Consider the following 57,671-nt stretch of genomic DNA (forward strand, 5'->3'; position numbering starts at 1 on the left):
GTCATTATCGGGCGAGCGGCTCATTTGACCCAGTCTCAGCCGATTCACTACCAGCAAGGCCGGGCGCAGTGCCAGCACCGGACGCTCTGCGAACGCGGCTGCCCCTATGGCGGCTACTTCAGCAGCAATGCCTCAACAATTCCGTGGGCGATGCGAACGGGTAAACTCACCCTCAAACCCGGTTCCATTGTTCACTCGATTATCTACGACGAGCAACATAATAAAGCAACAGGCGTGCGCGTCATTGATACCTACACCAAGCAGATGACCGAGTATTACGCCCGCATCATCTTTGTGAACGCATCAGCCCTGCACACGAACCTGATTTTGCTCAACTCAATGTCTACCCGTTTTCCGCAGGGCTTAGGCAACGACAACGGCTTGATGGGCAAATACATGGCGTTTCATAGTTACCGGGGACGTATTACGGCTGAGTATGGAGGCTTATTGGACAAAACAACCGACGGGCGTCGGCCCAATAGCAGCTATATCCCCCGGTTTCGCAACGTTTATAAACAGGAAACCGACTTTTTGCGCGGCTACGCAGCTACATTTTATTCGTCCAGAGGTTCTATCCAGAATCAGCAGCCCATTGGTGCATCGCTCAAAGAAAATCTGTTAAATCCTGAGTTAGGCAACTGGCAGGTAGGTTCGGCGATGATGGCTGAAACGCTACCTAAAGAGAGCAGTACCGTTCGGCTTGATCCGGTGCTGACCGATCAGTACGGCATTCCTCAGTTGCGCGTGTCGGTGACGTTCGATGATAACGACGAGAAGGTTCTCAACGATTTCTTCGAGCAATTCACTGAAATGTACACCGAAGCTGGCTTTAAAAACATTCGGACGATGGATACGAAGCGCTTACCCGGTAGTGAAAACCACGAGATGGGCGGGGTCCGGATGGGTAAAGACCCGAAAACATCATTGCTGAACAAATGGAATCAGCTGCACCACTGCAAGAACGTATTCGTAACGGATGGCGCCTGCATGACGTCAACCTCCACGCAGAATCCGTCGCTGACCTACATGGCCCTGACGGCGCGGGCGGTCAATTACGCAGTCAGGCAGATGAAAGCGATGCATCTCTAGTACACATTCGTCTACCTTTAACACTTTCTTTGCCGGTCTGTCGCCTGGGTAGCACTTCGTTGTATTTTGATGGGTAAAACGAACACTCCTTACCCATCAGCGTATGAAAACGGTATTAACTGCCCTGCTCTTTCTGGTAGGCTCTCAACTCATTGCTCAGTCAGCCCAGCCCGTCAACAGGAATGCCTCGCCCGAAGCCCGGAAGTTGTTGCAGTACATCTATGACATCAGCGGCAACCAATTGCTTTCCGGGCAGCACAATTACAACCAGGAGCCCAATCGATATTCCGACAGCGTAAAAGCCTTTACGGGCAAACACCCTGCGCTTTGGGGGACGGATTTCATCTGGAACGGCACAAAAGACAACGGTCCCGCTATTGTCCAGGAATCCATCAGAAAGCATAAAGAAGGTTACCTCGTTACGCTCATGTGGCATCAGGGACGGCCTACCGACAATCCACCCTATGGCTGGCGAGAGAGTGTTCAAGGGAAACTCACCGATGCGCAGTGGCGCGATTTGATTACGTCGGGCACAGATTTGAATAAACGCTGGCTGGCTCAGATTGATAAGATCGCGGAGTACCTCAAAGAGCTACAGGCGGCCAACGTCCCGGTTTTATGGCGACCTTACCACGAAATGAACGGCGTCTGGTTCTGGTGGGGCAACAAGAAAGGAAAAGATGGCGTCGCCAAGCTATGGACGATGATGTATGACCGCTACACGAACTATCACAAGCTCAACAACTTGATTTGGGTGTGGGGTGCCAATGGCCCACGCGATATTCCACAGGATGAAGCCTATGCTTATGCTGATTTTTATCCTGGCGCTAACTACGTTGATATTTTGGGGACGGACATCTATCACTTCGATTACGAGCAAAAAGATTATGACGAGCTACTTCGATTGGCCAATGGCAAACCCATTGCATTAACCGAAGTAGGTGAACTTCCGAAGCCTGAGATTTTGGCGGCCCAACCGAAATGGGCCTGGTTTTTAGTCTGGTCGAGCTGGCTCTGGACGGATAACACAAAGCAACGGGTGCGGGACGTATACGACCGTCCACAGACCGTGACCCTTGATGAGGTGAAGCGTTGAGGATCTGGAGTTCATGCTCAATACGTAAAATCGGTCAGGAATAACTAGATTTGCTTCAACAGACACTATACTTCCCTTAATCTCATATGAGCCCCGACCGTAGACTTGACCAGTTAGAACCATTGATGGCTGACGTACTTCAGAAAGTTGACCGACTTATTGAGGGACAAGGTCAACTTGTCGAGATTGTCACCAGTACAAAGACCGAACTCGAACAAGTTAAGACTACAGGAGAAGCCACCGCTGCGCAACTCGAACAAGTCAAGACTACAGGAGAAGCAACCTCAACGAAACTTGAACAGGTCAAGGCGACAGGAGAAATCACCGCCAATGGCTTAGCTAATCTGACTACATACGTCCAGCAAGGATTTGCCAGTGTCAATCAGAAGTTTGATATTGTTCAACAAGAATTTGCCAGTGTTAATCAGAAGTTCGATACTGTTCAGCAGGACGTAGCTGATCTGAAGGCGGGCCAGGAACTGATTTTACAGCTTTTACGGGAGAAACTTCCTTAACTATTGATTGTTGGAAATGGGTTCTGCGGAGGAGTTACATAAGCCTAAAATGGACCGGGCACTAGTTTACAGTTAAACTCCGGCGTTGTCCGATGGCGTTGGTGATTGTGATTCGTGTCGTGGTAGAGTCAAGGCTGAGAAACCGACCCGATTGCGATAAGAACGACGAACCGTAGTAAAACTCCTGCTTTTGCAGCTTGCCGTTTTTGTAATAGATCATTGCACTCACATCATCAGGCTCTAGCTTAACCGGCCTTATCCTTCTTCGCAGTTTAAACAGTTTTAGGGCATTGTTGTTCTGACTGGCCGCTAGCCAGTAGCAGCCTTTTTCAGTAGCTATTTTAACTAAAGCTTTGCCGTTACCCGGAATGTAAAGCCCACTCTGCAACATAGATTGCGGTTGGAAATTCCCCTTTCCGTTTCCTCTGAGCAGTAAACCATTCAGGGCATCATAGCGACCAATTGACACGTCGGTACCATAATCATTACCAGTTATGACGACATCCAGATTTCCATCACCGTCATAGTCGTCGACAACCATGCCGTTCAGGGTAGAAATCTGTGCTTGGACGAGTAACGGAATCAGTGCAAATTTGCCATTGCCATCATTGCGGAGGTAGCAGGATTGCGTCGTAGTGGCCTTCAGCCGAATTGCTCTTTCTTGTTGCTCGGGGGTCAGAATATCATCCAGTGTAGCCGTTGCAAACGACTTAAAGTCAATGTACTTCTTCTTTAAGCTATTCATCTGCTTAATCAGATCTTCGCGGCCATGTGCCGGAAACTCCCTCTTGCGGCCCTCCTGATCGGGTAAAAACAGCGAAGGAATGGCAGCATAGTTACCATTCTGGTCAAAGTCGCCAGCCGTGATGTAAATCGGATACTGATCGCTGGCCTGATATAACGTATTTAGTCCAGTGTTGCCAACAATGTAATCCATTCGTCCGGTGTGCCGGAAATCGCCGGCTACAATGGAATTCCATAATCCGGGCTTATTGCCGAGGCCCGTTTTGTCGGTGATTGAGGTATAGGTTCCTTTATTATTCTTAAGCACGGTGATGGGCATCCATTCGCCCGCCAGCAACAGATCGGGCCAGGTATCGTTATCAAAGTCGGTAAACAGGGCGTCGCATACCAATCCAATCTGTTTCAGAGCAGGGGCTACGTCAGCGGTCACATCGGTGAATTTGACGTGTCCTTTGTCGCTGTCGTTTCTGAAAATAAAGCTGGATACCGGCTTAGGATAAGCCCAGGGTTCTACTCGTCCTGATACAAACAAATCGAGCTTACCGTCTTTGTTGTAGTCGGCGGCCCGTACGCAGAGTTTGCTGGTCAGGTTTTGGGGTAAAGCGTTGGTCGCCACATTGAAATTGCCTTTCCCGTCATTTATGTACAGTTGGTCTTGATAAGCGGGGCTGTTTGGCGCACTCTTATACCCACCGCGGGCGATGTACACATCAACGGCCTTATCACCATTGGCGTCGAACAGCAGTATCCCTTCGTCTTTATAATCAATTCCGCTAGCAAGTACTGGGGATAGGTTTCGTTGCACAAACTTACCATTGGCCTGTTGCAAAAAAGTCTGCGCCGGATCGTGAGCATTACCCCCAATGACAAGGTCGTCGAGACCGTTGCCGTCAACATCACCAACGGCTAATCCGGGGCTGTACTCCGACAGCTTGTGGGGCAGTAACTTTTGAATGTTAAAGTCAATGAAATCGAACTCACTATGTTTGTAGCGGATGCCCGACGATTCAGTGACGTCTTTAAACAGCGACGTTCCCGCCAGTGCAGGCTGCTCCCACGAGAAGGGCGTATTGGCCTCGGTGTTGGATACCTTGAGCACCTGATCCGCTTTAACGTTACGTAACACCTGCTTTTTGCCCGTAGGCCATTTAATCACGACCGAGTCAAGCAAAGTGGTGCTGCCTAACCCAAAATGAGCAATACTTTGGTGCGTTGACAGATACCCGCGGTACGGCGTGTGCTCGTAAACCTGTTGCTTTCCGTGATCGTAGTAGATGGTAGCAAAAGTTCCAAAGCCATTACAATTCTTTCCGGCACCGCTAAATTTTATCTGCAAGTAATGAGCCGTCTCTTTAGTCTGGTCGCGGGCAGTGTTTCGGTACAGGATGGCTTCGTCGTTGATGTTGTTAACCACCATATCCAGCGCCCCGTCATTATCAAAGTCGGCGTAGGCGGCCCCATTTGAAAACGTAGGTTGCGTGAGCCCCCAGCTTGTTGTTACATCGTTGAAGTGAAGGTTACCGTCGTTGGCAAACGCGTAGTTATGTAGTTTAACAACCGGTATTTTATCCAGCAGTTTCTGTTTGTCGACCATCTCGTAGGGTTGCTCAGCCCGGTACGCGATGAAGTCATGGTCGGTTACGTCTTTGGGATACCCATTGGTTATGATCAGGTCGCGGTAGCCGTCGTTGTTGAAGTCGCTCAGCAAAGGGGTCCAGCTCCAGTCAGTTTGAGCCACCCCGCTCATGAAGCCAATTTCGCTAAACGCAGGGCTCCCTACCGAGTCTCGTGGACCGATCCGGGGTCCCTGATTTAACTGAACTGTATTGCGAACGTATTGATGCTGGTAGCCATGCAGGTCAAAATTGAGATAGCTGGCGTAGTTGTTGGCCCCCATCATCATCTTCTTGCGGTAGTTGTCCTCCGGATTCATATCCAGCTCGACCAGGTCGGCCAGGCCATCGTTGTTAATATCGGCAATGTCCTGTCCCATCGCATTGAAGGAGGTATGCTTGAAGTACTCACGCGTTCGGTCGGTGAATGTCGGTCCCGCTCCGGCGGGGGTGCGGCCATCCGACCGGTCGCCACGGCTGTTATGATTGTTGATGTACAGGATATTGTTCGACAGGAAGTCATTCGCCACCGAAATATCTTTCCAGCCATCGAGGTTAATGTCAACAACGGTGGCGGTATGCCCGTAACCATCCAGAGTAATGCCAGCCTCTACGGATACGTCCTCATAGACGGGGTGCTTCATGCCAGCGGACCAATTGTTGCGGTACAACCGACCCCGGCTCTGGCTGATTCCGCCTTTGATGACTCCAAACTTACCCGGATTCACTTCGGCCAGCGCTTCATTTACCACAAGGTACATGTCCAGGTCACCGTCGTTATCGTAATCAAAGAAGTTGGCCATCGTTGACTGAACATGAATGTCGAGACCGTATTCGGCAGCCATTTCTTTAAATATTGGCACGCCTTCTTTGTTCAATTTCTGATTGACGTACAACAGATTACGTCGTTGCAGCGAGTCTTTAGCGAGTGTGTTGCACACATAAATATCCGACCAGCCGTCGCTGTTGATGTCAACGATAGCGACCCCTCGCCCCCAACGCCCCTTACCGTCAACCCCGGCGGTTTGTGTGACGTCGTTGAATGCAAATCCGGCTGCTTCTTTGCCTTTATTGAGATAGAGCCGGTTCGAAACCCGATTGCCTACGAAATAAATATCCGGCCAGCCGTCGTTATTGAAGTCGCCAATGCCTACGCCACCCCCGTTATAGATATTGACCATATCCAGCGGGTTAATTGAATCGTCTTCGGTGATCTGGTTCGTAAAGTTGATGCGTGACTGCGAAGACGGCACAGCCTCAAACAGCGTATTTTTTTTACAGGAAGTGAAGATTAGCAAGCACAGGCAAACGCAAAAAAGGCATTTCATGGCAACGTAATAAAAAAGGATTGGGCGGTTAGAAACGCCCTGAATAGCTAACGCTGAAGGCGTTGTAAAATTTACAAGCCTTCAGCGTTATTGGTGAATACACGATGTTGAACGTAGTCTGGAGACTAAGCCAAACGCCTGACAGCTATTTATACCCCGGGTTTTGTTCGAGTTTCTGGTTCGTCGCTATCTGCTTTTCCGGAATTGGCATCAGGTCTTTTCCAGGAGGCACGGTGATGCCGTATTTTTCTTTAACGTAGTTCAGATGTTCGCCCGACCGTCTCAGAATAAACCAAAGCGAAAACTCACCCGCCAGCTCATGCCGATACTCATTGAGGAGAATGGACGTAACGTTTGTACCGCTGGCTGCGCCTAAACCGGCCCGCTTCCGAATCTGGCTATTGATGACATCCAGCGCACCAGCCGTATTGCCGCTCTTCGCCAGGGCTTCGGCTTTGCTCAACAGCACCTGGCCATAGCGCATCAGAATTAAGTTCTGCCCACTGAAGATATAAGCCGGATTCCCCGAATTGCCCGTTGCATTCGGATCGCGCCAGGTTTTGACACCGTAGTAGCCCGAGCGCAGGTTATCAGAACCTTTCCAGGGCTTTTCTTTGGTACCCAGGGTGTTGATGCCGCCCCACTTTTCTTTAACCAGCGGATAGTTTTTAATCTGAATAGCCGGACTGGGATGCGTATCGCCGGGGCCGATCACGGTGGCAAGCTTGCGCGTATCGCCCGGCTCGAACGAATCATACAGCTTCTTATCAGCGTAGCAATACCCAAACTGAGAAATCTCTTCCGGTATGCCGAAGGTCGTCAGCCAATGAGAGTCATTCGTATGCCCCCACGACATATCCTGACCAGCGATGTACTGAATCTCAAAAACAGACTCTTTACCGTTCTGATTATTGAATTCATGGATGTTAATAAAATCTTTCTCCAGTTGGTAGCGATTGGTCAATTGCTCATACGTAGCGGCTGCGGCTGCATATTGTTTCAACCACATCTGCGCATCACCCAGGTAAGCTAACGCAGCCCCTTTTGTAGCACGACCCACATTCACGGCGGTTAAATCCTGCGGCCAGGGCAACAGCTCAGCCGCAGCTTTCATGTCGGCCGCAACGGCGGTGAACACTTCATCCTGCGTGTTACGGGGGTGACGACCATCGTCGGTTACCGTTTTCAGCTCCAGCGGTACACCGCCAAAGTTGGATGCCAGGTAATAGTAAAAAAGCCCGCGCAAAAATAGCGTTTCGCCCGTGAGCCGGTTCGCCAGCGTATCCGACATGATCTTATTAGTTTTCATGTTGGCAATGATCGGAATGGCCGAGTTCGCCCGGGCAATACCCTGGTAGGCCCGCGTCCAGAACAGATCCAAAGCCGCGAAATCGCTTTTTACTTCATACGTCTCGAAGAAGGTGTCGGCACCGTAGTTCTTAAAATCCTGCGACAGGAAATTCGCCTGATACCACAGCGCTTTCAGTGTAAAATCAACATCGTGGAACGTATCGTAAATGCCCGTTACGAGTGCTACGCCATCGGATTCTTTCTTGAATAGGGCATCTTCGGTGATTCCCTGGGTGTTTTTCTGCTCCAGGAAGCTCTCCTTACAGCTCGTCGGCAGCAACAAAACGGCTAGCAAACCGAGCAGGCATACATATTTATTAAATTTCATGTCAGACAATTTTTGAAGAGGGTTAAAACTGTACGTTCAGGCCTAGGGTATAGAAGCGGGATGTTGGATAGTTACCAACGTCGACTCCTTTCACGGTAGCGCTCGTACTACCATTGTTTGGGTCAGATACTTGTCCAATTTCCGGATCTAAACCTGAGTATTTCGTAAACGTCAACAGGTTCTGGCCGCTCACGTATACCCGAACCCGGCTTAACGTCAGCTTGCGCAGTAACGCAGCGGGCAGCGTGTAGCCAATTTGCAGGTTACGTAATCGCAGGAACGAGCCGTCTTCAATATACACATCCGACACACGAGTGTTGCCGCTCTTATCTTCCCGAACGGCTCTGGCGTAGGTCGTCGACCGGTTAGTTTCTGTCCAGCGGTTCAAATAAAAGTCTTCGCTTACGTTTTCAACCCCAACACCACCGTTGGTCGCCAGGCTTTCCAGGTTCCGCTTGGCGTAGTTCAGAATATCATTGCCGACCGAAGCATACCAGAACATGGAGAAATCAAACTGCTTATAAGAGCCATCGAAGTTAACACCACCGAAGAATTTCGGGATTGGGCTACCAATGATCACGCGGTCGTCTTCACCAACTCTACCATCGCCGTTAGTATCGACAAATTTGCGGTCGCCCGGCGAGGTCGATGATGCCTGATAGAAAGAGCCTACTCCGAAGTTGGTCACAGCGACGGCATTCAGGGCGTTAATCTCTTCCTGCGTCTGGAAAATACCTGCCGATCGGAATCCGTAGAAAGCGCCAACTTCGCCACCTACCTGCGATTGGGTGAAGGTTGTCCAGAGGTTAGTGCCAAAGTTAGGGAAGCCCAGGTCAGAGAAGTTACCAACGGATGTGAGTCCATCAGCAAAGCTCAGAATCTTGTTCTTCACCGTCGTTAGGTTCGCGCTGATTCCATATTTGAAGTCACGGCTCGATTCCCGGTATTCTAATCCTAACTCCAGACCGCTGTTCTGAATGCTACCGACGTTGCGAGTGGCGGTACTAAAGCCTGTCTGGCTAGGTACGTTAACATTTAGCAAGAAGCCACTCGATGTCCGGACGTAATAATCGGCCGTAAAGGTCAACCGACCATTCAGGAAGCCAGCGTCCAGGCCAATGTCCGTTTGGGTTTGATTTTCCCAGGTCAGGTTTGGGTTTGGTAAGCCGTTCAGTACCAGTCCATCGTAGTACGTTTTGGTTTGCCCAAATACATAGCCCCGGTTATCGATCCGGCTTGGTCCGGAACCATATGTGCCCTGGTATTGGAAAAGGCCAATGTTCTGGTTACCGGCTTTACCCCAGCTCCCTCTCAATTTCAGGTCGCTAATGGCATTGACAGACGCCATAAACGGCTCGTCTTTCAGGCGCCAGGCGGCTGACACCGAGGGGAAAACACCGTATTTGTTGCCTGGTCCAAACCGCGATGACCCATCGCGCCGTACGGTACCGGTTAACACGTACCGGTCAAGCAACTTGTAGGTCAATCGACCAAATTGAGACGCCAACGACCAGGTCTGCTGGTTACCATAAGGCGTTACGGTCTGGATAGAACCGACATTGCGCAGTTCATCGCTGATCAACCCGCTGCCGCTGGCCCCAATCTGGCGAAAGGTATTTTTCTGGGCCGACACCCCACCTACGAAATCAACGGAATGATTACCGAACGTCCGGTTGAAAGCTAACGTGTTCTCCCACAACCATTCGAAGGTATTATTGGCGTTCTGCGAGTAAAACGGTAAGGTCGCGGGCGATACCCGGTTGTTGGTCGGTGTAAAGTAATACCCTGAGTTATCGCTGCTATTTACGCCAAGGTTAGTTTTCACGCGCAGCCCCGGCATAAGCGCCAGTTCCAGCGAGGTGGTGGTGAGCAGGTTATTTCCGACCTGCTGGCGATCCTGGGTTTCCAGATCAGCAATGACGTTCGTATTCCCGGCAACGGCCGACACCCCTTTAGTGTAATAGCCGTAATTGCCATTCGCATCCTTCACCTGATCGGTGAGCGGGTTGCCCGTCATGGTTGGAATCAACTTGGTCAGGTTACCAATGCCGTTGATACCGCTTCCGAAAAACACGTTTCCGTCAGTGCGGGTGTACTTAACACTGGTCGACGCCTTCAGCCATTTGTTAGGTGTGTAGTCCAGGTTCAGGCTACCGTTATAGCGCTTAAAATACGAAAATTTAACCACGCCTTTCTGGTCGAAGTAGCCCAGTGAGAACGACGTCTGTACTTTATCGTTACCTCCGCGTAAGGCCAGGTTGTAGTTCTGGCGATACCCTGTTTGGTAGACTTCCTTCTGCCAGTCGATATTTCGCAGGCTCGATGGGTTACGCCATTCAGGTAAAACTGGGTAGGCTTCTTTGTCAGCGATCTCAGTAGCAAACTGAGCAAACTGCTGCGCGTCCAGCACGTTATATAGTTTAGGGATTGCCTGAGCTGATCCGTAGGCATCAAAAGCAACTTGTAAACCGCCCTGCTTACCTCGCTTGGTGGTGATGATTACGACCCCGTTAGATGCCCGGTTGCCGTAGATAGCCGTTGCCGACGCATCTTTCAGGATTTCCATGGAAGCAATATCGTTGGGGTTTAGCGCATTGATGCCGCCCGAAATAGGGTAGCCATCCACTACGTACAGCGGAGAGTTATCCCCAAACGTACCCGTTCCGCGAATTTGTACCGAAACACCACCGCCCGGCGAGCCATCGTTGTTGGTCACCTGCACCCCCGGCGACCGGCCCTGCAGCGCCTGATCCAGCGTGGTCACCGGCACCTTTTCAATCTGGGCCGCACTGACCGAACTGATGGCCCCCGTGACGTCTTTCCGTTGCTGCGTACCATAACCGACGACCACCACTTCGCTCAGCGACCGGGAATCCGGAACAAGGCTAATGTTGATCGACGATTGCGTTCCCACAACTACCTCCTGCGCAGTATACCCTACGCTACTGAAGACCAACGTGGCCGCATTATTCGGAACGGGTATGCTGTATGCCCCATCTGCGTTCGACACCGTTCCGCTAGTTGTTCCTTTCAGGGTGATGTTTACCCCCGGCACACCGCTATTACCCTGGGCATCCGTTATTTTTCCGGTGATCTGCCGACTTTGGGCAAAGACGTTATAGATGCTTAGAATCATCAGTAGCGTAACAGCCGTCAGCTTTTTACGCATGCTGATTCTAGAAAATGATAAAAATTCTGTCATTGTGTATTTAATAAAAGTTGGTTTAAATAGTACGCAAGGAGCTGGAAAAGACGCATGACGTCTTTGCATGAAAGAAGGAAGCGATGAGAACACTACAGTTTCTGGTTGTGCCAATTAGCTTCTCAACATGACGAATTGAAATCGGGGATTTTTTATGCAGGGTAAGGTGAGTCAGACAGCTTCTGTCGCGCAAAGCGGTTACACTTACCGATCGCCATCTACTTGGCTACGTTGCGATTAGTCACAAAAAGCGCTAAACCATAGAGTGCCTGGAGTAAGCCTCACGAGACGGGATGCATAAAGTAGATTTATTCGGTTCATAAAGCTAAGGGTTTAGGGTGTTAGAATTCAGGAATGATTGGCATCGTTGAGACGACTTTAGCGGCACGTTGCCATTCGTCAGCCTCCACAAATAAGCCTTACAACTAGGAGTAAGTACTACTACCCAAAATTAGAATATGCCCCACTAAAGTATATAATACTTTTTTATCAAATAATGATATGTATATTGAAATCATATAATATTGGCAATTTAAAATACCACGGCATTGAGCTGTATTTACTTTTTTACGTATTTAATTGCATGGCATTATTACTCATAAATATAGTTTACAGGTTGATTAAAGCGGATTTTTAAGACGTAGCGCGCTCACTAGACTAGTCAGCCTTGACCTATGGTTATCAGTAATACCAACTTGCTTATGTATGGGCTAATTTTAGCTTATTCCTAGCTATCACCTAGTTTAAAGACAATGCTTCATTAACGCAAAAAGGGCCAACAAGGCCCTTTTTGCGTTACTAGTTAAAGGATACTTTCTACTCTTTCAGATTCTTAAGATAGGCAATACTTTGGGGCACCTGCGTATCTTCTTTGTTGCTTTCGTCTTCAATGTAGTAGTGCTGAATGCCAACCTTCTTGGCGGTTTTCAGCACAGCAGGCATATCAATCTGGCCTTCTCCCAACACAACGTCATTCTCGGGAGGTGTACCACCGCTAAGATCGCCCTTAATGCCTTTTTTGAGGTCTTTCAAGTGCATTAGCTTCCAGCGGCTGCCGTACTTGTTTAACAGCTTAACCGGGTCGGCGCCACCGTGGGTAGCCCACAAAATATCCATCTCGAAAGAAACGTACTCTGGATTGGTGTTCTTAACGATATAATCGAAAAGCGTACCGTCCTGATAGGGTTGAAACTCGTAACCGTGGTTATGATAGCAAAAGGTTAAGCCATTCTCTTTCATCACTTTGCCAACACGGTTAAAATCCTCAACGGCCTTCTTAGCGTTCTCCAAGCTGAAGTTGCTCTTCTCATGAGGAATCCAGGCGACCATAACGTAGGAAGCACCCAGGGCTTTGGCCCGTTTCGCTACTTCTTCGGGATCTTTTACGACCTGTTCGTATCCTCCTCCCGTTGAGGTTAACTTGATTCCCCGCTCATCGAGTAGTTTCTTGAATTCTTCAACCGACATGCCTCTCGGAACGCCCCCTTCCATCTCGGTGAAGCCTAACGATTTGATTAAGTCTAAGGTCGCGACAACATCTTTAGGGAAATGGTTTCGGTATGTGTAAGACTGAACGCCAAGTGGAAAGGTATAGACTGGCTTACCCGACTGGGCAGAAACGCTGCTCAGGCTGAGGCAGCTTAAACCAATCGCGAGCACAGCAGAGGCCAAGAAGTTATAGGTGGTTTTGTGTATCATGGAGACGCTTATAGATTTTTTCGTTTCATTTCTTTCACCGCATAATCAGCGGCCCGGGCCGTAAAGGCCATGTACGTCAAGGATGGATTTTGCGTTGACGTTGAGGTCATGCAGGCTCCATCCGTCACGAATACGTTCTTGCAGTGGTGCAACTGGTTCCATTTGTTGAGCAACGACGTTTTGGGGTCTTTGCCCATGCGTACACCGCCCATTTCGTGAATATCCGAGCCGGGGTTAGAATGCGTATCCACAGCCTTCACATTTTTGAAACCGGCCAGGGTAAACATTTCGGTGAACTGCTCCATCCAATCCTTGACCATTTTATCATCATTCTCGGCCCAACCTGCGGAAGTGATGAGCTGCGGAATCCCGTATTTGTCTTTCAGATTGGGGTCCAGACGCACATGATTTTTCTCTAATGGAACCGTCTCGCCCTGCATCCAGCCGCTAATATGCCAGGGGCCAAGTTGCGGATTCAACAGATGCTCTTTGAGTTCAAGGCCCATTCCCTCCCGGTTTTGAACCATTCCCCGGCCTCCTCCCACACCCGTGGCGTATCCCCGTAAGAAATCGGTTTCCTGTTTGTATACATTCCGGAATCGGGGAACGTACCCATTGCTAGGGTTTCTGCCGTCGGTGGTCTTATCTTGGAAGCCATCGTACTCCGCCGAAATCTTTCCCCGGTAATTATGCCAGGCAATATATTTACCCAGCAAACCGCTATCGTTGCCTAAACCGTTGGGAAATCGACTGGAGGTAGAGTTCAACAGAATGAGATTGCTATTCAGGGCCGATCCGTTAACGAAGATGATGTTGGCGTAGAACTCCATCATCTGCATTGTATTCGCATCAACTACCCGAACGCCCGATGCTTTCCCTTTCTTCTCATCATAGATGATCGAGTGCACGACGGAATGAGGACGTAGCGTCATGTTACCGGTTTTCTCGGCCCAGGGCAGGGTCGATGCGTTGCTACTGAAATACCCACCGAATGGGCAACCCCGATTGCACAACGTACGGTGCTGGCACTGCGCCCGCCCTTGGGCCGTGTGAATGGGCTGCGGCTTGGTAACGTGGGCACACCGCCCCTGAATCAGTTGACGGTCTTTGTATTTTTGCGCAATAACGCCCTGCAAATGCGTCTCTACGCAGTTTAATTCAATAGGTGGCAGAAATTCGCCATCGGGTAGGGTTGGCAAACCGTCTTTGTTGCCCGATATACCCGCGAACTTCTCGACGTGGCTATACCAGGGAGCCAGATCGGCGTAGCGAATGGGCCAGTCAACGGCAAACCCGTCGCGGGCTGGGCCTTCAAAATCGAATTCGCTCCAGCGTTGCGTCTGCCGGGCCCAGAGTAGTGACTTACCACCAACATGGTAACCACGAGTCCAGGTGAAAGGCTGTTCTTCTACGAACGGTTGTTCGTCTGGTTTAATCGCCCAGTGCAGAGTCTCTTCCCGCAGGAACGACCGAGTTTTTCCGTACTGAGCACGCACCGCCAACGGAACCTGCCCCCGGTGTTCAAACTCCCAGGGGTTCATGTTCGCGGTGGGGTAATCGGTAACGTGCTTGACGTCACGTCCCCGTTCGAGCACCAACGTTTTCAGCCCTTTTCCGGTCAACTCCTTGGCTGCCCACCCTCCACTAATACCCGATCCGATCACGATGGCATCGTAGGTATTTGCGGCTTTAGCGTCAATAGTTAAGTATGCCATAGTTTTTAAAGTATTCGGTATACGGTTTACGGTGGCTGACGCGTCAGCCACCGTAAACCGTTATTTGGTTTGGGAAACGGCTTTCGTTGGAACGGGCACGCAGCCGTAATAATGACCGGGTATCATCTGGTAATTAAGAAACTTGGTCATTACGTACTCCGACGTAGTGAATCCCTGAATAGTCAGGTTTTTGACCAACGAATAGAAATCTTTTCGGTCGGCTTCCGGGGCGGTGGCTAGCTTTTGCAAGACCGCTGCCCGCTGGGTAGCATCGCACGTTAAAAAAGGTTGATTAAAGCTTTCTTTAGCAACCACGTCGACTGTATCCAGCCCTTTTTTAAAACTCTCCTGTGCAGCGGGCTCGTAGCAGTCGGCGATCATTTTCTGCACAAAGTCAGGTACACCTAAGCCTTTAGCTCCTAAACTATCCGAAGCTGGAATCAACGTATCAACAACCTCTGCCAATGTCTCAGCCTGGCTCTGTTTTAGAATACCGTAACTGATCTGCACCGAAGTTTTGGTCCAGGCATTAGCCCAGCCAGGTATAGCCAGCAGTCCCCCAGCTGCCAGAGCCATTTGTTTGATTGCGATTCGTCTTTCCATACTGGTTGATCCGTTAGCCTGCCGTTGCGGTAACTACCATAAAAGGAAGTTACTCGAATAAGGCTACTAGCTTTTGTTAAAATAATTATACAGAACGAATAATAAGTATCAGTTTCCTGGCTAGGTTATCCATACCGTCGAGCTTATCTCTTGGCGAACAAGATCCAGTCCACAACCATTAGATTTTTATCTTTTACGTCATCATTTCGAAAGACGAAAAACAGGTCGTTTAAGCCGACAGTTGACGTGATTGGAGCCGCAACAGTTTGCCACTGCGGCCCTCGCCGACCACCAGCACCTGCACCGGCGTTAGCTTCCGTAAGCGGTCCTACGTTTACTGTGCCGATCAGTTTGCCCGTCGGCGAGCCCGTACGAATTTCGATGCGGCCGCCCCGCGATGGCATGGCCGCTACGTTCAGCTCTAGTTTGGCAATCCCGGTGAGGTCGACCTCGTTAAAAGCGATATAAGACCCGTCTTTAATGTCGCCTACCCACGATTGGTTGCTACCATCCTGGTGCTTGCGGTCAGCATTGGCCGATTTCGTATACGTCTCGGCCTGCACCTTGGGATTACGAAGAATAATTAGTTTCCGTCCCGTTAGTGGCCCTGTAACAGGATTGCCTTTGTCGGTATAGCTGGCTGAGATTACGTAACTACCTTCCTCGTTGCCGCCGGTCGCTGAAGTTGGCGTGTAAGAGCCAACTAACGGTAACCGCTGACCTGCTTCGGCCGCCAGCGACAGAATGTACCGTACCATCTCACTAGTTTCGGCTTCGGTATGCTGTGGGTGTGCCGACATGACGTTTTTGCCCCAGTTCCCATTGCCACCCGTAATTACTTTTTTAGCCAGCATCGGCACGGCACTTTCCCCGGCTGGGCTATACCGCTTCGATACGTCGACCCAGGTGGGCCCGATCGATTTGGCGTTCATGGCATGACAGGCTTTACAGTCGCTGTTCGATACGAGCGTTTGTCCCTGAATGTATTTCGCGCCCACATCGCCCAGGTTCTGGCTGTTCGAAGTCAGCAGCGCGAGATCTTTACCTTCGGCGAGATAGTCAACGGCGAACTTTACCTGCTTAGGCTGTATGCCTTTATTGAGGCTACCGTCTTCTTTATCACGAACACTAACCGTGTAGACTAACGGTGTTTTGTCGAAGTAAAACGACCGATTTCCTTTTAGGGCAATGTCCACCTGTGGAGTTTCATTACCTACTTTGATTTCGAGTTCGGTGGTGGATCGCTGGCCTTCGGCGTCAATGACGGTCAGCTTAGGCCGGTACACACCAGGCTTAGCGTAAATGAAGGTTGGCGCTACGGCATTCGACTTCTGCCCGTTTCCAGACTCCCATTGATAGGTAATCTTATCGCCCCGGTCGTAGTCGAACGATTCTTTCGCCGAAAGTTTAGCCGTTAGCGGGGCGGCTCCTACAGTCTTTGGCGCGCTGATTTTGGCCACGGGACGACGGTTTCCTTCCGAGTATTCAATACGCAGCAACTGCGAATCCGGGTTACGCGCGAAGTAGTTCGCCCCATATGCCAGCACGTACATAGCCCCATCGCGTCCGAACTTCATGTCGATCGGTTTCGAGATGAACGTAGTGGGCAAGAACGATTCGATCTGTTTGAGGTCGCCAGCCTCGCTGAAGGTTAGAACCTTGATCCAGTTACGTGCCCATTCGTAGATAAACATTTTATTGTCGTAATACTTCGGAAACCGGACATCCGATTTTTTGTAGTCATTCATGTAATAAAAGGGACCGGCCATGGCACTCCGGGAGCCGGTACCGAGCATCGGAAACTCGGCTGATTTATCGTACGGATACCAGATCATGGCTTTCTGCGCCGGTGGCAACACTTTAGCTCCCGTGTTATTAGGCGATTCGTTCACGGGCTGTTCAGGATTAAAGATGGCGCCCACTTTGTTGCTGGCAAAGTCAAAGTCGGCGTACGCTTTGTTGTCGCCCACAAAATAAGGCCAGCCATAATTGCCAGGCTTACGGGCCTGATTCCATTCGTCCTGACTTTTTGGTCCCCGTTCGCTGGCTGTTCCGCCATCGGGGCCTACATCGCCCCAATACAGAAAGCCGCGCTTGTCGACCCAGACGCGGTAAGGGTTTCGGGCACCCATGACATAGATCTCAGGGCGACCCTGCGAGCCATCTTTTGGGAATAGGTTACCATCTGGAATCGAATACGTACCGTCCTCAGCCACTTTAATCCGGAGAATTTTCCCCCGCAAATCGTTCGTATTACCCGAGGATTTTTGTGAATCGAATGGTGCCCGACCGGGGCGCTCATCTAAGGGTGAAAACCCATCGGATTCTTTCGAGCTGGTGTTGTCGCCCGTTGATAAGTACAAGAGTCCATCCGGTCCGAAGTACACATTACCGGCCGAATGACAGCAGGTTTCACGCTGCACCGGCACCTGCATTACGATTTTTTCCGATGCCATGCGTAGGCTGTCGCCCGTAAACTCAAAGCGCGATAAGTTCTGCACGGGCTTACTGCCCACGGGCGAGTAATACAGGTAAACGAAGTGGTTCTTCTCAAACTTAGGGTCGAGTTCAAGACCTAACAGGCCGTCTTCGTAGTTGCCGGTCAAATGAACGGGCAGCTTATTAATAATTTTGGTGGCTTTGGCTGTAGGGTCATAAAGCTTGATATTGCCCTTACGTTCAATGAATAGCACCCGGCCGTCGTCCATGACTTCCATCTCGATCGGCTCTTCCATGTATGAATCGAGTATGGTCGAGGTAAAGCGATTTTCTTCAGGCGTACGAGCCGTATGCGCGTTCTGGTAGTTCAGGGCAGCACCTTCCATCGACTGCTTGATACCATCAGTAATCTGTCTGGCCAGCGTCTGATCGGCAAGATTCCCAGCGGCTGCGTAAAATACCTTGCCGCCATCATAAGTCTTAGTCCAGAAAATGGGCTTGTTGGCATCAGCGGGGCTATTTCCTCCGGACAGCATGTCGTTATACCAGGGCCATTGGTAGGTCGTGAAGCCCCCGGCGTTAACGAGGCCCATCCCCCCTCCTGCCTGCACAAACCGCTCAAAATCGTTTTGCTGCCAGGTATCCAGCACATCCGGAGACGTTTGGAGGAAAATAACGGCCCGGTAATTTTTCAGCGAATCTTCGGCGATGTAAGCGGCATTAGAGGTCGTGTCGACGTTAATTCCATTTTGGGTAACCAACGTCATTAGCGTTCCGGCTGCTACGGAAGCCGCCTGCTGATTGGTGCTATTCTTCAGGAAGATGAGTAGTTTATCTTCTTTGCGGGTATGCCAGCCCATTAGTGCCAGCAAAAGCAAGGCGGTACAAGCGGTGCTTAGAAACGACCGAGTTCGCATCTGTATATAATTGTTGAGTAGAAGCTGTTTCCTGACTACAACTAGTCGTAGTCGGGAAACAGCTATAATATCGTAAGTTAACTACTTAGGCCATCGTAAAGAAGCTTCCTCACCCAGCTATTCAACTTAGTATTATAGATGGCTAAATTAGTACTAATCAAGTATGAAAATTCATACACTCGGCTGGTCACAAGTATTTAGTAGTCTAGCTTTGCCAGATAATCAAAATCATATTTAGCGCTTTCCATAGCGGTCTTCGGGTATTCTTCCTGTTCGACAAAGAAGTACTTAACGCCCGATTTGTCCATATTTTGTAGCATTTGCCTGACGTTGATCTGGCCCTTACCAAACTCCGTACTTTCTTTTTTGGCCTTGTCCATATCTTTCAGATGCCATAGCGGGAAACGACCGGGAAACTTCTTGAAATAAGCAAGCGGGTCGTTGCCGGTTACGATGACCCACCCTAAATCCATTTCCATTTTCACCAGGTCAGGGTCGGTTCGCTCCAGCAGAATGTCGTACAGCACCTTGCCATCCACTTTGTCAAATTCGTACTCGTGATTATGGTAGCCGAACACGAGATTCGATTTTTTACAGGCTTCCGCAGCCTTTGAAAACGTATCGGCGCAACGCTGATAATTGGCAACAGTTTGCCCCTCCGACGGTAGCGATGAGCACACCAGATAGGTTTGACCGGCTTCGGCCGCCATGTCAATTGATCGCTGCCAATCGTCGTCGACGTGTACATGACCACTGCGGACAGTCATGCCCAGGTCACCCGCAATCTGCTTAATTTCTTTCGGCTGCAATCCATAGAAATGGCCTTTCGCGCTACGGGCCGACTCCAGTTCCTTGTAGCCGATTTTAGCCAGTTGTTTCAGCGTTCCCGTAGCATCTTCCAGCATCTCTTTGCGAACTGTATAGAGCTGAATGCCAACGTTCTTCACTTTGGCTGCCTTTGCCGGGTTAGGTGCCAGAATGGTACTGGCTGCCAAACAGCCCGATACTTTTAAGAATTCACGTCTTGTTTTCATAAATCAGGAGTAATCGCTTGTCAATAGTTATTGATATTCGAGGGGTGTTGGCAAGAAACTCTACTAGCTTTGTTGTGACACCTGTGGGCAAACGAAAGTAGATGTCTATAGCCCCATTACAAAGAAACGGAGCTACGAACATCTACTTTAGGGATTGTATGACGTAGCAATCAGTAAAACAAACGTATGCCTAACCTAACTAAGCATTAGTGGAGGTCCACTGCCTTAACCATGTCTGTCCTTATTTTCCCTTCATCAGATTATTCAATACAGACTTTGACACCTTGATTATTGTGCCGTGGCGGGTACCGGTGGGGAAGTCGATTTTGTCTGAGATGTCGGTCCAATTTGTGAGATCGGCAGATTGAACCGCTCCCATTTTTTTGTTGGTATACTTATCGAAATAAACTACCCAGTTCTGGCCAATTTTGGCGACGGTCGGCCCTTCGGCCCAGTACGCTCCGGTAATTGGTGGAGTCGGCTTCGAATAGCCCCCTGTAAGCGTGTTACTCCGGGCAATACGAATGTTTTTCTGGGGTGGTGTGCGGGTTTCGTCTTTCAAGAACATTACGTACTCGTCCTGGTTTTTTACAATCGTTGCGTCGATGACGTTGAAGCCCTGGTCATAAAGCAACTGGGTATCACTGAACGTCTTGAAGTCTTTAGTCGTCACGTAGTACATTCGGTGATTGTACTTTTCGTCGCCCGCTCCTTCCGACTTCGGAAATCGGCCGGGTATCGTGGTAGCCCAGTAAATCATGTATGTTTTCTTGGCTTCGTCGTAAAAGATTTCAGGCGCCCAGCAGTTCAAGGCCGTTGGTTCATGCGCCATCACGGGGATAAACTGTTGCTCTGACCAATTCGCTAAGTCTTTTGAATTCGCGTAGCCGATGCCTTTATCGTTCCAACTCACCGTCCAGACCATATGGAATGTTTTGTCGGGCCCCTGAATGATGCAAGGGTCACGCATGAGCTTGGTGTTGCCAATTACAGGGGTTACGTATGACTTATCATCATTGAGGGCTTTCCAGGAATAGCCATCCAGACTATAGGCCAGATGAAGGCCATCCTGTCCATTATCACGAAAGGATGAGAATAGGTAAACGTCTTCGTTTGACTGAGTTTGCCCCCAGCTGAGGGAATGAATCAGTAAAAAAACAAAAAGAATCAGGCTGTTTTTCATATAAAAATTAGGGGTGAATGTAGGTTGTTATTAGTTATGAACATACAACCAATGACAGCTAATGACTATAACCTAAAGACACCAAAACCCCGAACCTAATGAGCAGCGTGAAAAGCCACCTACCGTTTTTAGCCAGTAAGACCGGATAATTACCGTTGGTTAAACATTTCGTGGGTTGTTGATGCAGCTTTTTTAATTTCGCTTTATCTTTTACTCGACTTACCCGACAGTTAGTTTAATTATGACGTACGAAGCGTGGCTGCTTTTCTTTTTGGGTATTGTAACAGCAATGCTACTGTATAACGTCGTACAGTGGGGCCTATACCGCGAACGCGTTTATGGCCTTTACACAGTGTATATGCTCGTCTGGCTAAGTTACTTTGCCCTGCGCGTTACTCCCCTCCCGAATGGTCTGGCAACGTTTGTCCGGATTATAGGTCCCATGGCCGCTTACTTCGTCTACTACGACTTCACCATTGCTTTTCTTAATGTTCGCGAGAACCAGCCCCGACTGCTTCGGCTGTTCAGGGCTACGCAGATTGGCTTGGTAACCTATGCGGTGATAGAAATCGGATTCTGTTTGCTCTCCGATTATTGGCAGCAGCCTATGCACGAGTTGATCCATTCGCTGGTTCGGATCGTGCTGGCGGTTCTATCGGGCTACATCATTCTTAGCCTGTATCAACGTAAAGACCTGATTACCCGTTTTTTTATCACGGGCTCGGCCCTGCTGATACTAGGTGGCCTGGTGGCCATGATTTTGACACTGACCCTACCCGATTACGACACCGACGCTTTCTGGCATGCGCCCCTAACTTATATGCAGATTGGCATTGTGCTGGAGCTCATGTTTTTCTCACTGGGTTTAGCGTACAGCCATCGGCAGGATGCCGTTAAGAAAGCGATGTTCGAGCAGGCACTCACCCGCGAACGCGAACAGCGCTGGCGAGCGCAACTGGAAGCCGAATTAGCCGTGCAGCGCCTGAAACAGGAAGTAACCGAAATGCACATGCGGGCGTTGCAGGCACAACTGAGCCCTCATTTTCTGTTTAATAGTCTTAACTCGCTCTCCTCCTTAATTGCGGATGATCCGGCTAAAGCGGAGCGGTTTGTCGATGAATTGTCCAGCGTGTACCGGTACTTACTCCAGGCAAACGACCGCGAACTGACACCCCTGGCAACGGAGATGAAATTTATCAACTCTTATTACCACCTGCTGAAAACGCGCTATGGCAAGGGCATTTGCCTTCAAATTGCTATCAGCGACGCGCATCAGGAGTGTTTGTTACCCCCATTGACGCTGCAATTGCTGGTCGAAAACGCCGTTAAGCACAATGTTGTCTCGGCGAGTAACCCATTGACTATTCACATTTTTACGGATAGTAATGGCAGCCTGATCGTACGAAACAACCTGCAACGCAAGCGACTCAACCGGCTGGCCTCCACTAAGAAAGGCTTGCAGAATATTAACCTGAAGTATAAGCTGCTCAACCAGCCGCCCATTGACATCTGCGAGACCGACGAAGCTTTCGACGTTATTGTCCCGCTCATTCCTTCCACAGAAGAACTCGTATAACGTTCCTATTGGCTCAGCAACCGGGCCGCCTGCTGATCAACTAACCAAACCAGCTCACCATCCTGCGGTTTAATCACCTGCGAAGGATATTTATCGGGTTGGTACGTGCCTTCCAGCACTTCTTTCAGCGGCTCGGCTTTTTTGGGACCGGCAACCAAAAACGCTACGCAAGCCGCTCGATTCACAATAGGTGCCGTTAGCGTCAGGCGGTACATGTCCTGCTGGGTCAGGAAGTAGGCTTTCGTCCAGGCCGTTTGTTCATGCACAACTTCGGTACCGGGAAAAAGTGATAAGGTATGCCCGTCGTCGCCCATGCCCAGCAGTACCAGATCGAATGTCGGTCCGGTTTCGCCAAAGTATTCGTGCAGAATCCGATCGTAGTCGGCGGCCGCAGCATCGGGCTCCAGTTCAGTGCGCCAAACGTGAATTTGGGACTCCGGCGTGTACACATGCCCTAACAGCGTATCATAGGCCATACCGGCATTACTTTGCTCGTCATCAATAGGAACGTAGCGCTCATCGCCCCAGAAGATATGCAGTTGTAGCCACGGAATCTGATCGACGTAGGGCGACTTGGCCAGTAACTCGTGCAGCGCTTTGGGGGTACTCCCACCGGATAAGGCAATAGTGAACCGATCCTGTTTTTTTAGAACATCTTTAATCCGCTTGGCAATAAAGTCAGCCGCGGCTTTTGCCAGATCAGCGGGGTTTTTCTTAACGATGACTTGCATGGTCTTACTCAAATTTGTCAGGCGCAGACAGGCGCTTCGACGTATTATACAAAATCGTCACGCATGGGCGTAAACACATCAACCAACACGCCCGCTTCAACGCAAACGGCTCCGTGCCAAACATTGGGCGGAATGTAGTACGCATCGCCGGTCTGTAGAGTCTGTGTTTGCTCGCCAATCGTGATCGCGAATACCCCACTTTCGACGTAGCTCATCTGGGTGTGGTAATGACTGTGGGCCGCGCCGATACCTCCAGACTCAAAAGCGACTTTCACCATCATCAGGTTAGCGTCGTATGTCATGATCTTGCGTTTGACGCCCTCCGCCACCGTTTCCCACGGAAGGCTCTGATCATCGACAAAAAGGCTGGCTAACTGGGTCGAGGCCATAGTTTAGTTTATGGTATTGGGGTACGGTTGGCTGACGCGTCAGCAATCCTCTGGCGCCAGCCACCGTAAACTGTATGCCGGAAACCTAATTAATCATCCACTGAAATCCGTCTTTTTCAACGAGTTCATCGGCGGCTTTGGGGCCCCAGGAGCCTGGTTCATAATTCGGAAAATCCGTTGGGGCTTCGCTTTCCCAGGCATCCAGAATAGGCGTAACAACCTTCCAGGCCGCTTCAACCTGATCGGCCCGCATGAACAGGGTTGCATCGCCCGTCATCACGTCCAGCAACAACGTTTCGTACGCTTCCGGGTCCTGCCCTTCGTACGCTGTTTTGTAGCTGAACACCATTTCAACGGGGTCAATGGCCAGCGTTTGGCCAGGGCGTTTCACCTGAAACCGCAACCGAATGTCCATAGCTGGCTGAATGCCAATTATCAGCCGATTCGACTGCCAGGTTTGAGTAGCTTCGTCGGGGAAAGCGTAATCAGGGGCCGGTTTGAATTGAATCTTGATAATGGTCGTTTTTTCGGGCAACGATTTACCGGTGCGCAGGTAAAAAGGTACGTTTTCCCACCGCCAGTTATCTACGTAAAGTTTTACGGCAGCAAACGTTTCGGTTGCCGAGTCCGGCTTTACGCCTTCTTCCTGTCGGTAGCCGGGCATTTCTTTGCCATCTTTGTCTTTACCGGGGCCGTACTGACCCCGCACGGCTACATCTTTCACCTGTTCGGGCTTGATCCGGCGAATCGCATTCAATACGTCTACCTTTTTATTACGTACCTCGTTGGCATCGAAAGAAATAGGGGCCTCGGTCGCCACCATGCACAGCACCTGAAGCAGGTGGTTCTGAATCATGTCACGCAACGCCCCCGACCCCTCATAATACCCACCGCGCCCTTCCAGGCCTACGGTTTCGGCAGCGGTAATCTGCACGTATTCAACGTAACGCCGGTTCCAGATAGGCTCAAACAGCGAGTTCGCAAACCGCAGTGCCAAAATATTTTGCACCGTTTCTTTACCTAAGTAGTGGTCAATGCGATAAATCTGCTCTTCGGCAAACAGCCCGCCAAGTAAAGCGTTCAGTTCCTGAGCGGTTTTGAGGTCGTGGCCGAAAGGTTTCTCAACCACAATGCGTACCCGTGTTTTGTCAGAACACAAGGGCAGTTTACCAAGGTTTGTGGCAATGCCAGGTACGAGTTGAGGAGCAACAGCCAGGTAGAAAATTACATTGGGGCAATCGCCCCACTCATTCTGCTTTTGCTGGACCAGATCGGCCATTTGGTGATACGCTCCTGCGTCGCCCGCATCGAACTGCATGTACGAGATGGACGGTGCAAACGACTCCCATGTATCATCGAGGTCCGTTTTGCGTCGAGAAAACGACTTAACGCCCTCTAGTAGCCGCTCGCGAAATGAGTCGTCGGTATATTGACTCCGCCCCAGACCGATCACAGCGAATCGCTCAGGCAAGTAACTGTCAATAAATAGGTTGTAAAGAGCGGGCGTAAGCTTGCGAAGGTTGAGGTCTCCGCTGCCGCCGAAGATAAACAGCACCGTTGCCGATGGCCGCTGGTTCGTAGCTGGGATCATAGTCCGGTTGTATTGACGGGCCGCAAATTACCGACGGTCCACGTTCCGAACAAGTTTATAAGGTTAAGGTTCCATAATGGTCCATAATCTGCTTGTTCAGATCGTCGTATTCTAATCAAACCAACTAAAACCCTTCGACAAGGGTAACGATCAACCAAATTGATAATCAACGCTTTAAATAAAAAATAGCTAAAGTCTATGATAAAGTCTAGTTGCCCATACCGGCCTACGTGCGGGCGAAGGGAATGTGTTTTATAAGAATGGGCAATTGCATTTCGTAACTTTTAGGCGCTTCCGTCAGTTTTGCACTCAGCATTGCATCGTAGGTGAAGAATATGGTACTTTGCCCCCCGCTTACAATCATTCTATCTCTTTATGAAAATTGCCATCGGCTCCGACCACGCCGGTTTCCGTTACAAAGAAGCCATTAAGCAGTACTTGATTGACCTCGGCCATGAGGTTATTGACAAAGGCACCGACTCCGAAGCATCGGTCGATTATCCGCGCTTTATCCGGCCCGTTGCCGAAGCTGTGGCCGCTGGCGAAGTGGAACGGGGTGTTGTGCTGGGCGGATCGGGGAATGGAGAGGCCATCATGTCGAACCGGATTAAGGGCGTTCGATGCGCGTTGTGCTGGAATGAGGAATCGGCCCGGTTGGGGCGGCAGCATAACGACGCCAACGTCATATCGATTGGTGAGCGGATGATGTCGGAGGAAACGGCGTTGAAGCTCGTCAAAATCTGGCTCGACACCCCATTCGAGGGCGGACGACACCTGACCCGAATTCGGCAGTTGGATGAGTAGTTAACGTTTGCGCCTGTGCCTATTCTGTGGAAGTACCTGAAGCCCTACCGATGGTTGGCAATCTTAGCTTTAGCCCTGGCGGGCGTTGCTCAGGTACTGGCATTAGTAGACCCCATTATTTTTGGTAAGCTCATTGACGAATACGCCACGAATCCCGGTCAAAAAACGGAATCGGAGAAGGTTTCGGGCATATTACAGTTACTGGGCCTAGCCATTGGCGTGGCCATCCTGTCGAATATAACCAAAGCCGTTCAGGAATACCTGACGCGGCTGATTGTCCAGCGGTTTGGTACAGATATATTCAACGATGGACTGGCCCAGACGCTCCGTTTATCGTACCAGGAGTTTGGCGATCAGAGCAGCGGGGCCACGTTATCTATTCTGCAAAAGGTCCGTACCGATACCGAGAAGTTTATCAATTCGTTTGTCAACGTCTTGTTTTCGTCCGTTGTCGGGATGAGCTTTCTGATCTGGTATGCTATTACCAAGCATTGGGCGCTGATTCCGGTGTTCCTGATTGGCGTGCTACTACTCGGTGGACTAACTGGCCTGTTGAGTAAACAGATCAAGACCACCCAACGGTCGATTAACCGCGAAACCGCTCTCCTGTCCGGCGTCATTACCGAGTCGTTACGTAACATTGAGCTGGTAAAAAGCTTAGGCTTAACCTTTCCTGAGATTCGGCGGTTGAAAGCGCAGACCGCCCGTATCTTCGAGCTGGAGATGTTTAAAGTGCGTCGGGTTCGGTTGTTGTCGTTCTGGCAAAGTACTACCCTAAACATTCTGAAGCAGTCCGTTCTGTTTACGTTGCTCTGGCTAATCTTTCGCAACGTACTGACAACCGGCGAACTCATCTCAATGCAGTTCATTTCGGTTGCCATTTTCAATCCGTTACAGGAGTTAGGCAACATCATTCTAGCCTATCGGGAGGCCGAAGCGGGGCTCAACAGCTTCGATCAGCTCATGAAACGGCCCATCGAGCGAAATCCGGAGTCAGCCGTGGAAGTAGGGCCCATTGAGCGACTTCGGTTCAGGAATGTGGTATTCCGGCACAAAGGCGCTGGTCAGAATGCTATTGATGGTGTATCGTTTGAGGCAAAACTTGGCGACACCATTGCCTTTGTGGGGCCTTCCGGCTCGGGAAAGTCGACTATGGTGAAACTATTAGTCGGTTTATATCGCCCCGTCGACGGAGAAATCTTTTACAACGACATCTCTACAAAAGATTTGCGCTTCAATCCGATGCGTCGGCAGATTGGGTTTGTTACGCAGGACACGCACTTATTTGCCGGAACGATCCGCGAAAATCTGCTTTTCGTGAAACCCGATGCCACCGAAGCTGAACTGCTCGATGCCCTCGATAAAGCAGCCTGCAATAACCTATTAACTCGTTCCGAGCACGGACTGGATACCCAGATTGGCGAAGGTGGCCTCAAAATGTCCGGGGGCGAGAAACAACGCTTATCCATTGCGCGGGCCCTGGTCCGGCAACCCCGCCTGCTGATCTTTGACGAAGCGACCTCAGCGCTCGATTCAATCACCGAAGAAGAAATCACGGATACGGTTCGCAGCGTGTCGGCGCTCAATGAGCAGATCACTATTTTGATTGCCCACCGACTGTCGACGATTTTGCACGCTACTACCATTTTTGTGCTGGAGAAAGGCAAACTCGTTGAAACGGGCGATCACGCTACGTTAGTTGCTAAGAAGGGACTATATTACGCCATGTGGCGGCAGCAAATCGGCGAGCGGAAGACTGAGATTGCCGACCGGGAAGCGTAGTAGTTCCTGTAAATCAACATAGTAGAGTTCCATTATGAACAAGCGTACCCGGCAAGTCAGTTACTTTCTGTCCAGTCAGTATTTTTCCGACGGCCTGCGGATCACGCTATCCATTCTTCTCCCCTCTTTGCTACTAGCCCAGGCCGATCAACTTGCTACGGGTATGGCCATGTCGCTGGGTGCGTTGAGTGTTAGTCTCAGCGACGCACCCGGCCCAACTGCGCACCGCCGTAATGGCATGGCCGCCACGGTGTTGGCAGGATTTTTAGTAACGCTGGTAACAGGGTTTGCCCGCATGAATATCTACACCCTTGGACTGGAAATTCTCTTGTTTGGTTTTTTCTTTTCCATGCTCGGGGTTTATGGCAATCGGGCGACTTCAGTCGGAACGGCAGCCTTGCTGGTGATGATTCTTATGATTGATCGTCCGCTCGATGCTGCCGGTATTTTACGCGAAAGTGCCCTCATTTTGGCGGGGGGCGTTTGGTATACGGCCATCAGTATGCTCTCCTCCCGGCTGCAACCTTATCGTCCTGCCCAGCAGGCGTTGGGGCAATGCATCCACGAGATCGCCAAATTTATGGCTATCAAAGCCGATTTTTATACTATCTCGACACGGTTAGATGATGATTATCGACGCTTACTGACTCAGCAGGTAACCGTCAGCGAAAAGCAGGATGCCGTGCGGGAGATTCTGTTTAAGAGTCGTCGATTTGTGACCGAATCTACCCGAACGGGGCGGTTACTCGTGCTGACCTTTGTGGACGTAGTTGATCTTTATGAACAGATCGTAGCCATGTATTACGACTATTCGGCAATTCGCGAACAGTTCGGGCAAACGGGTGTACTCGACACCATCGCCAGCCTCATTCGCCAATTGTCGGTCGAGCTTGATCATATTGGCCTGGCCATTCAATCGCCTGTACCTATTCGAAGAACAATTGATTACAGCCAATCACTCGAAGACTTAAAACGTACTATTGATGAACTTGGGGACCAAGAAGGAAATACACTGGTTCTGAAAAAAGTGCTGGTCAGTCTGCGCAACCTAACCCAACGGCTGGCTGGCATTCAGCAGAACATAACATCGCCTACGGTTGGGCCGATACGTGATGACCTTGAATACGGCCGGTTTGTCTCTCACCAGGAGATCGATGGCAAATCCATTCTCGACAACTTAACTCTCAGTTCATCCGTTTATCGTCATTCGATCCGGGTCGCCGTTGCTATGCTGCTGGGTTTCGTCCTGACAAAGCTACTGGAGTATGGGCATCACAGTTACTGGGTTATCCTAACCATCTCGGTCATTCTGAAACCCGCGTTTAGTCTTACCAAACAACGTAATACCGAACGAATTATCGGGACGTTGGTGGGTGGGCTCATGGGGGTGCTTGTCTTGACGCTTATTCCCAGCAAGACAATCCACTTTGTGTTCATGGTCTTCTTTATGTTGGGTACGTACACAGCCCTACGGGTCAACTATATTATCATGGTTGTCTGCGTGACGCCCTTTGTACTGATTCTGTTTACCTTTTTGGGAGTAAGTTATCTAGGCGTGGCTGAGGAGCGTTTCCTGGATACCTTGCTGGGTGGCGTCATTGCCTTGGCCACGAGCTACCTGCTTTTTCCAAACTGGGAATCCGACCAATTGGCTACCCCCATGCGTGCGTTGTTGCAGGCCAATGTCCGGTACCTTCAACTGCTGTACGATAGTCTGCTCGGAAAACCAATCAACGTAGTTGATTATAAGTTGGCCCGTAAAGATGTCTACGTAACATCGGCGAACCTGTCGGCTGCCTTCGATCGGATGGTATCGGAGCCGAAGCATAAGCAACGACACGAGCGGATCATTTACGAATTTGTTGTGCTCAATCACATTCTGTCGGCTAACATTGCTACCCTCACGTCGGCGCTGGTAGCCAGTGAACCTAAAATTCATCCGGCTCAGCTACTTCGTCCGGCTAAACGCGCCCTGTTTGTGCTGACCGAAAGCCTCCGACGACTGGGTATGGATACGGCGAAATCATCCGCCGAAGCACCAGCCATAGAAGCCGTTTCAGGCAACACACCCGATGACCCGCTGCTGGCTGAACAGTTAAACTTCATTCAGCAAGTGAGCAGCGACATTAGTAAGTTGGTAGAGAAAGTGAAACCAAAAATAACATAGCCAGGTGTTTTGAGCAGCGGCTAAAATGCCAAGATGAGCGGTTAGCAGACAACGGAGCCGATTGTGTTTCTTTGCAATTCATTCACAGCTAAACCAATCGCTCCATGAAAACAAAATCTTTCCTCTTTTTAGCTCTTTTACTCTCTGCCTTTACCGCCAGCTTCGCCCAGCAGTTGACGACCGTTCCGAGTGGTGGCAACAAAAAAGCGTCGGTCTCCGAACAGATTGGCCTAGCCACTATCACCATTCACTATGACCGTCCGGGTGTGAAAGGCCGCGAAGGTAAACTATGGGGGACATCTGTTGCCCACAATGGCTTTCAGGACCTGGGCTTTGGCACCAGCAAATCAGCTCCCTGGCGAGCCGGCGCCAACGAAAACACCACCATTCAGTTTTCTCACGACGTTACCGTTGAGGGAAATCCATTGCCAGCTGGCACGTATGGCCTGTTCATGGCCTTAGGTGATCAGGAAACAACCGTAATTTTCTCTAAAAACTTTACCTCTTGGGGTAGCTATTACTACGATCCTAAAGAAGACGCCTTACGCGTGACGGTTAAAAATCAGTCGCTGGACAAATCGGCAGAGTGGCTGGCCTACGAATTTATTAATCAGACCGACACCTCGGCCACGATAGCGCTGAAGTGGGAGAAACGCATGATTCCCTTCACAGTTTCGGCGGATGTGTACAGCCATCAAATGGCGTCGTTTCGTAATGAGCTGCGCACTACACCGGGTTTCACCTGGCAGTCGTTTGTGCAGGCGGCTAACTTTTGTGTAGAGCGTAAGCGTGACATGGAACAAGCGCTCATCTGGGCTGATCAGGCCGTTAGTGCGCCGTTTATTGGCCAGAAAAACTTTCAAACGTTAAGTACGAAAGCATCTGTACTGGCGGCTATGAATAAACAAGCTGAGGCCACTACTCTCATGAAAGAAGCCTTGCCGATGGGTAGTTTGAATGAGCTACATCAATACGCGCGTACTTTGCTCGCTCAGAAACGTTTTCAGGAAGCCTACGACGTATTTAAGATTAACTACGACAAAAATCCTAATCAGTTTACGACCAACGTGGGTTTAGGCCGTGGCTTGTCGGGTATTGGAAAGCATAAAGAAGCGTTACCTTACATGAAAGCTGCTCTGGCTCAGTCGCCTAACAGTCAGAACAAAACCAATATTGAGAATATGATAAAGATGCTGCAGGAAGGTAAGAATGTGAACTAGTCCTTTCGATGCGCATTATCAAAGAAGGTCAGCTAACGAGCTGACCTTCTTTGATAAATAAGAAAAACCCCAGCGAATTTTGTCACCAGGGTTTCTGAAGCAGTTATAAGTAAAACAGGCTTTGGTCCCGTTTTGTTGCTCGAATGCAAAATTGCCATATAATTTTGCAGTATATTTTTCAAAAATAAATCCGTTAACCATTACTGATTTTGGTTAACTTTTCTTCAACATGCCGTTTCTAGTCCTCGACCTCGAAATGACCGGTCCTGAACCGGACTACAACGAAATCATTCAAATTGGCGCTGTTCTCTTTGACGACAACTGGGCTGAAAAGGGGCAATATCTGACAAACGTTTATCCAGAGAACGAAGATGCCTTTTCAGCTTCCTCCGAGAAGATTCACAATTTATCCCTGGCCGACCTCCAAGATGCTCCGATGATCTACGACGTGTTGCCGGAAATGGAAGAATGGATATGTGAAAAGCTAGGCCTGCGCGTACCGAAAGGTCAGCTGGATCGTACGCCCTACTTACGCGACGTCATCATTTGCGGGCAAAGCGTAATCAATGACATCAATTTTTTGAAAGAGGCCTACCGCTATGAGAAGTTGAAATGGCCCTATTCGCGCGTGCTGCTCGATCTGCACACGTTGGGTTATTTTACCTTTCGGATTCTGAAAGCCAACGGCCGCAAAGTGCCCGACCGGTTGAGTTTGACGGCCATCGCCAACTACTTTGGCCTGGCTCGCGAAGACGGCTTTCACAATGCGCTGGAAGATGCCGTGCTCACCGCTCAATGCCTAAAAGAAGTCTTTAAACTAAGCGAAGGAATGAAACTTAGTAGCTGATTAGGTACTCAGTTTCTGACGCCGATTCAAGATCAGATACATAGCCCATCCGATAAGGCCTTCGAGCAGGCACAATAATGCCCATACACCAATGTGCGAACGGTTACCAAATGACAGCGAGGTAATTAACAAAACAACACCCAGAAATTGCCAGTACGTTGGCCGATCCAGTTGGTCAGACTGCGCCCGGATTAGTAACTTACCATCGCGATTAGGGTATAACAACGGACTGAGCTTTCTGTAATCCCACACCAACAATCCTAGATTTCCAGCCAGGATGAGGCCAGTGATGATTGGGGTTCCGTGAAAATCCATCGAGATTGTTATCAAAAAAATGTTCAGGCTAACGGGCAAAAAAGCAACCGCGCCGAGCGTAGCAAATCGCTGTGTCATCAATAAAGCACCCGAAACGACTTGTCCTAATCCCAGAAAGCTCCACCAAAGACCCGTGCGGTAAAGCGCTTCGAAAAACAAGTCGATGGATATACCCTGCTCGGGTGGCAACTGGAGCGTACCGGCGGGCATAAATCTGCCACCAAGCGCTTTGCCCCAACCCGCGTAGACGAAAGCACCTCCGATGAGATAGCGCAGGTAGATGACAAAAAGACAAGCCCAGGTCTTGGTGCGCAGCAGGTCAATGATACGAAACATACGTTGACGGTTTAAAGCAAGCTACTCAAACCATCCTCAACTTAGACTTAATTAGGATGAGTGGTAGGTGGACGTAAAGGCAGAGCGACGTTTTCGACGCCGTTGCCAAACGAGTAAGCTACCGACGCTCAGCAATGCTATTCCGCTGACGATCCACGGCCAGCGGTTGATTTTAGCCAGCGGTTCGGCATTACCGAGAACGATTAGTCCAGCCCAGTAATTTGGTAACTGTCCGGCCCCTTCAGCCGTCCTGAGCCAGTCCTGCTTAGCCCGCTGGAGGGCAATATCCTTGGGCAATCCCTGGTCTAAATATTGGTAGAACAAGCCTGTTAACGTGTAGGTAGCATCGTTCTCGACGCTCCATAAGGTAGTTAAGATACTCGGGGCACCTAGTGCAGCAAAACCACGCGCCAGACTAAATATGCCTTCCCCTTGTTGATTCGCTCCCACTCCAGTTTTACAGGCGGCTAACACAATCAGTTGGGCATTCGGTAAACCACCGTCGCCCAAATCAGACAACCGTAACGTTGAGTCAGCAAAATAAAGAAGTGGCTCACGTTCGGTACTGTCGGCCACGGCATGCGTAAACAAGTGAATCACACGAGCATTGGCGGCTTGTTGTAAAAACGCCTGTCGTGTGGCAGTCTGGTACGTCAGCAAGGTTGGCGAACTGAACCGACCGGCTATGGATTGCAGCGCTACGTCTGAACCCGGTAGCGAAACCTGTCCCAACGACGCGGTAAATTTTACCGGTGCTAGACCCAGAAACTCGTTTCCCTTAAAACCGGCCGAAAGGGGTTTGTCGTTATTCTTCAGCAGCAGACGGGCCGAATAGGCATAACTGAAGGCGTAGTCGCTCACCAGATAATCAGCCTGACGCGCCGAACGACTCAACGCTTCGAAAGGGACAAACACACCGTCTGGGGATATAATAACCCGACCGGCCGGCAAGTGTAGCGACGCTATCAGCCGCTGGTATAATCCGTTACCCAGCGTGAGGAACTGAGCCATGTTTGCCTTTCGGTTCATGGCATCCGGATTGTTCAGTAAGGCCATAAACGCTTTTACGTTCTGATTGTACGTATGTCTTGGTTGACTAAGTAACGTAGCGTTGCTACCCGTTACACCGAGTACATAAAGTGTGCTATCGCCAATGAAGTACGTGACAAAGGAAGCCTCCTGAGCCTTTAAGTACTCTTGAAGCTCCGCTAACGAAGGCGTAGTGTTGTCATATTTATAGCGATAGTAAGCAGGGTTAGAAGCTTCGAGCTGCTTGTGGAACGCGTCTAGTTTATCCTGCCCGGCTATTAGCAAGGTACGAGCTTTATCATAAGCTGCCTTGTCAGACGAAGACAGTACCAAATTATCCTGCTGAACACTGACGGCTTTTAGCAATCGCTGCTCTTCGGCAACCTGCCGGGGTGATAGTTTGAGCCGGGCGCCGAGCTCATTCAGCTTATCGGCGAGCATAACGGCCCGACTCTTCTCCAGAAACCGAAACGCCTGCTCGGCATCTTGCAACTGATAGCAGGTTTCGATCGCCCGCTCGTACATTCCCCGCGTTTTTTGTCGCCAGAAAAGTTTGGATTGCTGACCAGTATGTTCCCACCTCATGATGTCAACCATCTGGTCGGCCACCTGGTAGGTATCTAAGGCGTGTCCTAAGCCTTGACGGCTGTTCGTCGCTTTTGCTAAATCGAGCCAGGTATCGGCTTTGTCTTGAATAAGCGTCAGCAAGTATTCTTTATAAGCCGATAACCGCATGGCGTCGCCCGCTGGATTCCGGCGAACATCGCCCTGCTGAAAGTTGATGGGTAGTGTCTGAAGAGCTTTCTGGTACGTAGCTAATGCATCGGTTCTCCGTCCTAATTTTTGATACACTTCTCCTATGCTATTTAACATGCGAGCTTTCTCGTAAGGATTTGTATGGGTAGTGTAGGCTGAACGATAGTAGTCAATAGCCTTTTCATAATCGCCTACCCTTTCTTCATAAACTGACCCTAGATTGCTGTACACATCAGCTATTTTATCAGGCTGACCGTTTTGCTTATAGTACTGCAGAACCTGATTAAACATACCCAGTGATTCCTGCGTTTGCCCCAGTCGGTAAAGAATCTGAGCTTTTATGAAGAGAAAAAACGTCTTGCTGTCAATCTGTGCAATGTCTTCCTGGGTAAGTCGGATAGCCTGTTCAATCTTAGTTAATCCTTCAACAGGTCGCTTGGCATAAAGCAAGCTACGGGCGGCTTCACTAAGACATTTGGCTTCAAGTAGCCTATCGTGACACAGTTGAGCATATCGTATTCCCTGGTCTGCGGCCATGATTGCAGCCTGGTAATCGGCCTTTTCATGATAGAGTAAAGAAAGATTGCCCAATGCGTACCCAACAGCCCGAAAATGAATAGAGTGCTGTTTGCCAAGACGAAGACAGTTTGTGTAAGAACTGATGGCTTCGGACTGCCTATTTTGCTCCTGCTGAATTGTACCTAAATACATGTAAGCAAGTGGCAAATTACTTATGCCTGTTGAGGAGCGCTGTTTCGAATAAACGTCTATGCTATGCTTAAGTGACACGATAGCCGAATCACTCTGACCACTCAGGTATTCGGCATAGCCTAACTGGAGAAGAACCTTAGCAAAAAGTGTATCCTGCGGACAGTGGTTACGTAGTAACTCCTGTTTAATCTGTTTAAAGAAAGCCGGCGTTATACCAGATGGCTGGCGCTTAGCCTTTTCTACCCTTTCTTTTAACGCTAATGAAGAAAGGCATTGTCCGCTGGCCTGCACGATAATTAGCCAACAAACAATGCCTATGCTTAATGAGCCATAGATCTGCAGTTTTCCCCTCATAGGCCAGCAGGATGCTTCCAGGCATTATTAGTGATGCCTGGTCACCGTAGTTTACGATTGATGGGCTGCAGAACTTTCGTAGCTGGAAGCCTTATATCAACAAATATATCATCGGGAATCCAGGGGGGAGGAGGTGGTGGTGGCTTGGGGGTAGTTGGTAACATTACCCACTCGGCGATGGAACCTACACCCGCGCCTTTAACCAAAATCTGCCCGTCTGCGTAGTTAGCTAATGATTCTACTTTTGCAATTTTTGGCCTACCCATTTCCGCAAGCCACTCATTTGTCTGAGATACATAATAGTCGACTCCGCGCTTTACATCAAGCTCACCAACTCCCGGTTTAAACTTGAAAACAACATGATTGGTCTGATACGCCGTATCTGGCCGGATAACCTTGACGTATCGGTTATTCGAGGCAGCTAATTGGCCGATCTTTTTAATTGGTTTAAAGCTCATGGGCAGTCGAGGTTGTAACAGAACCGATCTGAAGAAATCATTAGTTCAGTGCAAATCATTAATCAAACCTACTGATAGTCAACGCGAAAAGTCACGTAGCGATTATGGCGTAGTAACTAGTAAAGGCTTCTTATTCATGACGACTATTCATAGTTCAAGGCAAAAAGGCAGCCGTGCTATATCCCGTTTTCCTTACAAGTTCTTGTTTATTGTCTGTTGAAGCAATCTTTCCTCCCATGCTTTTATTCACCGGTCAAAGGCGTAGGGAGCTTACAGCAGACGAGTAGTTTCAGGCAGTTCTAGTGAATGGGAACGCTGGCCTGGCCGGGCGTTTCTGGCGCCACCATAAACCAACCCCAGCAGCTCCCACCAGTAACAGACCACTCGCCACCCAAAGCCAATGGTTTGGGTGGTCGAGGGGCTGCGTATCACCAATGATAATTAACCCGGCCCAGGCACTAGGCAGGCGATTTGTTCCACTAGCGGTCTCTACCCATTCATGCTTAGCCTGTTGTAGAGCTATGTCTTTAGGCATACCCTGGTTGAGGTACTTGTAAAATAAGTTAGATATTTTGTAGGTCGCGTCGTTTTCAACACTCCAGAGCGTCGTCAGAATACTCGGTGCCCCTAACGCAGCAAATCCCCTGGCCAGGCTAAAGATACCTTCGCCCCGCTGGTTGGCTCCCACTCCGGTCTTACAAGCGGCCAACACGACTAGCTGCGCATTCGGTAAACTACCATCGCTAAGATTAGAGAGCAATAGCGTTGAGTCAGCGAAATACAACTTCGGTTCATCACTAGAGCTATCGGCGCTGGCGTGAGTAAACAAGTGAATAATCTGAGCATCGGCAGCCTGATCCAGGAACGACCGCCGGGTGGCCGCTTTGTGAGTTAGTAACCTGGCTGACGGAAACCGGTCGGCAATCGGCTTCAGGGCTTCGTCGGAACCGTACAGAGATACCTGCTTAAGAGATGGGGTAAAGGTGACCGGAGCAACGCCCAAAAAAACGTTTCCGCGAAAGCTAGCTTTATGGGATAGGGGCACGTTACTTCTTAGCATCAGGCGAGCCGAATAGACGTAGCTGAACGCATAGGTTTCAACCAAGTACTTTGGCTTGGACGCCGAGAAACTTAACGCTTCGAAAGGTACGAATGAGCCATCGGGCGACACAATAACGGCGCCCTCACCTGGTTGAAGTGGAGCCAGCAATTGTCGGTATAAGCTGTTGCCCAACGCTAAAAACTGGGCTAGATTTCCCGTCCGATTCATGGCGTCGGGATCGGATAGCAACGTCATAAACAAACGCATATCACGGGCGTGCCCCCCTACTGGCTGTCGGTGCAAGGTGACCTTGTCATTCGTAACACCCAGCAAATAGAGCGCACTATCGCCCAAAAAGTACGTTACAAAGGATGCGTTGCGGTCGGCTAAATGGCGTTGCAGATCGGTTAGCTTAGTGGTCGTTGTATCATATTTGTACCGGTAATACGACGGATTAGAGGCCTCTAATCTCTTCAGAAACGAATCTAGCTCGTCCTGGCTGGTAGTTAGTGCTTCTTTAACCGTTTTGTAAGCTACGCTATCCGGTGCAAGCTCCAGTAATCTGGTTCGTTGAAAGCTTACCGCTTCGCGAAGCTTTTTTTCCTGTTGTATTTGATCTTCTGATAACTGCTGCTGAGCGCCAAGCTCGTTGAGTTTATCGGCGAGCAAAACCGCTCGGCTTTTTTCAAAAAATCGAAACGCCTGCTCGGCATCTTTCAACCGATAGCAGGTTTCGATTGCCCGCTCGTACATTCCGCGCGTTTTTTGTCGCCAATACAGTTTTGATTCCTGAGCGGTGTGATCCCAACGCATGTAGTCGATCATCTGATCGGCGACTTTATACGTAGCCAGAGCGTGTTGAAGACGTTGGCGGTTATTACCAGTTGCCTGAGCGTAGTTAAGCCAGGTGTCAGCTTTGTCCTGGATAAGCGAGAGGAGGTAATCTTTCTGGTCGGCTCTCCGGATGGACTGGGCATCAGGCAAGCTAGTAACAGACAGATTGAGGAAGCCAATAGGCATGGTTGTCAATCCATGCTGGTAGTACTGCAACGCCTTGGCGTAGGCCTTTTTATGCTGGTAGACTTCCCCTAACATAATCAGCGCGTAAGCCTTGGCGTAACGATTTGTGTTATTATCTAATCCGAATTGAAAATAGGGAATGGCCTGGTCGTACCGTTGCTGCTTGAAATAAAGCATTCCTACTTCTACCGCATAATTAGGAGCCGACAGGTCATTATTTGCTCGGGCAATATCGAACGCCCGCTGAGCGTATTGCAGTGCCTCAGAAAGTTGTTCCTGATTTTTCGCAACTGCGGCCAGTAACTGATACGATCTGGCAACTGCCGTTGGATAACCATCTTGCACGGACAAGGTTACCACTCGTTCGGCCGTCCGACGGGCTATCACGTACTGCCCCAGATCATTCAGCGCCTTTACTTTTTCATCCAATAACTTTATTAACAGCAACCTATCCTTGGCCTGTTCAGCCATTTGCTCTCCCCGCTCTACGTAATTAAGGCCTTGCTGTAAATCGCCGGCCGAATAATAAGCATACGCTAGATACAGATAAGCATGACCTACCCACCGATCGGCAGCACGGATACCCTGCCCGCTCTTGACCGCCTGCTTAAGGATATCTATGGTAGGTAAGTTCTGTACGCTTAACAGCATCCCTAATCGGTAGAGGGCTTTGGCGGGTTGATCGGCGGCTACGTCCGGGCGTCGAGACTGGCTCAGCCCTACCGCCTGTTTAACCGTTTTCGTTGCGGCTGCTAGCTCATTTCGGTATAGGTAAACCACTCCCAGATGCAGCAGTCCATTAATGTAGACTGAGTCGGGCGGGAGCTTAGCCTGCTGCCATTGCAGCATCCAGTTTCCCAATACATTAACCTGATCGCTGGGGTCTTTCTGAGCAATCAATTGTCGCATTGTAAGCTGCAACCGTTTATAGGTAAGGCTTTGCGCATAGACATGACTACCCACCCCGGATAATAAAACCAAGGTGATGAGACAGTTACGAAACCAAGCGTAAGCCATACCTATCAAGAGACGAAGCTTAATGAATTCTATACCGATCTGGCACTTACCCGTTTAACGGTACGCCTTGGAAAGCGATGTTGATAGAATCATTTTTAGTCAACCCCGTATCCGTCGAGGTAAAACCCGCCGTTTACATACTCGTTCATTAAGTTCTTATCGGGGCCGTTGCCATTCATAGCCTTGAGCAACTCCATACGTACCTCACTAATCGATCCCGCCAGGAGTAATGACATTAGTTCAGGGCGGTTACGAAGTTGCCGAATAACAGAACCCGTTACGAATGCGCAGGCAAATGAGCTACCACGGATAATGGGACTCCCCCGGAAAGGGCTTCTGAAATAGCCAAACGTACTAACAACGCCAATATTGACGAATTTTGTGGAATAGTTCTCGACCGCTACGTACCCAGCCGTTGGCAAAATGGCCCCCACGACATCGTCAGCGCCTTCTAAAAAATTAAATAGCCCGGCCTTCACTGCTTTCGCCAGTGCTTTACCAACGACCGAATCTTCTTTGGGGGAAAGAAGATCTGAGCGAAAATAGGTCTTCCGAACCGAAGTTACCGTAATGACATGGGGAAACTCCTGACTGTAACAAGCTGGATAAACGGGTCGATTATCCAAGTTCCGATCACTGGTCTGGCCTTCGTTACCCGCAGCAGCTACAATAAACACACCGGCCTTTAGCAACTGCTCTACTTTTGATCGTATCAGCGGATTATCCTGCCCAAAAATCCAACTGGCATTCACCACTCGAATGTTAGTGGTTTTACACCGTTTTAAGATATAGTCAAATCCATTCAACACATCAAACAGCGTAGAAAAGCCTATGTTGTCGAACACTTTAACCGGCAACACCGGAGCATCGTCGCCAGTCTGCTGAATAATTGCGGTAATGGAGGTACCATGCCGGGCATCCAGAACAGTAGTAGTATGAGGAGGGTTTTCCAACAGTCGGTAATCATCAAATGGGCTATTGGCTACGTCAGTTAGGGTATAATTTTGCTTGGAGTTATCAGTCGACAAGAGGCTCTCTTTTACTGCCTTGAAAAAAGGCTCTTCCCGATAGGACTGCAGCGCGCAATACCCAATAACACTGTCGCCTACTAGGTTAGTAGATGCCCCATTCTTTGGTTTGTGATACGCCAGCGTAAATCGACGCTCCTGACCATTGGCATCCTGATACATGTAAGGGTCAGGCCATTTGTCTTCTAGGCCTTTGTTCAGCAAATTGAATTTCAGCCCGGTATCCATCACCGCTACAGCCGGGCTGTTGTCTTGTTTACTGTGCTGTTGATAATACTGAATATCCTCTTTACTGGCTGGCCGGTAATCGCTTGGTTGGGTGTTTAGCGGACTTACGGACCCAACAGGAGGGTATATGGGAGGATTATTAGGACCATCCAGCGAGCCTGAAATCAAAAAATTATCTGATTGAAGTACTGATTCGGTTGCGTTCGTTTTAGAATCAATCAGTAATACATTGTGAAAATCTCTCAACGTTTCATCCTCACTCCAATCGATCAGAACGGTATATTGACCCGTATCATTAGCATCCAAGTCCTGCCGATCGCCCTCAATCACACGAGCTTTAGCTTGTCGTAAATTACCCTGAACGTCTGATGTTCCCACCAATAGTTCGTTAGTCCTTAAACGATTAAGCTGGAACTGATCCACCGAAATTACTTTTTGCTTCTGTACGGCGAACTGAGGTATACTGCTTGGGACATCATAAACCTGAACAATTCTGGGGTTCATGAACCGTAAGCGGGGGTCGTCGCTACCCGTTGGCGGACGATGCGTAACATCAACTGGCGAATCGGGCTCCCGGCCGTGATTAACCTGAACGGGGACGTTACCAAAATCAGGAATCTCAACAGTAACTAGAGTGGATTGCGTATTCATGCGTGTGAGTAGTAAGGATAAGCGGTTTCAACTACTTGAGTAAAGCTTCGGCTTCACTCTTGCCCTCCAGGTTTTGATCAATAACTTTTTGAAGCAATTTTTTCGCTTGTACTTTATCCGTCGGCGTCCCACGTTTCAACAGCGCAAGGGCCTCATAAAACGTACCTGGGTTAGAGAATAGATCGGTGCGTTGACTCAGCTTATGAAACCGGTCGATGGCCTGGTCGTACTGGCCTTGCCGTAGGGCAGCAATGCCAGCATACTTCAGCGCTCGGTCGTTGGTTGGCTGGCTAGTTAGTACGCTTTCAAATACGGCTTCGGCCTCGGCAAGCTTATTCTCGTTAAATAAACCGACGCCTGTCTTCAGGCTGTCGGCCTCACCACCCATAGTAGTACTTAACTGACTAAAGTTTGTCCTGATGTAGGTATCGGCCAGTTGTGCAGCTTCCACGGGTTCTGTTCGAAGCCGATAGACCGACCAACCCAAACCGAGTATGAGTATAATACTGGCAGCAGCGGCCCACCGCATCGGCACACCAGCAGAGGGCCGTACAGGGCGTCGGCGGAGGGCATTTAGTTCGGCCTGACGTTCGGCGCGGGCTTCGTTTTTGGCCGCTTGCTTGGCTAGTACGTAGAACGCCAGGGCGTCGGCCACGGCCGGATCGGTGCGAAGGGCCGACTCAAAACGAGTTCGGTCCTCGGTAGAGAGCTGCCCACTCAAATAATTTTCAATTGTTTCCAGATCATTCATAATGGTGCGCGATATCGTTCACGAAGTTTATCGAGGCAACGCAGGCGGCTGGTTTTAGCCACAGCCGCTGTATTGTAGCCCATTGCTACTGCAATCTCATCGTCCGAGTACCCTTCGCCCCACGCCAGAATCATGGCGCGACATTTCTCGCCTAATTCCTGCAAATGCCGATATAAGTTTTCAACGTCGCTCTGTGCAATCAAACGCTGCACAGCCGACTTAGCTTCATCGGGTAATTGCATCAGCGAGTCATCAAGCGAAAACGCATCGTGTACGCTACTTCGATTAGTCGTCTTTTTTCGAATTGCGTCAACACATTTGTTCATAAATATTTGATATAGGTACGTTTTCAACTCTGAACGCCCCTCAAAACGACCGCTATTGATGTGTTCAAACACTGTCAGAACAGAATCTGAATAAACACTGGCACATTCATCTTCACTCAGACGATGCTTGCGAGTACCGTCAGCAATGAGGTACTCGTATTTTTCGTACAACTTATTCTCATAAAGCCGACGTTGCGTTCCACCCGCCTTGATACCTGCCATTAAATCAGCATCGGAGAGTTGCCGGGAAAAAAGCCCCATAAAGTAAAGAGTTGATAATGTGCCAGTAAGGTAGGGAAAAATGGGTAATTAAGGAATTAGGTAGCCTATGATTCATATGGGAGTGGTAAGGTCAAGAGGCTCAGGCTACACAACAGCCAACTCATTAAGGGTTAGCGGGCAACGAAACGTAACGGTGGTTCCTATACCTGGTATGGACTCGATCATCAGTTGCCCGTTAATGGCTGCGGCCCGTTGCTGCATACTTCGTAATCCGTTGCCTACCCGGTTTCCGTTGAGTTGTACCACAAAACCCTGCCCATCATCACGGACGGCTATACACAACATATTCTGTTCGACCCACAACGTCAGGTAAGCATTTTGGGCATCGGCATGACGAATTACATTATGCAGCATTTCTTTGACCATCAGGAATAGGTCGCGTCGGCCTTCAGCGGGCAATGTCCAGTCTGCATCGTCGACGGGCAGTTGAAGGTGTAATACTGTAGATTGATGCTCGAAAAGCTGTCCAGCCGTCTCCTGAAGTCGGTAGCTGAAGCTTTCCAGCGAGGTTTGCGCCGAGTTAAGACTCCATACAATTTCGCGCATGGTTGCCACAACCCGCCGGGTTCGCTGGCGAATTACCTTTAAAGTTGCCTGCGCCTGGTCGGGCTGCTCATCGACCTGACGGGCGGCCACCTGACTCAGTAAGCTGATACCGCTCAGGTCAGCTCCAACATCATCGTGAAGATCGCGGGCAATGTCGTCGCGAATACGCTGAAGTCGTTCTTGTTTACGTTCGTTCTCGCGTAGTTGCTCAATGAGCTGAGCCTGATACTGAATTTTTTCCCGTTCATTCTCGCGATTCCGAAGCGACATCCCAAGTGTAAAAAACAATACCTCACCTACAACGCCAATTTGCAGCAACGTTACCGGAAACGTAAACGCATTATCGGGCTGCAATCGGTTTTCAGGGGGTAGGTAGTTTGTCAGCAAGGCCGCAATCGACCCCAATACTAACAACAGTGACCCGGCAATGAAATAGGAAACAACATTGTTCCGGAGCCGGAAAAAGCGCGGAATCAGGTACAATCCAACCAGCGTCATCAGTAGCCGTTCACCCATGTAGATACCGCTACGAACAGCAGCCGATGCATTTGCCAAATAGAGAACCGTATCGAGCGCAAGGGCTATGGCAAACGCTATAATCAGGGCCTGCATCACTCGGTAGGCAATGGGATCTTGCTCAGCCGGGTTAATAAGCAAGATAGTAAACCGAATGTAGAGCATATAGGCCACAGTCTCTACGAACGTTTCGGGATAAAACGCCCCTGGCAGATAGTCGGGCTTAGCATAGCCAACATCACTCAGCCGCAGATCAATCACCATGCAGGCGATATAAAGCGCATATTGCCAGTAAATAGCCTTTCGTTGCTGAAAATAGCTAAGGAGTGCATACAAACCCATCATGGTCAGCATGCCATCCAGGAATAACCGCAGGGTAGTGTAGGCCGTAAAGGAAGCCATGCATCTAAGCGACTAAGTGGGTCGAGAAAGTCGTTTTTTCAACAAACTTACGGGTTTCTCCGGGCTTTTCTACAGAGCGTAAACCCTTCTGTTACACGTATTCCATCTGGCTTTGCTTCGGTACCGCAGACTATTTTTAGGCAATAAGCTTAGATAGTGGGCCTAAAGTAGATTTGGTTTGGCTGTACATGTGTCCAGGTGGCGTTAAGAAATCAGAAATGGCTTGGGGCTAAAGCACAGCACAAACACCAGCAACGCCAGCCAGCCTAATACCTTTCGCTTCGCGTCGAGAGGCTCCTCGAGTTCAGTTTCGGGATGGTAAATGCCTAAAATCCGGCCGACTACAAATACAAACACCAGGAAATTCGGGTACCCTTCCACATCCGGGCGTAACCAGGAAACAAGCAGCTGCGTTGCCGCTATGCTTAAGGCAATAAGCAGGGCCGTCATTCGCTGGTCGCTAATGCGCGAAAAAGCCAGGTACAAGAAACCAACGTACAAAGCGAAATTACCGAGTTCTGTAAAAAACGCTTCGTCGGAGGGGACGGCGAAATCAGCGGTGGTAAAGAAGCCTAAGCCGGCATAAAACGCGAACAGAATAAACAGCGCCGGGGCTACCCATTGGAATTGCTTACGCCCAATAAGAGCATATAGGATATGACCACCGTCTAGTTGCCCAATTGGAATTAGGTTCAACGATGTGAAGAACAGGGCCAGGTAACCCGCCATTACGTAGGGATAATGAACCATTGCGTACGGATGGGGCACCCGGGCCGGATCGGCTACGTAATTTTTAAAAAAGCTAAACAACAGGTTATCTCCTAAGCCTATGGCTCCACCCGCCGGCATGTTCTGGTAGGCATACTTGGCATAATCAAGCCCCCATTTTTGATACTCAGGATGGATGGTAAAGATAAACTCCGGAGGGGGCAAGTGCGTGAATCCGTACCAAAGCACCACAAGAGCTAAGACGAAACCAGCCAGTGGCCCGGCAATGCCGATATCGAAATACTTTCGGCGGCTGTTGATATAATCTTGGATGCGGATAAACGCTCCTAACGTACCAATGCTTTGACCAATGCCTAGCCAAAGAGGAATGTAGAAAGGCAACGTCACGCGTACCCGGTTGGCTTTCGCCGTGAAGTAATGCCCAAACTCATGAACGGTCAAGATAGCCAAAAACGGCACCGAGAATTGCATTCCAGCCACAAACTCCGGCCAACCCAGCGTTTTCATACCCTCAATCGGGATAAACAGCCGCCCGAACATCCACTCGGCGCCGGCCATCGTCGTGGTAATGAAGGTAATCAAAAAAAGACCTCCATGAAGGAGGTACGTTTTAACGCGCTGGTTCATGTATTAGTTTGTGATTTACAAGGTACGATTTACGAAGTAGGTCTACAGTCAGCACCTCCTAAATCATAGCTCATAAATCCATTACGTAGTCTAACATTGTTTTGGGAGGCTGAACGTGCACCACCCGAATACCTAACTCGGCAGCGGCCCGGATGTTCGTCAGGTTATCATCGAAGAACGCCGTTTCTTCAGCCACCAGGTTTGCTTCAGCCAGCACATGACGATAAATTTCGGGCGATGGTTTGGCGAGCCGCACTTCATAGGAATAAAATACCCGCTCGAAAAGTTCTTCCAGCGTCGGCTCACCCATTCCCGTGAGCACCCGGTTTACCTGCCGAATGTGGATCGGACTGGTATTGCTCAGCAGAAACAGACGGTACTTTGCTTTCAACGCCTTGATACGTTCGATACGCTCGATGGGCAGATCAAGCAGAATGGTGTTCCAGGCGGTGTCAATGACTTCATCCGCCCAACTATCGGCTTCGTCTGCTGATCTAATTTCATTATCTGCTCCGTTGTTGCGTTTCCTCAAGGCTTGCCGAATCTGCTGGCGGAACCCTTCATCGTCAATCAGGCCGGTTTCATAATGATTGATGAACTGATGCTCTTTCCAGATGGCAGTTACTTCATCTTCAGGCATATTCGCCAGCATAGCGAAATTGCGGATCGGTGCGGTCAAATCAATGGGAATAATGACGTCACCAAGATCAAAAATGAGGTTTTTGAGGGTTGCTGTGTTGAGCGTAGGATTCATTCGCGGCTGAGGGTTCAAACGTTTGTGAACCGAGAGCCAAAGATAACGTTAGATTTGCAGACAAAGCACACAAGTACAATGGCAAAGTTGACGGTCAAAAACGTCGGCCCGATTCAAGAGGCTGAGTTAGAGGTAAAAAAGCACACTGTATTCATCGGACCGCAGGGTACAGGAAAGAGTACCCTGGCGAAGCTGATTGCGATTGGTTTAGATGGTGACATTATACAAGGAGCTGATATCAACCAAGCTATTCTTGAGAAGTACACCATCCATACATACACCAATGATAATTCTAGTTTCACATTTACTACAGACACTCATGCTATTATATATGATCACTCCAAATTAGAATTTACTTATCAAGATCAACAAGACCAGCCTGTTTTTAGTGAAAGTACTTTTAGAAGCTTTCTCAACGATGTACGTAATAGCAAACCCTCTGTTAGAGAAGTATTTGTAGAGAGTTTAGCAGACAGAAAGCTTTTCGAAGAGCTATTAACAAAGTTTGTAATAGAAAAAAAAATTTTCTCTATTACATCTAGCTACATACCCGCTGAGAGAACCTTATTAGCTACGTTAAATGAAGCAATCTGGAGCTTGATATACTCAAACATTGACTTCCCCAAATCAATTACATCGTTTGCAAAGCATTTTGAGCAGGCACGAAATGCTATAGATAGGTTAAATATTAAATTTTTAGACATTCACTATGCCTATATGCAAGGTTATGATAGATTAATTCAAACAGGTACAAAGTTTGTCCTTCTGTCTCAGAGCGCTAGTGGTTATCAGTCTATCATACCACTATTATTAGTTGTTGAACATCAACGCCAGCAGTCACAACATCGCTTCATTATTGAAGAGCCCGAGCTTAACCTCTATCCTACCGCACAAAAAGACCTTATCTATTCGCTCATAAGCGGCTTAGACCCGAACGTTACGTATCAGGATGCGGAATGGGTCATCACGACGCATAGCCCTTATGTGCTTAGTTCATTCAACACACTGATGCTGGCCTATAAAGTAGCCCAACGCAGCGACGAACTGCGGGCAGAGGTCGAGAAGATTATTCCATCGCGGTGCTGGATAAACCCTGATGAGTTTGCTGCTTATTACGTAGACGGCGGCACCGTACGTAGCATTATCAGTGAAAAAACCGGCTTGATCGCCGACAACGAACTCGACGACGTGTCGGATGATTTAGCTGACGAACAAGATAAATTATTTGCCCTTAGCCGTAGCGTACCCCGTACCTGATAAAATTATAGCTGGTTTTCCACAAGTAGAAGATAGCAACTGCCTGCAAAGCCTCACCGAAGCCGAGTTTCACATTTATGATCATGAAATTGAAAAGCGGTGCTACATACAGTCCAATCTAAACGGGATAAAACATTTCACGATTGAAAACCCGACTGAACGCAGTGTTCACTTCCTGGCGATTTACAAATGCCTGTTAATGGATAACGCTCCAACTCAGCGTTGCGACTGTGCTGTGTTTGATGATCGAACGTTCTGCTTTGTAGAAATCAAAACAACGTCATCCATGACACAAAGGAAAAAGCTACGTCGGGATGCAAAGAATCAGTTGAAAGCGGCCATCGCTTATTTCCGTGACAAAGTGGTATTTAATTCGGTACAAATCGAGGCTTACGTAAGCCTGTTAACAGAGCTGGAAACACGACCTTTAAACAGAGCGAGTCTTTTAGAGGAAACCGAAGAATTTGATCAGATTGGTGTAACCCTATACCACGACAATCGAAAGAAATTTTAACAAGAAAGCCGCCAAGAATCTCAGCGGCTTTCTTTAGCTCGAGAGTCTGTAAAAATTTTACTCCATTACTACGCCCATTGAGCAGAATTTCTCAATGCGCTGATTGATGCGTTCCTGCGGATCGAGGGCGTTCAACTCCTCAAGGGCACTCAGAATGACGTTCTTGAGATGATGGGCCATTTCGCTATGATCGTTGTGCGCTCCACCAAGCGGCTCGTCGACAATGCCGTCCACGAGTTTAAACGCTGTCATGTCCTTCGCCGTTAACTTCATCGCTTCGGCAGCCTGCTCTTTGTAATTCCAGCTACGCCACAGAATGGTTGAGCAGTTTTCGGGCGAAATCACCGAATACCACGTGTTTTCCAACATTAGTACCCGATCGCCGATGGCAATGCCTAAAGCACCGCCCGATGCTCCCTCACCAATGACGATGCAGATAACGGGCACCGTCAGCATAAACATTTCCTTCAGGTTACGAGCAATGGCTTCACCCTGCCCACGCTCTTCGGCTTCGAGACCCGGAAAGGCACCTGGCGTGTCGATCAACGTAATTATAGGTTTACCAAACTTCTCAGCCAGTTTCATTAATCGTAAAGCCTTCCGATAGCCTTCCGGGTTAGGCATACCGAAGTTGCGGTGTTGCCGCTGCTTAGTATTACGTCCCTTTTGCTGCCCTATGATCATTACGGTCTGACCGCCCAGTTCGCAGAAACCACCAACCATGGCCGGATCGTCGCGAACGGTGCGGTCGCCGTGCAGTTCGATAAACTGATCGCACATCAGCGAAATATAGTCGAGGGTATAAGGTCGATCTGGGTGACGCGACAGCTGAACGCGCTGCCACCGAGTCAGGTTCTGAAATATTTCCTGGCGGAGCTTATCAATACTCTGCTCCAGAACAGCAACCGCTCCGCTGACGTCCACGTTGCTAGTCTGAGCCAATTTTTTGGTCTCTTCTAACCGCGCTTCGAGGTCGGCAATGGGTTTTTCAAAATCAAGATATGTTCTCATTCAATGATGACCGGGTCGCCGGTGCGATTATGAATGATGCGTGATGAATGTTTTTATAATTGACACATTCATCATTCATCACTCATCATTTATAATTCGAAGCTTTCGCCTTTTTTGGGAATTATTACCTGTGGGTAGCCTGCTTCAGCCAGCGTGGCCTTAAAGGACTCCATGCTTTCGTACTCACCATGAACGAGAAAGATATTTCTAAGTGTTTCAGGCGACTGCATTCCCACAAACTCCATTAGATCGTTACGGTCACCGTGGCCGCTGAACACGTCAATCTTCTCAATACTGGCCAGAACCTGGTGCTCTTTTCCCTTTATAGTCAGCGTCTGCTGACCATTGAGTAAACGCCAACCGAGGGTCCCTTCGGCGCAGTAACCGATTATGAGAATAGTTGAATACGGATTGCTGATATTTTCGGCAACGTGATATTCTACCCGGCCCCCTTGCACCATTCCCGACGACGAGATGATGATGCATGGCTCACCGTAATTGGAGACGGCTTTACTGGCTTTGGATGACTCCAAAAACTGGAAGTTCTGGAAGTCGAACAAGGTTTCATTCTCTTTGTAGAACTCCCGGGCTTCACCGTTCAGCATTTTTACGTGCTGAAGGTAAATTTTTGTACTCTCAAACCCCATTGGGCTATCAGAAAAAACCTTGATGGGTGGAAAATCGCGTTCGGTGTATAATTTGTTAAGCGTATACAACAGTGCCTGCGTCCGCCCAACGCTGAACGACGGAATAATTAACCGACCAGGAATATCGATGCAGGTCCGCTGAATAACATCGGCCAGGGCTTCTTCGGGCGACAAACGGTTTTCGTGGAGCCGGTTGCCGTATGTGCTTTCGCAGACGAGATAATCGACCGGCGGCACCGTTCCCGGATCAACCAGAAGCGGATAGTTTTTCCGACCTATATCCCCCGAAAAACAGATGCTTTTTCGCTCACCGTTTTCAGTTACGTTGATCACGATGTGAGCGGCTCCGAGCAAGTGCCCCGCTGGAATGAAGGTAACGTCGACCCCATCGGCTACTCTGAATTTCCGATTGAAGGCAATGGGTACCACGTTTTCCATGGTCTCCCGCACCTGCTTATCCAGGAACAGGTCTTTCTGCATCTGGGCCTGCCGATCTTTTACCCGTTGTTTCTTACTGGCATTGAGTTCATTGATCCGCTTCTGATTTAGTGAAGCAGCATCTTTGAGCAGTACATTCGTCAGGGCAAACGTCGGCTCCGTACACAGGATCTGACCTTCATAACCTTCCCGAAATAGGTTAGGTAAGTTACCCGAATGGTCCACGTGAGCATGGGTCAGTAACACTAAATTGATGCTTGAAGCCTCAAACGGAAAAAATCCAGCATGAGGAGTAGTTGGGATTGCCTGCCCGTTTGATCCGGCCAATCCAGGCCCGGCCTGTACTGGCCCGGATCGTTCTAAATCCGATCCGCAGTCAATCAGGATGCGGTAGTCATCCTCCAGCTCTAACAGGTACATACTACCTGTGACTTGCCGGGCCGCCCCCAGAAATGATAATTTCATGCGTATTGCTTAAGTAGCCAGTGGCTTTTGATCAATGTCTTGTTAAGGGTGGTTTAGCGCAAGTGGGTGGCATGAATTCCGTAAGTTTGCAAAAGTACAAAATACAGCCCGAATCGCCTAACTGTTCCCAAACGCGCTTTATGCCCCGCTTTGCCCACTTTTTGCCTATTATTTCATTCATTTTCCTGCTAAGTAATTGTGTTTCAGCTTCTGCCTACTTTCAAAGCCAACCTACTACTGATTCGCTGGCAACGCAGACCCTGCTGAGACAGGTGGAAGCGTTTCAGGCGGGACCGGCCGCTCGATTTGGTACCGTTGCTTTATCGGTCCGACGGGTGCGTGACGGCGAAGAGTTGATCGGCTACAATGCCCGCCAAAGCTTACCGTCGGCCTCAACGCTTAAACTCATTACAACGGCAACGGCACTGGCTGTGCTGGGTAGTAATTATACGTATTCGACTACGCTCGAATACGACGGCGTCATTAAAGACAGTGTGCTGACAGGTAACATCTACATTCGTGGCACGGGTGATCCCTCACTCGGTACGTGGCGGTTTCCGAACTATTATGACTTAACCGCTCAGCTCAAGAGCTGGTCGGAGGCCGTTCGTGCCGCTGGTATTCGCCGGATTCAAGGGACAGTCGTGGGCGATGCTAGCCTCTATGATGACCTGACCACACCAGACACCTGGCCTTTTGGCGATTTGGGCAATTATTATGGTGCTAGCCTGAGTGCGTTGAACATAAATGAAAATCTGTATCGCGTGTTTTTCAGACCTGGCAAATCGGTGGGAGCGCCGACTAGTGTCTTACGTACCGACCCGCTGGTGCCCTATTTAACCTTCCGAAATACCGTTACGACCGATGCGGCCAACACCGGCGATCAGGTAAACATTTACGGAACACCTTTTATGAACCAGCAGTGGCTTACGGGCAAGGTACCAATGGGCGAACCCGCCAATGAGTTTAGCGTGAAAGGCTCCCTACCCGACCCTGCTTACTTTGCCGCTTATGCGCTTCAGCAACAGCTAACGCAGGATAACGTAACAGTTAGCGCTCCTCCCGTTTCGGTAGGCGGTGGTCAGTCGGCAACGCTGGTTACGTCGGGCAAACGCATCACTCTCAACGAGCACAAATCACCCACCCTGGCTGAATTGGTGCAGCAAACCAACTTTCAGAGTATTAACCTCTACGCCGAAGCGTTATTACGCACCACCGCTTTAGCTTTAAACAAAACAGTTCGCTCAACTGATGCCAGCCTCGATGCCATAATAACTTTCTGGAAAAATAAAGGAGTGAATCTTGACGGTTTCCGCATTCGGGATGGCAGCGGCCTGTCGGCCGTGGGAGCGCTCACCGCGGACAACATGACTGGAATTTTGAGCGCAATGGGTCGTGAGAAGGCATTCCCGGTCTTTTATGAGTCGATACCGGTAGTGGGACAAACGGGCACTGTACGAAGTTTGGCCAAAGGAACAGCGGCAGCAGGTAACATTCGGGCGAAAAGCGGCTCAATTGAAGGAGTACGTGCCTACGCTGGATTTTTCACAGCGGCCGACGGCGAACCCATGACGTTCTGTGTGTTGGTAAACAAGTTTACGCCCGGTCAGAATCGGGTTGTCACGGGTGAGTTAGAGAAGCTATTTGTAAACTTAGTCAAACTAACCGGGAAGTGATTGAGGGCATAGGTGGAAAAAATCTAGTAGTTTAAAGACAGTTTGAGGTAGTTTCTTGGTCCGGTTAAATATAGTCCCTAGACTACATCAGGCTATTATATGGTCTGTGACCAGATAATATCAGACCGACGTTTAAAACGTCGGTCTCTCAAATTGCTTCCTAAACAGGTAGCATCTCACAACTTACTCCACTTATTCACTCCCCGCCTTCGTGATCACATACGGTTACGACGCTAAACCAATATTGCCCGATTGCTTTAGTAACTTCACTGAGCCGTTGAAAGGTAGGCGGTTTAGTGATGAAGCTATTAGCGCCGTTGAAATAAGATGTTTCAATGTCATCTTTAGCGTCGGACGTTGTCAGGACCACTATCGGGATGTGGCGAAACTGGTCATTAGCTTTAATCTCGCGCAGAGCCTCGCGCCCATCTTTCCGGGGCATGTTCAAGTCCAGCAAAATAAGTTCGGGCAGCGAATGGGCCGCACCAACGTAACGTCCTTTATAATTCAAGAAGTCCAGTAAGTCCTCGCCATCTTCCGCGAATGAGATGCGGCTGGATGGATAATGCTGATGAAAAGCCTCCCGAGTGAGGTAACGGTCGTCTTCGTCGTCGTCAACCAGCAGTATATGAATAGGCTTCGGCTGAAGTTGTTCGGTCATAATTGTCTAGTAATTGGCTTTCGGGAAGTACTACTACGAATGTGGTGCCCTGATCCGGTCGGCTTCGGGCAGTAATATATCCCTGATGATACACAACAACCCGCTTGCAGATAGCCAGCCCAATGCCAGTACCTTCAAAAGCCGTTTTGCCATGTAACCGTTGAAAAACTTTAAATATATGGTCTAAGTACTTTTCTTCAAAACCGATACCATTATCCTCTACCGTAATCTCAAAATAGCGCCGTCCCCGCACTAATTCCGGGTATTCGCTACCGTCAATCGGGCGAGATTGTATACGTAGCATCGGCTGAACTCCGGGCCTCAAAAACTTGAGCGCATTAGAGATCAGATTGTTAAACAGATGGTCCATCTGGCTGGCCACGGCTGGCAGCATTGGCAAACGGCTCACATCAACTTTTACGTCTAAACCCTTAATCCGCAGTTCCTGATCGTCCAGAATCCGCTGGACGATGTCATTCAACCGAACCGGCTTAAAGTCTTCTCTATGATTAGAAATCCTCGAAAAGTTTAATAAATCTTTAATTAATTTTGACATTCGCTCGGCCGAATTCGAAATCTTGTTCATAAACACCCGGCTGTCTCCGTCGAACAGGCTACTGTATCGTTCGGTAATCAAATCGGCGAATGATTGAATTTTCCGCAATGGCTCCTGCAAGTCATGACTGGCCACAAAGGCAAATCGCTCCAGTTCTTCATTTGAGGCTTCGAGTTGTCGAATCTGTTCTTTCAGTTTGAATTCGTAGGCACGTAATTGGTCCTCTGTTTTTTGCCGACGAGCCAGTTCCTGTTCGAGCAGCTTATACGAAACAGCCAGCGCCAGAAACGTTAATAATGATAACGCAAAAATGAGGATGAGCGTATTCCGAAATGAGCGCTCGGCCTGGCGGTTGCGAACGTCCATCAGAATACGTTCCGTATCGATCATCATAGCGACATGGTGCCGCAGGGCGTCCATCCGACGTTTTCCTTCCCAGCTATATTTCAACCCATTCACCCGATCGGCAAATTCAATTTCCGTTCGAATCTGGGTGATAGCTAGTTTTTCCTTAATAAGCTGCTTAAGCTTTGCCGACCGCTCAGTCTGTAATTTGTTATCACCAATGAGCGAATCTAACTGCCGTATCCGGGTTGGTAACAAGGCTATTGCGATTTGGTAGGGCTCCAGAAAAGCGCTATCTCCAGCAATAACAAAACCTCGCGAGCCGGTTTCAACGTCTTTCATCAACGAAAGAATGTTCTCTAATGCGCTGGTTACTTCATACGTATGCCGGACCCGATTTATATCTTTGCCGTTCTGGGTATAGCTATAGAAAGATATAGCAAACCCCGACGCAATTAAGACCATCGCCACTATGAACCCCAACGCAATGCGCCGGTTCATGAGTTTAGGGGCAAATCGGTTTAACGCGCTCATGAAATCGTTTCCTGTGAATTTGCAAAGATAAAAAAAGACAGGGGAATGGTAGTAAGGCTAATTATAGAATGAAACCATGATTAGTGTTTGATCTCACAGCGTTTCTACCATCAAATTGTGGTTTGTGTAGATACACACGTCGGCAGCAATATGTAGGCTTTCACGAACCATTTCTTCCGCTGAGAGATTAGACGCGTGCTTCTTGAGTGCTACCGCAGCCGACTGAGCATACATCCCACCCGAGCCAATGGCGGCTACGTCATGATCGGGCTCAATTACGTCGCCAGTACCTGACACCAACAGTAAGTCTTCTTTCGAGGCTACGATCATCATCGCTTCCAGCTTGCGCAAATACCGATCAGTACGCCAGTCTTTAGCGAGTTCAATGGCGGCCCGTTTGAGATTTCCGCCGTAGGCATTTAGTTTTTCTTCAAAACGTTCGATGAGCGTAAAGGCATCCGCCGTAGACCCGGCAAAGCCGGCCAGGATTTTGCCGCCCATTAAAACCCGGACTTTTCGAACATTACTCTTAGCTACGGTATTACCCATGGTGGCTTGTCCGTCGGCTCCAAGTGAAACGTGGCCATTGTGCCGAATGCCAACGACAGTGGTTGCATGTATTACGGGTTGCATGAATTGTGGTTTGGTTGTATTCTATAACAAAACAGGGGTCTATTTCGTCCGCTGGTTAGCAAAAAAGACTAGTAAACAAACGTAAGAACGGGGGGTTTTGCAAAGGAGATCTCATCAAACGTATATGAAAGCTGCTTTATTTGCTCTTCTGCTGTCATCAGTAATTAGTTTAGGTCAATCGAACAAGTCCCAGCTGGAAGAAGCCGTTTCGTTTGGTCCATACCAACCCGTGGGCGTCGCCATTTCTAAACAAAACCGGCTCTTTGTTTCGTTTCCCCGATGGTCGGACAAGTATCAATATGGCTTAGCCGAAATTAGCAAAGACGGTCAGCGAACCCCCTTCCCCGACGCTGCCTGGAACCGCTGGGACACCAACGCTCCGCAGCAACACTTCGTTAGTGTGCAAGCTCTGTTCATTGATCAGGACGATGCCTTATGGGTACTCGATCCGGCTAATCCGAACTTTGGGAAATCAATGCCGGCCGGAGTAAAGCTGTTACGGATTGACCTGGCAACCAACCGAATTACGAATACGTATCGATTTGACGACCTGCCCCTTGCCCAGACCAGTCTCAACGACGTACAGGTGGACCCGCGTCGGCAAGTGGCCTATCTTTCTGATCCCGGTCGGGCCTGCCTGGTCGTGCTTGATCTTAAAACCCAAAAAAGTCGCAGCCTGCTGCTAAAGCATTCGTCTACCACTGCCGATCCTGGTGTGGTACTCAAAATCGACGGGAAAGAGGTTCGAGACAACAATGGTAAAGCCTTTTCCAGCAATGTCAATGGCATTGCGCTCACGCCTGATTTTCGGTATTTATACTACCGTCCGATCACTAAAAAGCGCTTATACCGCATTGAAACCAAATACCTTAACGATATTTCTCTGACCGACCAGCAACTCATAGGAATGGTAGAAGATCTGGGCGAAGCGGGCATTTCGCACGGCATGATCGCCGACCAGGCAGGCAACGTATATATGGGCGACTCACCGACCAAAACCATCCGACGCATGACGCCGGCAGGTCAACTTCAGACCGTTGTCACCGATGAGCGACTGCTTTGGCCCGACAGCTACGCCATTGATCGAGACGGTTACCTATACGTAACAGCCGCTCAATACGAGCGGCTTCCCAAATTTAATGGTGGGGTTAGTCAGGTAAAAGAACCGTTCAGGTTGTATAAAGTAAAAATCACTCCTCAATAGGCTGTTCAGCCACAAACACGCCAGGTGGCCCATTACCTTACTTTTGGGCAAAAGAAACGCCACTCGTTTCAGTCTGCTTTGTTGTCATTGACGTCGAACAATACCTGGGACGTCATTAGGTATTTGTTTGCCGACTCATGACAAACACGGCACAGCTTATGGTAATCTCTAAACACAAAGCCGCTGGCATTGGCTACCGACTCCACGACGAGACTGGTCAGTTACTAGAATCAAGAGACGCAATGACGCCGTTGTACTACCTGCAAGGGGAAGGGCTACTGCTGGAAGGCGTTGAAGACGCGCTGGAAGGCAGGCAAAAAGGCGATCGGTTTAGCGTAACGATTTCGCCCGAGAATAGGTATGGCGAACGTGATAGTAGCTTGGTTGAAGAAGTTCTGCACAAGAGTCCTGGCAATCAGCCCCTTGAACCAGGAACGCAACTACACGGCAGTATCGAACAAGTTGCCACCATTACGGAATAATATCTTGTTACTTTCTCAATTTCCTCAAGCCAAACTACTCAATACGTTATGTTTCTTACTGGTGTACTAATCATTTCGGCCATCTTCATTGGCTGGATAACAACAGGCTACGTCCGCCTTCGGGCAGGAGATGCCAGCACCCGGGTCGACGATACGAACCCAGGTACGACCGACGCCGAGGCCGTTGAAGGTAAACACGAACCACTACCCCGGTGGCGCAAATACATTTTTTCGGAAGATCACAAAACGATTGCCAAGCAGTATTTGATAACGGGCATTTTCTGGGCAATCATTGGCACTACATTGTCTACGCTGTTCAGGCTTCAGTTAGGTTTTCCAGATATGAACATGAGTTGGCTGAAACCAATCTTAGGCTCCTGGATCAATGAATCCGGCAAACTAGACCCTAACTTCTACCTCGCCCTGGTCACCATGCATGGTACGATCATGATCTTTTTCGTGCTGACGGCCGGGCTAAGTGGTACGTTTTCTAATTTCCTGATTCCGCTTCAGATTGGTGCCCGCGATATGGCCTCCGGTTTTTTGAACATGCTTTCCTACTGGTTTTTCTTTTTAGCCAGTGTTGTCATGTTTACATCACTATTTCTGGAAACGGGTCCGCCAAACGGCGGCTGGACGGCTTACCCACCCTTGAACGCCATCAAACAGGCAGCCAGCGGCTCAGCCATGGGCATGACGTACTGGATCTTTAGCATGGCGCTGTTTATCATATCGCAGTTACTGGGCGGTATCAATTACATTACTACGGTTATTAACTTACGAACGCGGGGAATGTCGTTCAGCAAGCTTCCCCTGACGGTCTGGAGCTTCTTTCTGACGGCCGTTCTTGGTCTCATTTCGTTCCCGGTGCTATTATCAGCGGTGTTGCTGCTCTTGTTCGACCGCGAGTTTGGCACCAGCTTTTACCTGTCGGAGCTATACGTCAGTGGTGAACTCCTGAACAACCAGGGGGGTAGCCCAATTCTATATCAACATCTATTCTGGTTTCTGGGGCACCCGGAGGTGTATATTGTTCTCCTGCCCGCGCTGGGCATGACTTCGGAGATTTTTGCCGTCCACTGCCGTAAACCTATTTTCGGCTACCGGGCTATGGTTGCCTCCATGATGGGTATTGTCTTTCTGGCATTTATTGTCTGGGGACACCATATGTTCGTTTCAGGCATGAACCCCTTTTTAGGCTCCGTATTCATGTTTCTGACGCTGATTATTGCTGTGCCATCGGCCGTAAAAGTGTTTAATTACCTGACGACCTTATGGCGAGGCAATATCCATTTTACACCCCAAATGCTGTTCGCCATCGGCCTGGTTTCGTTCTTTATCACGGGCGGGCTAACAGGCCTAATTCTGGGAAACAGCGTGCTCGATATCCACCTGCACGACACGTATTT

42 protein-coding genes (2 of these 42 only partly in view) are annotated in these 57,671 nt (G+C 49.3%); 15 read left to right on the forward strand and 27 right to left on the reverse strand.

The features are described from left to right. The 3 genes from ACFSUS_RS02620 to ACFSUS_RS02630 all read left to right on the forward strand — a co-directional run. On the forward strand, nucleotides 1-1,089 hold the 3' portion of the coding sequence (locus ACFSUS_RS02620) for a GMC oxidoreductase (RefSeq protein WP_381518639.1). 624 nt of this gene lie to the left of the window's left edge; only the last 1,089 of its 1,713 coding nucleotides appear in the window; its start codon lies off the left edge, out of view; it ends in the stop codon at nucleotides 1,087-1,089. Nucleotides 1,090-1,192: 103 nt separating this feature from the next. After that, nucleotides 1,193-2,185: a glycosyl hydrolase gene (locus ACFSUS_RS02625; RefSeq protein WP_381518642.1), complete on the forward strand. Its 993-nt coding sequence runs from the start codon at nucleotides 1,193-1,195 to the stop codon at nucleotides 2,183-2,185. 86 nt (nucleotides 2,186-2,271) lie between these two features. Beyond that, a complete protein-coding gene (locus ACFSUS_RS02630) occupies nucleotides 2,272-2,700 on the forward strand; it encodes a hypothetical protein (protein ID WP_381518645.1) in 429 nt (142 codons plus the stop codon). Between the two features lie 61 nt (nucleotides 2,701-2,761). Here the strand turns inward: ACFSUS_RS02630 and ACFSUS_RS02635 are convergent, their stop codons facing one another. The 9 genes from ACFSUS_RS02635 to ACFSUS_RS02675 form a co-directional block, all read right to left on the reverse strand. Next, complete coding sequence (locus tag ACFSUS_RS02635) at nucleotides 2,762-6,385, reverse strand: VCBS repeat-containing protein (protein ID WP_381518648.1); 3,624 nt, start codon at nucleotides 6,383-6,385, stop codon at nucleotides 2,762-2,764. A gap of 145 nt (nucleotides 6,386-6,530) precedes the next feature. Beyond that, a complete protein-coding gene (locus ACFSUS_RS02640) occupies nucleotides 6,531-8,063 on the reverse strand; it encodes a RagB/SusD family nutrient uptake outer membrane protein (protein ID WP_381518652.1) in 1,533 nt (510 codons plus the stop codon). Between the two features lie 22 nt (nucleotides 8,064-8,085). Continuing rightward, the gene (locus ACFSUS_RS02645; RefSeq protein ID WP_381518655.1) at nucleotides 8,086-11,232 is read right to left on the reverse strand and encodes a SusC/RagA family TonB-linked outer membrane protein; all 3,147 of its coding nucleotides are present in this window, start codon (nucleotides 11,230-11,232) and stop codon (nucleotides 8,086-8,088) included. Between the two features lie 849 nt (nucleotides 11,233-12,081). Next, nucleotides 12,082-12,963 (reverse strand): sugar phosphate isomerase/epimerase family protein, encoded by an 882-nt coding sequence (locus ACFSUS_RS02650; RefSeq protein ID WP_381518658.1) that lies wholly within the window; start codon nucleotides 12,961-12,963, stop codon nucleotides 12,082-12,084. An 8-nt stretch (nucleotides 12,964-12,971) separates the two neighbouring features. Next, nucleotides 12,972-14,678 (reverse strand): GMC oxidoreductase, encoded by a 1,707-nt coding sequence (locus ACFSUS_RS02655; protein WP_381518661.1) that lies wholly within the window; start codon nucleotides 14,676-14,678, stop codon nucleotides 12,972-12,974. A 60-nt stretch (nucleotides 14,679-14,738) separates the two neighbouring features. Then, on the reverse strand, nucleotides 14,739-15,281 hold the full coding sequence (locus ACFSUS_RS02660; protein ID WP_381518664.1) for a gluconate 2-dehydrogenase subunit 3 family protein: 543 nt from the start codon (nucleotides 15,279-15,281) through the stop codon (nucleotides 14,739-14,741). A gap of 143 nt (nucleotides 15,282-15,424) precedes the next feature. Continuing rightward, nucleotides 15,425-18,637: a PQQ-dependent sugar dehydrogenase gene (locus tag ACFSUS_RS02665; RefSeq protein WP_381518667.1), complete on the reverse strand. Its 3,213-nt coding sequence runs from the start codon at nucleotides 18,635-18,637 to the stop codon at nucleotides 15,425-15,427. Nucleotides 18,638-18,834: 197 nt separating this feature from the next. Beyond that, nucleotides 18,835-19,671, reverse strand: a complete 837-nt coding sequence (locus tag ACFSUS_RS02670) for a sugar phosphate isomerase/epimerase family protein (protein WP_381518670.1) — start codon at nucleotides 19,669-19,671, stop codon at nucleotides 18,835-18,837. Between the two features lie 241 nt (nucleotides 19,672-19,912). Beyond that, nucleotides 19,913-20,854, reverse strand: coding sequence for a glycoside hydrolase family 43 protein (locus tag ACFSUS_RS02675; protein ID WP_381518673.1), 942 nt, complete (start codon nucleotides 20,852-20,854; stop codon nucleotides 19,913-19,915). Nucleotides 20,855-21,095: 241 nt separating this feature from the next. Here ACFSUS_RS02675 and ACFSUS_RS02680 point away from each other — a divergent pair, with 241 nt between their 5' ends. Further along, nucleotides 21,096-22,430, forward strand: coding sequence for a histidine kinase (locus ACFSUS_RS02680; protein ID WP_381518675.1), 1,335 nt, complete (start codon nucleotides 21,096-21,098; stop codon nucleotides 22,428-22,430). A 5-nt stretch (nucleotides 22,431-22,435) separates the two neighbouring features. Here the strand turns inward: ACFSUS_RS02680 and pgl are convergent, their stop codons facing one another. From pgl to zwf, 3 genes are all read right to left on the reverse strand, one after another. Beyond that, a complete protein-coding gene (gene pgl, locus ACFSUS_RS02685) occupies nucleotides 22,436-23,161 on the reverse strand; it encodes a 6-phosphogluconolactonase (protein ID WP_381518678.1) in 726 nt (241 codons plus the stop codon). A 44-nt stretch (nucleotides 23,162-23,205) separates the two neighbouring features. Then, on the reverse strand, nucleotides 23,206-23,550 hold the full coding sequence (locus ACFSUS_RS02690; RefSeq protein ID WP_381518681.1) for a cupin domain-containing protein: 345 nt from the start codon (nucleotides 23,548-23,550) through the stop codon (nucleotides 23,206-23,208). Between the two features lie 85 nt (nucleotides 23,551-23,635). After that, nucleotides 23,636-25,141 (reverse strand): glucose-6-phosphate dehydrogenase, encoded by a 1,506-nt coding sequence (gene zwf / locus ACFSUS_RS02695; protein ID WP_381518684.1) that lies wholly within the window; start codon nucleotides 25,139-25,141, stop codon nucleotides 23,636-23,638. A 375-nt stretch (nucleotides 25,142-25,516) separates the two neighbouring features. On the opposite strand from zwf, the gene rpiB reads away from it, so the two are divergent. The 5 genes from rpiB (at nucleotide 25,517) to ACFSUS_RS02720 (ending at nucleotide 31,961) form a co-directional block, all read left to right on the forward strand. Next, a complete protein-coding gene (gene rpiB / locus ACFSUS_RS02700) occupies nucleotides 25,517-25,945 on the forward strand; it encodes a ribose 5-phosphate isomerase B (protein ID WP_381518687.1) in 429 nt (142 codons plus the stop codon). 15 nt (nucleotides 25,946-25,960) lie between these two features. Continuing rightward, on the forward strand, nucleotides 25,961-27,727 hold the full coding sequence (locus ACFSUS_RS02705; RefSeq protein WP_381518689.1) for an ABC transporter ATP-binding protein: 1,767 nt from the start codon (nucleotides 25,961-25,963) through the stop codon (nucleotides 27,725-27,727). A 34-nt stretch (nucleotides 27,728-27,761) separates the two neighbouring features. Next, entirely contained in the window at nucleotides 27,762-29,894 is a 2,133-nt protein-coding gene (locus ACFSUS_RS02710; protein WP_381518692.1) for an FUSC family protein, read from the forward strand. A gap of 104 nt (nucleotides 29,895-29,998) precedes the next feature. Beyond that, entirely contained in the window at nucleotides 29,999-31,114 is a 1,116-nt protein-coding gene (locus ACFSUS_RS02715; protein ID WP_381518695.1) for a DUF2911 domain-containing protein, read from the forward strand. Between the two features lie 229 nt (nucleotides 31,115-31,343). Then, nucleotides 31,344-31,961 (forward strand): 3'-5' exonuclease, encoded by a 618-nt coding sequence (locus ACFSUS_RS02720; protein ID WP_381518698.1) that lies wholly within the window; start codon nucleotides 31,344-31,346, stop codon nucleotides 31,959-31,961. On the opposite strand, the gene ACFSUS_RS02725 is transcribed toward ACFSUS_RS02720, so the two are convergent. The 10 genes from ACFSUS_RS02725 to ACFSUS_RS02770 all read right to left on the reverse strand — a co-directional run bounded on the left by ACFSUS_RS02725 (nucleotide 31,962) and on the right by ACFSUS_RS02770 (nucleotide 45,839). Next, complete coding sequence (locus tag ACFSUS_RS02725) at nucleotides 31,962-32,612, reverse strand: hypothetical protein (RefSeq protein ID WP_381518701.1); 651 nt, start codon at nucleotides 32,610-32,612, stop codon at nucleotides 31,962-31,964. 51 nt (nucleotides 32,613-32,663) lie between these two features. Next, the gene (locus ACFSUS_RS02730; RefSeq protein WP_381518704.1) at nucleotides 32,664-35,462 is read right to left on the reverse strand and encodes a CHAT domain-containing protein; all 2,799 of its coding nucleotides are present in this window, start codon (nucleotides 35,460-35,462) and stop codon (nucleotides 32,664-32,666) included. Between the two features lie 41 nt (nucleotides 35,463-35,503). Next, entirely contained in the window at nucleotides 35,504-35,920 is a 417-nt protein-coding gene (locus ACFSUS_RS02735; protein ID WP_381518707.1) for a hypothetical protein, read from the reverse strand. A 289-nt stretch (nucleotides 35,921-36,209) separates the two neighbouring features. Further along, nucleotides 36,210-38,963: a CHAT domain-containing protein gene (locus tag ACFSUS_RS02740; protein WP_381518710.1), complete on the reverse strand. Its 2,754-nt coding sequence runs from the start codon at nucleotides 38,961-38,963 to the stop codon at nucleotides 36,210-36,212. 131 nt (nucleotides 38,964-39,094) lie between these two features. After that, nucleotides 39,095-40,906, reverse strand: a complete 1,812-nt coding sequence (locus ACFSUS_RS02745) for a S8 family serine peptidase (protein ID WP_381518713.1) — start codon at nucleotides 40,904-40,906, stop codon at nucleotides 39,095-39,097. A 31-nt stretch (nucleotides 40,907-40,937) separates the two neighbouring features. Next, on the reverse strand, nucleotides 40,938-41,657 hold the full coding sequence (locus tag ACFSUS_RS02750) for a tetratricopeptide repeat protein (RefSeq protein ID WP_381518715.1): 720 nt from the start codon (nucleotides 41,655-41,657) through the stop codon (nucleotides 40,938-40,940). After that, nucleotides 41,654-42,244 carry an RNA polymerase sigma factor gene (locus tag ACFSUS_RS02755; RefSeq protein WP_381518718.1) on the reverse strand — a complete coding sequence of 197 codons (591 nt, stop codon included), beginning with the start codon at nucleotides 42,242-42,244 and terminating at the stop codon, nucleotides 41,654-41,656. Before ACFSUS_RS02755 ends, ACFSUS_RS02750 begins: the two co-directional genes overlap by 4 nt. Before the next feature lie 105 nt (nucleotides 42,245-42,349). After that, the gene (locus ACFSUS_RS02760; RefSeq protein ID WP_381518720.1) at nucleotides 42,350-43,729 is read right to left on the reverse strand and encodes a sensor histidine kinase; all 1,380 of its coding nucleotides are present in this window, start codon (nucleotides 43,727-43,729) and stop codon (nucleotides 42,350-42,352) included. 204 nt (nucleotides 43,730-43,933) lie between these two features. Next, nucleotides 43,934-45,085 carry a site-2 protease family protein gene (locus tag ACFSUS_RS02765; RefSeq protein ID WP_381518723.1) on the reverse strand — a complete coding sequence of 384 codons (1,152 nt, stop codon included), beginning with the start codon at nucleotides 45,083-45,085 and terminating at the stop codon, nucleotides 43,934-43,936. A 70-nt stretch (nucleotides 45,086-45,155) separates the two neighbouring features. Beyond that, complete coding sequence (locus tag ACFSUS_RS02770; RefSeq protein WP_381518725.1) at nucleotides 45,156-45,839, reverse strand: HAD family hydrolase; 684 nt, start codon at nucleotides 45,837-45,839, stop codon at nucleotides 45,156-45,158. A 78-nt stretch (nucleotides 45,840-45,917) separates the two neighbouring features. Here ACFSUS_RS02770 and ACFSUS_RS02775 point away from each other — a divergent pair, with 78 nt between their 5' ends. Together ACFSUS_RS02775 and ACFSUS_RS02780 are read left to right on the forward strand one after the other, a co-directional pair. Further along, a complete protein-coding gene (locus tag ACFSUS_RS02775; RefSeq protein ID WP_381518728.1) occupies nucleotides 45,918-47,096 on the forward strand; it encodes an AAA family ATPase in 1,179 nt (392 codons plus the stop codon). A gap of 286 nt (nucleotides 47,097-47,382) precedes the next feature. Continuing rightward, nucleotides 47,383-47,610 carry a hypothetical protein gene (locus ACFSUS_RS02780; RefSeq protein ID WP_381518731.1) on the forward strand — a complete coding sequence of 76 codons (228 nt, stop codon included), beginning with the start codon at nucleotides 47,383-47,385 and terminating at the stop codon, nucleotides 47,608-47,610. A gap of 57 nt (nucleotides 47,611-47,667) precedes the next feature. Here the strand turns inward: ACFSUS_RS02780 and ACFSUS_RS02785 are convergent, their stop codons facing one another. Continuing rightward, the gene (locus tag ACFSUS_RS02785; RefSeq protein WP_381518733.1) at nucleotides 47,668-48,621 is read right to left on the reverse strand and encodes an acetyl-CoA carboxylase carboxyltransferase subunit alpha; all 954 of its coding nucleotides are present in this window, start codon (nucleotides 48,619-48,621) and stop codon (nucleotides 47,668-47,670) included. Nucleotides 48,622-48,710: 89 nt separating this feature from the next. Next, entirely contained in the window at nucleotides 48,711-50,171 is a 1,461-nt protein-coding gene (locus ACFSUS_RS02790) for an MBL fold metallo-hydrolase RNA specificity domain-containing protein (protein ID WP_381518736.1), read from the reverse strand. Nucleotides 50,172-50,242: 71 nt separating this feature from the next. On the opposite strand from ACFSUS_RS02790, the gene dacB reads away from it, so the two are divergent. Continuing rightward, nucleotides 50,243-51,847 carry a D-alanyl-D-alanine carboxypeptidase/D-alanyl-D-alanine endopeptidase gene (gene dacB, locus ACFSUS_RS02795; protein WP_381518739.1) on the forward strand — a complete coding sequence of 535 codons (1,605 nt, stop codon included), beginning with the start codon at nucleotides 50,243-50,245 and terminating at the stop codon, nucleotides 51,845-51,847. A 196-nt stretch (nucleotides 51,848-52,043) separates the two neighbouring features. Here dacB and ACFSUS_RS02800 read toward each other — a convergent pair whose 3' ends face one another. From ACFSUS_RS02800 to hslV, 3 genes are all read right to left on the reverse strand, one after another. Further along, nucleotides 52,044-52,508 carry a response regulator gene (locus ACFSUS_RS02800; protein ID WP_381518743.1) on the reverse strand — a complete coding sequence of 155 codons (465 nt, stop codon included), beginning with the start codon at nucleotides 52,506-52,508 and terminating at the stop codon, nucleotides 52,044-52,046. After that, a complete protein-coding gene (locus tag ACFSUS_RS02805; RefSeq protein WP_381518747.1) occupies nucleotides 52,462-53,943 on the reverse strand; it encodes a sensor histidine kinase in 1,482 nt (493 codons plus the stop codon). The genes ACFSUS_RS02800 and ACFSUS_RS02805 overlap by 47 nt, the downstream gene beginning before the upstream one ends. A 93-nt stretch (nucleotides 53,944-54,036) precedes the next feature. After that, nucleotides 54,037-54,576: an ATP-dependent protease subunit HslV gene (hslV, locus tag ACFSUS_RS02810; RefSeq protein WP_381518750.1), complete on the reverse strand. Its 540-nt coding sequence runs from the start codon at nucleotides 54,574-54,576 to the stop codon at nucleotides 54,037-54,039. A gap of 124 nt (nucleotides 54,577-54,700) precedes the next feature. Between hslV and ACFSUS_RS02815 the strand changes: the two genes are divergently transcribed. From ACFSUS_RS02815 to ACFSUS_RS02825, 3 genes are all read left to right on the forward strand, one after another. Beyond that, nucleotides 54,701-55,780 carry an L-dopachrome tautomerase-related protein gene (locus ACFSUS_RS02815; RefSeq protein WP_381518753.1) on the forward strand — a complete coding sequence of 360 codons (1,080 nt, stop codon included), beginning with the start codon at nucleotides 54,701-54,703 and terminating at the stop codon, nucleotides 55,778-55,780. A gap of 158 nt (nucleotides 55,781-55,938) precedes the next feature. Then, the gene (locus ACFSUS_RS02820) at nucleotides 55,939-56,262 is read left to right on the forward strand and encodes an FKBP-type peptidyl-prolyl cis-trans isomerase (protein WP_381518756.1); all 324 of its coding nucleotides are present in this window, start codon (nucleotides 55,939-55,941) and stop codon (nucleotides 56,260-56,262) included. Between the two features lie 48 nt (nucleotides 56,263-56,310). Beyond that, nucleotides 56,311-57,671, forward strand: partial view of a cytochrome c oxidase subunit I gene (locus ACFSUS_RS02825; protein WP_381518759.1) — the 5' portion only. It continues 613 nt past the right edge of the window; the window shows 1,361 of its 1,974 coding nt (coding positions 1-1,361); the start codon lies at nucleotides 56,311-56,313; the stop codon falls past the right edge of the window.

Source organism: Spirosoma soli (assembly GCF_042684525.1).
Taxonomy (GTDB): Bacteria; Bacteroidota; Bacteroidia; order Cytophagales; family Spirosomataceae; genus Spirosoma; species Spirosoma soli.

What these genes read in the sequence shown, in the direction of transcription:
- ACFSUS_RS02625 (WP_381518642.1), top strand. Translation starts at nt 1,193, where the DNA reads ATGAAAACGGTATTAACTGCCCTGCTCTTTCTGGTAGGCTCTCAACTC.
- ACFSUS_RS02630 (WP_381518645.1), top strand. Translation starts at nt 2,272, where the DNA reads ATGAGCCCCGACCGTAGACTTGACCAGTTAGAACCATTGATGGCTGAC.
- ACFSUS_RS02635 (WP_381518648.1), bottom strand. Translation starts at nt 6,385, where the DNA reads ATGAAATGCCTTTTTTGCGTTTGCCTGTGCTTGCTAATCTTCACTTCC.
- ACFSUS_RS02640 (WP_381518652.1), bottom strand. Translation starts at nt 8,063, where the DNA reads ATGAAATTTAATAAATATGTATGCCTGCTCGGTTTGCTAGCCGTTTTG.
- ACFSUS_RS02645 (WP_381518655.1), bottom strand. Translation starts at nt 11,232, where the DNA reads ATGCGTAAAAAGCTGACGGCTGTTACGCTACTGATGATTCTAAGCATC.
- ACFSUS_RS02650 (WP_381518658.1), bottom strand. Translation starts at nt 12,963, where the DNA reads ATGATACACAAAACCACCTATAACTTCTTGGCCTCTGCTGTGCTCGCG.
- ACFSUS_RS02655 (WP_381518661.1), bottom strand. Translation starts at nt 14,678, where the DNA reads ATGGCATACTTAACTATTGACGCTAAAGCCGCAAATACCTACGATGCC.
- ACFSUS_RS02660 (WP_381518664.1), bottom strand. Translation starts at nt 15,281, where the DNA reads ATGGAAAGACGAATCGCAATCAAACAAATGGCTCTGGCAGCTGGGGGA.
- ACFSUS_RS02665 (WP_381518667.1), bottom strand. Translation starts at nt 18,637, where the DNA reads ATGCGAACTCGGTCGTTTCTAAGCACCGCTTGTACCGCCTTGCTTTTG.
- ACFSUS_RS02670 (WP_381518670.1), bottom strand. Translation starts at nt 19,671, where the DNA reads ATGAAAACAAGACGTGAATTCTTAAAAGTATCGGGCTGTTTGGCAGCC.
- ACFSUS_RS02675 (WP_381518673.1), bottom strand. Translation starts at nt 20,854, where the DNA reads ATGAAAAACAGCCTGATTCTTTTTGTTTTTTTACTGATTCATTCCCTC.
- ACFSUS_RS02680 (WP_381518675.1), top strand. Translation starts at nt 21,096, where the DNA reads ATGACGTACGAAGCGTGGCTGCTTTTCTTTTTGGGTATTGTAACAGCA.
- pgl (WP_381518678.1), bottom strand. Translation starts at nt 23,161, where the DNA reads ATGCAAGTCATCGTTAAGAAAAACCCCGCTGATCTGGCAAAAGCCGCG.
- ACFSUS_RS02690 (WP_381518681.1), bottom strand. Translation starts at nt 23,550, where the DNA reads ATGGCCTCGACCCAGTTAGCCAGCCTTTTTGTCGATGATCAGAGCCTT.
- zwf (WP_381518684.1), bottom strand. Translation starts at nt 25,141, where the DNA reads ATGATCCCAGCTACGAACCAGCGGCCATCGGCAACGGTGCTGTTTATC.
- rpiB (WP_381518687.1), top strand. Translation starts at nt 25,517, where the DNA reads ATGAAAATTGCCATCGGCTCCGACCACGCCGGTTTCCGTTACAAAGAA.
- ACFSUS_RS02710 (WP_381518692.1), top strand. Translation starts at nt 27,762, where the DNA reads ATGAACAAGCGTACCCGGCAAGTCAGTTACTTTCTGTCCAGTCAGTAT.
- ACFSUS_RS02715 (WP_381518695.1), top strand. Translation starts at nt 29,999, where the DNA reads ATGAAAACAAAATCTTTCCTCTTTTTAGCTCTTTTACTCTCTGCCTTT.
- ACFSUS_RS02720 (WP_381518698.1), top strand. Translation starts at nt 31,344, where the DNA reads ATGCCGTTTCTAGTCCTCGACCTCGAAATGACCGGTCCTGAACCGGAC.
- ACFSUS_RS02725 (WP_381518701.1), bottom strand. Translation starts at nt 32,612, where the DNA reads ATGTTTCGTATCATTGACCTGCTGCGCACCAAGACCTGGGCTTGTCTT.
- ACFSUS_RS02730 (WP_381518704.1), bottom strand. Translation starts at nt 35,462, where the DNA reads ATGAGGGGAAAACTGCAGATCTATGGCTCATTAAGCATAGGCATTGTT.
- ACFSUS_RS02735 (WP_381518707.1), bottom strand. Translation starts at nt 35,920, where the DNA reads ATGAGCTTTAAACCAATTAAAAAGATCGGCCAATTAGCTGCCTCGAAT.
- ACFSUS_RS02745 (WP_381518713.1), bottom strand. Translation starts at nt 40,906, where the DNA reads ATGAATACGCAATCCACTCTAGTTACTGTTGAGATTCCTGATTTTGGT.
- ACFSUS_RS02750 (WP_381518715.1), bottom strand. Translation starts at nt 41,657, where the DNA reads ATGAATGATCTGGAAACAATTGAAAATTATTTGAGTGGGCAGCTCTCT.
- ACFSUS_RS02755 (WP_381518718.1), bottom strand. Translation starts at nt 42,244, where the DNA reads ATGGGGCTTTTTTCCCGGCAACTCTCCGATGCTGATTTAATGGCAGGT.
- ACFSUS_RS02760 (WP_381518720.1), bottom strand. Translation starts at nt 43,729, where the DNA reads ATGGCTTCCTTTACGGCCTACACTACCCTGCGGTTATTCCTGGATGGC.
- ACFSUS_RS02765 (WP_381518723.1), bottom strand. Translation starts at nt 45,085, where the DNA reads ATGAACCAGCGCGTTAAAACGTACCTCCTTCATGGAGGTCTTTTTTTG.
- ACFSUS_RS02770 (WP_381518725.1), bottom strand. Translation starts at nt 45,839, where the DNA reads ATGAATCCTACGCTCAACACAGCAACCCTCAAAAACCTCATTTTTGAT.
- ACFSUS_RS02775 (WP_381518728.1), top strand. Translation starts at nt 45,918, where the DNA reads ATGGCAAAGTTGACGGTCAAAAACGTCGGCCCGATTCAAGAGGCTGAG.
- ACFSUS_RS02780 (WP_381518731.1), top strand. Translation starts at nt 47,383, where the DNA reads ATGACACAAAGGAAAAAGCTACGTCGGGATGCAAAGAATCAGTTGAAA.
- ACFSUS_RS02785 (WP_381518733.1), bottom strand. Translation starts at nt 48,621, where the DNA reads ATGAGAACATATCTTGATTTTGAAAAACCCATTGCCGACCTCGAAGCG.
- ACFSUS_RS02790 (WP_381518736.1), bottom strand. Translation starts at nt 50,171, where the DNA reads ATGAAATTATCATTTCTGGGGGCGGCCCGGCAAGTCACAGGTAGTATG.
- dacB (WP_381518739.1), top strand. Translation starts at nt 50,243, where the DNA reads ATGAATTCCGTAAGTTTGCAAAAGTACAAAATACAGCCCGAATCGCCT.
- ACFSUS_RS02800 (WP_381518743.1), bottom strand. Translation starts at nt 52,508, where the DNA reads ATGACCGAACAACTTCAGCCGAAGCCTATTCATATACTGCTGGTTGAC.
- ACFSUS_RS02805 (WP_381518747.1), bottom strand. Translation starts at nt 53,943, where the DNA reads ATGAGCGCGTTAAACCGATTTGCCCCTAAACTCATGAACCGGCGCATT.
- hslV (WP_381518750.1), bottom strand. Translation starts at nt 54,576, where the DNA reads ATGCAACCCGTAATACATGCAACCACTGTCGTTGGCATTCGGCACAAT.
- ACFSUS_RS02815 (WP_381518753.1), top strand. Translation starts at nt 54,701, where the DNA reads ATGAAAGCTGCTTTATTTGCTCTTCTGCTGTCATCAGTAATTAGTTTA.
- ACFSUS_RS02820 (WP_381518756.1), top strand. Translation starts at nt 55,939, where the DNA reads ATGGTAATCTCTAAACACAAAGCCGCTGGCATTGGCTACCGACTCCAC.